At 71.5% G+C, this 53788-nt stretch carries 48 protein-coding genes and 1 tRNA gene (1 of these 49 only partly in view); 38 read left to right on the top strand and 11 right to left on the bottom strand.

The annotated features are described in order from the left end of the window. Positions 1 to 1305, bottom strand: a 1305-nt coding sequence (locus ABZ272_RS13465) for a hypothetical protein (protein ID WP_355050210.1), incomplete at its 3' end; no start/stop codon positions are given. Here ABZ272_RS13465 and ABZ272_RS13460 point away from each other — a divergent pair. Beyond that, positions 1294 to 2289 carry a Replicase polyprotein 1ab gene (locus tag ABZ272_RS13460; RefSeq protein WP_355050209.1) on the top strand — a complete coding sequence of 332 codons (996 nt, stop codon included), beginning with the start codon at positions 1294 to 1296 and terminating at the stop codon, positions 2287 to 2289. The genes ABZ272_RS13465 and ABZ272_RS13460 overlap by 12 nt on opposite strands. Continuing rightward, on the top strand, positions 2286 to 3311 hold the full coding sequence (locus ABZ272_RS13455; RefSeq protein ID WP_355050208.1) for an HAD-IIA family hydrolase: 1026 nt from the start codon (positions 2286 to 2288) through the stop codon (positions 3309 to 3311). Before ABZ272_RS13460 ends, ABZ272_RS13455 begins: the two co-directional genes overlap by 4 nt. Positions 3312 to 3429: 118 nt before the next feature. Here ABZ272_RS13455 and ABZ272_RS13450 read toward each other — a convergent pair whose 3' ends face one another. Next, positions 3430 to 3768: an SCP2 sterol-binding domain-containing protein gene (locus ABZ272_RS13450; RefSeq protein ID WP_355050207.1), complete on the bottom strand. Its 339-nt coding sequence runs from the start codon at positions 3766 to 3768 to the stop codon at positions 3430 to 3432. Positions 3769 to 3879: 111 nt separating this feature from the next. Here ABZ272_RS13450 and ABZ272_RS13445 point away from each other — a divergent pair, with 111 nt between their 5' ends. From ABZ272_RS13445 to ABZ272_RS13425, 5 genes are all read left to right on the top strand, one after another. Next, complete coding sequence (locus ABZ272_RS13445; RefSeq protein ID WP_355050206.1) at positions 3880 to 4572, top strand: hypothetical protein; 693 nt, start codon at positions 3880 to 3882, stop codon at positions 4570 to 4572. Continuing rightward, complete coding sequence (locus tag ABZ272_RS13440) at positions 4569 to 4850, top strand: hypothetical protein (protein WP_355050205.1); 282 nt, start codon at positions 4569 to 4571, stop codon at positions 4848 to 4850. Before ABZ272_RS13445 ends, ABZ272_RS13440 begins: the two co-directional genes overlap by 4 nt. A 42-nt stretch (positions 4851 to 4892) precedes the next feature. Beyond that, on the top strand, positions 4893 to 5750 hold the full coding sequence (locus ABZ272_RS13435) for a TlyA family RNA methyltransferase (RefSeq protein WP_355050204.1): 858 nt from the start codon (positions 4893 to 4895) through the stop codon (positions 5748 to 5750). An 88-nt stretch (positions 5751 to 5838) separates the two neighbouring features. Next, positions 5839 to 6723 (top strand): NAD kinase, encoded by an 885-nt coding sequence (locus ABZ272_RS13430; RefSeq protein ID WP_355050203.1) that lies wholly within the window; start codon positions 5839 to 5841, stop codon positions 6721 to 6723. 158 nt (positions 6724 to 6881) lie between these two features. Next, complete coding sequence (locus ABZ272_RS13425; protein ID WP_355050202.1) at positions 6882 to 10601, top strand: S8 family peptidase; 3720 nt, start codon at positions 6882 to 6884, stop codon at positions 10599 to 10601. Positions 10602 to 10655: 54 nt separating this feature from the next. Here the strand turns inward: ABZ272_RS13425 and ABZ272_RS13420 are convergent, their stop codons facing one another. Next, positions 10656 to 11675, bottom strand: coding sequence for a helix-turn-helix domain-containing protein (locus ABZ272_RS13420; protein ID WP_355050201.1), 1020 nt, complete (start codon positions 11673 to 11675; stop codon positions 10656 to 10658). 102 nt (positions 11676 to 11777) lie between these two features. On the opposite strand from ABZ272_RS13420, the gene recN reads away from it, so the two are divergent. From recN to ABZ272_RS13375, 9 genes are all read left to right on the top strand, one after another. Continuing rightward, positions 11778 to 13535, top strand: coding sequence for a DNA repair protein RecN (recN, locus tag ABZ272_RS13415; protein ID WP_355050200.1), 1758 nt, complete (start codon positions 11778 to 11780; stop codon positions 13533 to 13535). A gap of 119 nt (positions 13536 to 13654) precedes the next feature. Beyond that, on the top strand, positions 13655 to 14833 hold the full coding sequence (steA, locus tag ABZ272_RS13410; protein ID WP_355050199.1) for a putative cytokinetic ring protein SteA: 1179 nt from the start codon (positions 13655 to 13657) through the stop codon (positions 14831 to 14833). A gap of 27 nt (positions 14834 to 14860) precedes the next feature. After that, the gene (locus tag ABZ272_RS13405) at positions 14861 to 15802 is read left to right on the top strand and encodes a copper transporter (protein ID WP_355050198.1); all 942 of its coding nucleotides are present in this window, start codon (positions 14861 to 14863) and stop codon (positions 15800 to 15802) included. Between the two features lie 43 nt (positions 15803 to 15845). Continuing rightward, positions 15846 to 16712 carry a hypothetical protein gene (locus ABZ272_RS13400; RefSeq protein ID WP_355050197.1) on the top strand — a complete coding sequence of 289 codons (867 nt, stop codon included), beginning with the start codon at positions 15846 to 15848 and terminating at the stop codon, positions 16710 to 16712. Between the two features lies 1 nt (position 16713). Continuing rightward, a complete protein-coding gene (locus ABZ272_RS13395; RefSeq protein ID WP_355050196.1) occupies positions 16714 to 18396 on the top strand; it encodes a lipid II flippase MurJ in 1683 nt (560 codons plus the stop codon). 31 nt (positions 18397 to 18427) lie between these two features. After that, positions 18428 to 19576: a glycosyltransferase family 4 protein gene (locus tag ABZ272_RS13390; protein WP_355050195.1), complete on the top strand. Its 1149-nt coding sequence runs from the start codon at positions 18428 to 18430 to the stop codon at positions 19574 to 19576. Continuing rightward, on the top strand, positions 19576 to 22005 hold the full coding sequence (locus ABZ272_RS13385) for a hypothetical protein (RefSeq protein ID WP_355050194.1): 2430 nt from the start codon (positions 19576 to 19578) through the stop codon (positions 22003 to 22005). Before ABZ272_RS13390 ends, ABZ272_RS13385 begins: the two co-directional genes overlap by 1 nt. 163 nt (positions 22006 to 22168) lie before the next feature. Beyond that, positions 22169 to 23914, top strand: a complete 1746-nt coding sequence (locus tag ABZ272_RS13380) for a CTP synthase (protein ID WP_355050193.1) — start codon at positions 22169 to 22171, stop codon at positions 23912 to 23914. Further along, positions 23911 to 24510 carry an NUDIX hydrolase gene (locus tag ABZ272_RS13375; RefSeq protein WP_355050192.1) on the top strand — a complete coding sequence of 200 codons (600 nt, stop codon included), beginning with the start codon at positions 23911 to 23913 and terminating at the stop codon, positions 24508 to 24510. The genes ABZ272_RS13380 and ABZ272_RS13375 overlap by 4 nt, the downstream gene beginning before the upstream one ends. A gap of 87 nt (positions 24511 to 24597) precedes the next feature. Here ABZ272_RS13375 and ABZ272_RS13370 read toward each other — a convergent pair whose 3' ends face one another. Next, complete coding sequence (locus ABZ272_RS13370; protein ID WP_355050191.1) at positions 24598 to 24870, bottom strand: TM2 domain-containing protein; 273 nt, start codon at positions 24868 to 24870, stop codon at positions 24598 to 24600. Positions 24871 to 25161: 291 nt separating this feature from the next. Between ABZ272_RS13370 and ald the strand changes: the two genes are divergently transcribed. The 13 genes from ald (at position 25162) to ABZ272_RS13305 (ending at position 37060) form a co-directional block, all read left to right on the top strand. Further along, positions 25162 to 26277 carry an alanine dehydrogenase gene (gene ald, locus ABZ272_RS13365; protein WP_355050190.1) on the top strand — a complete coding sequence of 372 codons (1116 nt, stop codon included), beginning with the start codon at positions 25162 to 25164 and terminating at the stop codon, positions 26275 to 26277. After that, positions 26274 to 27269 (top strand): site-specific tyrosine recombinase XerD, encoded by a 996-nt coding sequence (locus tag ABZ272_RS13360; RefSeq protein ID WP_355050223.1) that lies wholly within the window; start codon positions 26274 to 26276, stop codon positions 27267 to 27269. Before ald ends, ABZ272_RS13360 begins: the two co-directional genes overlap by 4 nt. 182 nt (positions 27270 to 27451) lie before the next feature. After that, entirely contained in the window at positions 27452 to 28375 is a 924-nt protein-coding gene (locus ABZ272_RS13355; protein WP_355050189.1) for a ParA family protein, read from the top strand. 56 nt (positions 28376 to 28431) lie between these two features. Further along, the gene (locus ABZ272_RS13350) at positions 28432 to 29361 is read left to right on the top strand and encodes a segregation/condensation protein A (RefSeq protein ID WP_355050222.1); all 930 of its coding nucleotides are present in this window, start codon (positions 28432 to 28434) and stop codon (positions 29359 to 29361) included. Further along, complete coding sequence (gene scpB, locus ABZ272_RS13345; RefSeq protein WP_355050188.1) at positions 29354 to 30259, top strand: SMC-Scp complex subunit ScpB; 906 nt, start codon at positions 29354 to 29356, stop codon at positions 30257 to 30259. The genes ABZ272_RS13350 and scpB overlap by 8 nt, the downstream gene beginning before the upstream one ends. Continuing rightward, positions 30246 to 31016 (top strand): pseudouridine synthase, encoded by a 771-nt coding sequence (locus ABZ272_RS13340; protein ID WP_355050187.1) that lies wholly within the window; start codon positions 30246 to 30248, stop codon positions 31014 to 31016. The genes scpB and ABZ272_RS13340 overlap by 14 nt, the downstream gene beginning before the upstream one ends. Before the next feature lie 195 nt (positions 31017 to 31211). Then, complete coding sequence (gene cmk, locus ABZ272_RS13335) at positions 31212 to 31892, top strand: (d)CMP kinase (RefSeq protein ID WP_355050221.1); 681 nt, start codon at positions 31212 to 31214, stop codon at positions 31890 to 31892. Between the two features lie 52 nt (positions 31893 to 31944). Continuing rightward, positions 31945 to 33351 (top strand): ribosome biogenesis GTPase Der, encoded by a 1407-nt coding sequence (gene der, locus ABZ272_RS13330; RefSeq protein WP_355050186.1) that lies wholly within the window; start codon positions 31945 to 31947, stop codon positions 33349 to 33351. Positions 33352 to 33523: 172 nt separating this feature from the next. Then, positions 33524 to 33597: transfer RNA gene (locus ABZ272_RS13325), tRNA-Pro, on the top strand. Between the two features lie 365 nt (positions 33598 to 33962). After that, positions 33963 to 34544: a hypothetical protein gene (locus ABZ272_RS13320; RefSeq protein ID WP_355050185.1), complete on the top strand. Its 582-nt coding sequence runs from the start codon at positions 33963 to 33965 to the stop codon at positions 34542 to 34544. Then, entirely contained in the window at positions 34513 to 34872 is a 360-nt protein-coding gene (locus tag ABZ272_RS13315; protein ID WP_355050184.1) for a hypothetical protein, read from the top strand. Before ABZ272_RS13320 ends, ABZ272_RS13315 begins: the two co-directional genes overlap by 32 nt. Then, positions 34869 to 36131 carry a caspase family protein gene (locus tag ABZ272_RS13310; RefSeq protein ID WP_355050183.1) on the top strand — a complete coding sequence of 421 codons (1263 nt, stop codon included), beginning with the start codon at positions 34869 to 34871 and terminating at the stop codon, positions 36129 to 36131. The genes ABZ272_RS13315 and ABZ272_RS13310 overlap by 4 nt, the downstream gene beginning before the upstream one ends. 656 nt (positions 36132 to 36787) lie before the next feature. Further along, positions 36788 to 37060 carry a hypothetical protein gene (locus ABZ272_RS13305; RefSeq protein ID WP_355050182.1) on the top strand — a complete coding sequence of 91 codons (273 nt, stop codon included), beginning with the start codon at positions 36788 to 36790 and terminating at the stop codon, positions 37058 to 37060. Positions 37061 to 37413: 353 nt separating this feature from the next. Here the strand turns inward: ABZ272_RS13305 and ABZ272_RS13300 are convergent, their stop codons facing one another. Genes ABZ272_RS13300 through ABZ272_RS13285 form a run of 4 tightly spaced genes read right to left on the bottom strand, consistent with a single transcriptional unit; the run spans position 37414 to position 40786 of the window. Further along, positions 37414 to 38226: an ABC transporter ATP-binding protein gene (locus ABZ272_RS13300; protein WP_355050181.1), complete on the bottom strand. Its 813-nt coding sequence runs from the start codon at positions 38224 to 38226 to the stop codon at positions 37414 to 37416. Continuing rightward, complete coding sequence (locus ABZ272_RS13295; RefSeq protein WP_355050180.1) at positions 38219 to 39034, bottom strand: ABC transporter permease; 816 nt, start codon at positions 39032 to 39034, stop codon at positions 38219 to 38221. The genes ABZ272_RS13300 and ABZ272_RS13295 overlap by 8 nt, the downstream gene beginning before the upstream one ends. Next, entirely contained in the window at positions 39031 to 39801 is a 771-nt protein-coding gene (locus ABZ272_RS13290) for an ABC transporter permease (protein ID WP_355050179.1), read from the bottom strand. The genes ABZ272_RS13295 and ABZ272_RS13290 overlap by 4 nt, the downstream gene beginning before the upstream one ends. A gap of 7 nt (positions 39802 to 39808) precedes the next feature. After that, positions 39809 to 40786, bottom strand: a complete 978-nt coding sequence (locus tag ABZ272_RS13285; RefSeq protein WP_355050178.1) for an ABC transporter substrate-binding protein — start codon at positions 40784 to 40786, stop codon at positions 39809 to 39811. 246 nt (positions 40787 to 41032) lie between these two features. Between ABZ272_RS13285 and ABZ272_RS13280 the strand changes: the two genes are divergently transcribed. The 3 genes from ABZ272_RS13280 to ABZ272_RS13270 are packed head-to-tail and all read left to right on the top strand — an operon-like array spanning position 41033 to position 43220. After that, positions 41033 to 42262 carry a flavin-dependent oxidoreductase gene (locus ABZ272_RS13280; protein WP_355050220.1) on the top strand — a complete coding sequence of 410 codons (1230 nt, stop codon included), beginning with the start codon at positions 41033 to 41035 and terminating at the stop codon, positions 42260 to 42262. Continuing rightward, the gene (locus tag ABZ272_RS13275; protein WP_355050177.1) at positions 42259 to 42726 is read left to right on the top strand and encodes a MarR family transcriptional regulator; all 468 of its coding nucleotides are present in this window, start codon (positions 42259 to 42261) and stop codon (positions 42724 to 42726) included. The genes ABZ272_RS13280 and ABZ272_RS13275 overlap by 4 nt, the downstream gene beginning before the upstream one ends. Then, complete coding sequence (locus ABZ272_RS13270; RefSeq protein WP_355050176.1) at positions 42723 to 43220, top strand: DUF3237 domain-containing protein; 498 nt, start codon at positions 42723 to 42725, stop codon at positions 43218 to 43220. The genes ABZ272_RS13275 and ABZ272_RS13270 overlap by 4 nt, the downstream gene beginning before the upstream one ends. 169 nt (positions 43221 to 43389) lie before the next feature. Here the strand turns inward: ABZ272_RS13270 and ABZ272_RS13265 are convergent, their stop codons facing one another. The 3 genes from ABZ272_RS13265 to ABZ272_RS13255 all read right to left on the bottom strand — a co-directional run bounded on the left by ABZ272_RS13265 (position 43390) and on the right by ABZ272_RS13255 (position 49385). After that, a complete protein-coding gene (locus tag ABZ272_RS13265; protein WP_355050175.1) occupies positions 43390 to 47370 on the bottom strand; it encodes a tetratricopeptide repeat protein in 3981 nt (1326 codons plus the stop codon). Further along, positions 47367 to 47693, bottom strand: coding sequence for a hypothetical protein (locus tag ABZ272_RS13260; protein WP_355050174.1), 327 nt, complete (start codon positions 47691 to 47693; stop codon positions 47367 to 47369). The genes ABZ272_RS13265 and ABZ272_RS13260 overlap by 4 nt, the downstream gene beginning before the upstream one ends. A gap of 651 nt (positions 47694 to 48344) precedes the next feature. Continuing rightward, positions 48345 to 49385, bottom strand: a complete 1041-nt coding sequence (locus ABZ272_RS13255; RefSeq protein ID WP_355050173.1) for a right-handed parallel beta-helix repeat-containing protein — start codon at positions 49383 to 49385, stop codon at positions 48345 to 48347. Between the two features lie 353 nt (positions 49386 to 49738). On the opposite strand from ABZ272_RS13255, the gene ABZ272_RS13250 reads away from it, so the two are divergent. The 6 genes in view from ABZ272_RS13250 to ABZ272_RS13225 are tightly spaced (at most 59 nt apart) and all read left to right on the top strand, a layout consistent with a single transcriptional unit that may run on beyond the window. After that, on the top strand, positions 49739 to 50500 hold the full coding sequence (locus tag ABZ272_RS13250) for a DeoR/GlpR family DNA-binding transcription regulator (RefSeq protein WP_355050172.1): 762 nt from the start codon (positions 49739 to 49741) through the stop codon (positions 50498 to 50500). Positions 50501 to 50513: 13 nt separating this feature from the next. Beyond that, on the top strand, positions 50514 to 51422 hold the full coding sequence (gene pfkB / locus ABZ272_RS13245) for a 1-phosphofructokinase (protein ID WP_355050219.1): 909 nt from the start codon (positions 50514 to 50516) through the stop codon (positions 51420 to 51422). A gap of 59 nt (positions 51423 to 51481) precedes the next feature. Next, a complete protein-coding gene (locus ABZ272_RS13240; RefSeq protein ID WP_355050171.1) occupies positions 51482 to 52663 on the top strand; it encodes a PTS mannitol transporter subunit IICB in 1182 nt (393 codons plus the stop codon). A gap of 4 nt (positions 52664 to 52667) precedes the next feature. Beyond that, positions 52668 to 52976 carry a PTS lactose transporter subunit IIB gene (locus ABZ272_RS13235; protein WP_179779917.1) on the top strand — a complete coding sequence of 103 codons (309 nt, stop codon included), beginning with the start codon at positions 52668 to 52670 and terminating at the stop codon, positions 52974 to 52976. After that, positions 52969 to 53403 (top strand): PTS sugar transporter subunit IIA, encoded by a 435-nt coding sequence (locus ABZ272_RS13230; protein WP_355050170.1) that lies wholly within the window; start codon positions 52969 to 52971, stop codon positions 53401 to 53403. The genes ABZ272_RS13235 and ABZ272_RS13230 overlap by 8 nt, the downstream gene beginning before the upstream one ends. Further along, positions 53400 to 53788: the 5' end (the start) of a zinc-dependent dehydrogenase gene (locus tag ABZ272_RS13225; protein WP_355050169.1), read on the top strand. Its footprint extends 652 nt past the window's final position; the window shows 389 of its 1041 coding nt (coding positions 1-389); it begins with the start codon at positions 53400 to 53402; the stop codon falls past the right edge of the window. The genes ABZ272_RS13230 and ABZ272_RS13225 overlap by 4 nt, the downstream gene beginning before the upstream one ends.

Raw genomic sequence — 53788 nt, 5'->3', positions numbered from 1 at the left:
GGTGGCTACCAGGGTGGTGGTGACCGTGGTCGTTCCGGTTCGCCGCGTGAGGGTGGCTTCCGTGGCGGTGACCGCGAGGGCGGTTTCCGTGGTGGGGACCGTCGTGAAGGCGGCTACCAGGGTGGCGGTGACCGTGGTCGTTCCGGTCCGTCCCGTGAAGGTGGCTTCCGTGGCGGTGACCGCGAGGGTGGCTTCCGTGGTGGGGACCGTCGTGAAGGTGGCTACCAGGGTGGCGGTGACCGTGGTCGTTCCGGTCCGCCGCGTGAGGGTGGCTTCCGCGGTGGTGACCGCGAGGGCGGTTTCCGTGGTGGCGACCGTCGCGAGGGTGGCTTCCGTGGTGGTGACCGTGACGGTGGTTTCCGTGGTGGCGACCGCCGTGAGGGTGGCCCCCGCGACGCGACGCGCTCCGGCGGGCCGCGTGAGGGTGGCTTCCGTGGCGGTGAGCGTGACGGTGGTTTCCGTGGTGGGGACCGTCGTGAAGGCGGCTACCAGGGTGGCGGTGACCGTGGTCGTTCCGGTCCGTCCCGCGAGGGTGGCTTCCGGGGCGGTGACCGCGAGGGTGGCTTCCGTGGTGGCGAGCGCCGTGAGGGCGGCTACCAGGGTGGCGGTGACCGTGGTCGTTCCGGTCCGCCGCGTGAGGGTGGCTTCCGCGGTGGTGACCGCGAGGGTGGTTTCCGTGGTGGCGACCGTCGCGAGGGTGGCTTCCGTGGTGGTGACCGTGACGGTGGTTTCCGTGGTGGCGACCGCCGTGAGGGTGGCTCCCGCGACGCGACGCGCTCCGGCGGCCCGCGCGAGGGTGGCTTCCGGGGCGGCGACCGCGACGGTGGCTTCCGTGGTGGCGACCGCCGTGAGGGCGGTTTCCGTGGCGGTGAGCGCGAGGGCGGCTTCCGTGGTGGGGACCGTCGTGAGGGCGGCTACCAGGGCGGTGGTGACCGTGGTCGTTCCGGTCCGTCCCGCGAGGGTGGCTTCCGGAGCGGTGAGCGTGGCGCGTCGCGCGAGGGTGGTTTCCGGGGTGGCGACCGTGATGGCGGTTTCCGAGGTGGCGACCGCCGGCAGGGTGGTGCTCCCCGTGAAGGTGGGTACCGCGGTGGCGACCGTGACGGCGGCTTCCGGTCCGACGACCGGCCGCGTCGCGAGGACGACCACCGCCGCGACGAGCGTGGGGCGGGCCCGGAGGCGTCCGAGGGTGGGCGCGGCGCGGCCCCGGCACTGCCGGACGACATCGTCGCGACCGACCTCGACAAGGACGTCCGTGCCGAGCTGCTCTCGCTGAACAAGCCGGTCGCCGAGACCGTGGCCCGACACCTGGTCGCCACCGGTCAGCTGATCGACGAGGACCCGGCCGAGGCGTTGGCCCACGCGCTGGCCGCCCGGCGGCTGGCGTCGCGGATCTCCGCTGTCCGCGAGGCGGTCGGCCTGGCCGCGTACCACGCGGGGGAGTGGCAGAGCGCGATCGCCGAGCTGCGGACGTACCACCGGATGACCGGTTTGCAGAGTCACCTTGCCGTGCTCGCCGACTGCGAGCGCGCGCTCGGCCGGCCGGAGCGGGCGATCGACCTGTACCGGGGCGCCGACCAGGAGAAGCTGGACCAGGCCGTCGCGATCGAGCTGCTGATCGTCGCCGCCGGAGCGCGGGGTGATCTCGGCCAGAAGGACGCCGCTGTCGCCATGCTCCAGGTGCCCGACCTGACCAGCGAGACGGCAGCGCCGTGGACGGCGCGACTCCGGTACGCGTACGCCGACGCGCTGCTCGCGGTGGGCCGGCGTGAGGAGGCCCGCGAGTGGTTCTCCCGCGCCGCCGACGTGGACACCGAGGGCGAGACCGACGCCGCGGAGCGGTTGCTCGAACTCGACGGCGTCGTCATCGAGGGCGACGAGGAGGACGAGACCGAGGAGATCGCCGCCGGACCGGGCACGCCGGGCGCCGTACCGGCTCAGCCGGACACGGACCTGACCGCCGGTGACGACGCTGACGAGGACGACCCCGACGGCGACGAGGACTTCGACGACGAGGACGAGGACTTCGACGACGACGAGGAGGACGGCGTCACCGGCCGCCTGGCGCAGGACGCCGACCGGGTGGATGCCGAGGACGTCGACGGTGACGACGAGGACGTCGACGGTGACGACGAGGACGTCGACGGTGACGACGAGGACGACGTGCTCGCTCCGGAGACGGACGACTCCTCCCCGGCCCTGACCACGCCCGCCGACGACGGTGGCCGTGTCGTGAGCGGCGACGGGACCGACCCCGTCCGGGGCGACGAGCCGGAGTCGACGCAGCGGTGAGCGCGGACGCCGGGAAGCGGCTGATCGACGGGTACAGCCTGGTCGTGTTCGACCTAGACGGTGTGATCTACCTGATCGACCGGCCGATTCCCGGCGCCGTCGAGGCGGTGGCCCAACTGCACGCCGAGGGGCGGGCGGTGGCGTACGCCACCAACAACGCCTCGCGTCGCTCCAGCGACGTCGCCGACCTGCTGACCGGGATGGGCGTGCCGGCGCGGCCGGAGGAGGTCCTCACCTCCGCGGCGGCGGCGGCCGAGCTGCTCCGCGACCGGCTGCCGGCCGGCGCTCGGGTGCTGGTGGTCGGCGCGGAGGCGCTGCGCGCCGAGCTGCGGGCGGTCGGACTGACCCCGGTCGGTCGCGCCGACGAGAAGCCGGCCGCGGTGGTGCAGGGCTACGGCCCGCAGGTCGGCTGGGCCGAGTTGGCCGAGGCGTCGCTCGCGGTCCGGGCCGGCGCGATCTGGGTCGCCACCAACACCGACCGCACGCTGCCGAGCGCCCGAGGCCCGCTGCCGGGCAACGGGTCACTGGTCGCGGTGCTGCGGACCGCGTTGGAGCGGGATCCGGACGTGGTGGTCGGTAAGCCGGAGTCGGCCCTGTTCGAGACCGCCGCCCGGCGCGGCGACGGCGGGAAGGCACTTGTCGTCGGAGACCGGCTGGACACCGACATCGAGGGCGCCCGCCGTGCGGGGTTGGACAGTCTGCTCGTCCTCACCGGTGTCAGTGACGTACCCGAGCTGCTTGCGGCCGAGCCACGACGGCGGCCCACGTACGTCGCGCGGGACCTGGCGGGGCTCTTCGACCCGGCGGCGGCGGTGCGGGTCCCGGGCCCGACGGACGCCGGCGGCTGGGCCGTCACGGACCGCGACGGGACGCTGGAGCTGGCGGGGAACGGCCGGGCGCTGGACGCGCTTGCCGCCCTGTGCGCGGCGGCGTGGGCGGCCCCGACGCTGCCGGCGATCCGCCCGGCGGGCACGGACGCGGCTGCCGCCCTGAAGAGCTTCGGGCTGCCCACCAACGCGTGAGGCCAGCCGCCGCGTGAGGCCAACAACCGCGTGCGGCGGCCCGTGCGGGGTGGAACCGGCCGACGGCGGGACGGCTGACGGCCAGCCTCGCCACACCGGGCCGGGGGAGCGGGAACCTCTAGAGCAGCTTGCGCAGCTTCATCAGGTCGAACGGGTTGGCCTTGATCGACACTCGGCGGGACGTGACCGCCTTGGTGACGTCCAGGTCGCCGCGGACCAGGGCGAGCAGGTCGTCGCTGGACGTGCTGAGCGCGATCTTGGCCTTCGGGTCGTCGCCGTCGGCCAGCTCGACCAGCCGGCCACCGCTGATCCGTCCGTGAAAGGCCGTGTCCAGGTCGGTGATGCGGCAGGCCAGCGTGCGTTCGAGGTCGATACGCTCACGGACCGTCTCGGCGTTGCGGTCCAACCGGGCGGCCAGCTCCTGCAACGCCTGCCGGCACTCGTCCACGCTGGCCACATGTCCCCCTCGCCGATTGCCACGCCGTCCCCGGCACCGTACCGCACGGGACAGTCCGGGGTGCCCGGTAGCGTGACACCTGCAGACCCCGCCCGATGGAAGGACCATGGCATGCAGGACGCGTGGCGCGCCTACCTCGAACTGGCCCTGGGCCTGGCGGAGGCGCCCCGGAAGAAGGCGCAGGACGCGGTGCGTCGTGTGGTCGGCACGGGCGGGGCGACCGCCGCCCAGCTGCAGGCGCTCGGCGAGGAGTTGGTGAGCACCAGCGCCGCCAACCGGGAGGCGTTGACCAAACTGGTCCGCTTCGAGGTCGACCGGGCCCTCGGCGCGGTCGGTCTGGCGACGGCCGACGAGGTGGCCGAGCTGACCCGACGGGTACGGGATCTGGAGCGGCAACTGCGCGAGGCGCGGGCCGCCGAGTCCACCACCGAGACGACGGCCAGCGGTACGTCCGCCGGCGAACCCGCGCCGAAGTCCGCCGCCGAGCCCGCGCCGCAGCCCGATCCGACCCGCGCGGCGCCGCCCGGTGACGGCCCGGTGCCGTCGGACGGCCCCGCCGGAGCGCCCGTCGCCCAACAAGCCGCCGTGCCCGCCGCGCCCGTCGCGCAGCAGGCCGTCGCGCCCGTCGCCAAGAAGGCGATCGCGAAGAAGGCCGTCGCGAAGAAGGCCATCGCCCGCAAGCCGCCCGCGACGATCAGCCGGACCGGCGAAGACCAGTCCGCCGACCAGGACGACACCCCGACTCCGGCGGACATGCCGGCGAAGAAGGCCGTCCGTAAGCGCCGCCCGGATGGTGGGTCGTGACCGACGGCGCTCGTCCCGGCCCACCCGAGGGCTTCCGGCCCGGCCCACCGCCGGCCGGCTCGTTCGCGGCCCGGCCGGGTCCGCCAGCCGGCGCCCGTCCCGGCCCGCCGCCCGACCTGCCGACCGGTGCCGACGACGCGGCGAGCCACCCGGCGGTCGAGGCGGCCGTGCGCGCCATGGACAACGCGGCGGCGCTCGCCCCGGCCGACCAGATCGCGCAGTACGAGGCGGCCTACGAGACGCTGCGCGAGACCCTCGCCACCATCGACCAGACCTGACCTGAGCAGGGCGACTCCGCCCGACAGACCGGAGAAACACCCATGGCACGTCGCAACCGGCTGGACGCCGAACTCGTCCGTCGCGGGCTGGCCCGCTCGCGTGAGCAGGCCGCCGCGCTGGTCGAGGCCGGCCGGGTCCACCTGCGCGGAGTGACCGCGCGCAAGGCCGCCGCGATGGTCGACCCCGCCGACCCGCTGCTGGTCACCGGCGAGGACCCGACCGAGGAGTACGTCTCCCGGGGCGGGCACAAGCTCGCCGGGGCCCTCGCCGCGTTCGGTGGGCTGCGCGTCGCCGGGCGGCGCTGCCTGGACGCGGGAGCCTCGACCGGGGGCTTCACCGACGTGCTGCTGCGCGCCGACGCCGCCGAGGTGGTGGCCGTGGACGTCGGCTACGGGCAGCTCGCCTGGTCCCTGCGGACCGACGAGCGCGTCCGGGTCCTGGAACGCACGAACGTCCGTACCCTCGTGGCGGACGCGATCGGTGGGCCGGTCGACCTGACGGTGGCCGACCTGTCGTTCATCTCGTTGCGGCTGGTGCTGCCGGCGTTGGCCGGCTGCACCCGCGACGACGGCGACCTGGCCCTGATGGTGAAGCCGCAGTTCGAGGTGGGCAAGGAACGGGTCGGGGCCGGCGGCGTGGTCCGCGACCCGGCGCTGCGCGCCGAGGCGGTGCTCGACGTGGCCGCCGCGGCGGCCCAGCTCGGTCTCGGCCTGGCGGACGTGGCGGCCAGCCCGCTGCCGGGGCCCAGCGGCAACGTCGAGTTCTTCGTATGGTTGCGCCGGGGCGCGCCGGCGGCCGACCCGCAGCGGGTGCGGGCCGTGGTGGACGCCGGGCCGGACGGTCCGACGACGGCCGGCGACGTGCCGGGCGTGGCGGCGGCGGAGGAGGTCGCAGGGTGAACGCGTACAGCGAGCGGCGCACGAGGGCACGCGGGCGTGCCGGGGTGTGGCCGTCGGGCCGTACGGTCGCGGACGGGCGGCCGGTCCGATGAGCCGCACGGCACTGCTGGTGACGCACACCGGTCGTCGGCGCAGCACCGAGCACGCCCGGTCGGTCGCCGCCGACCTCATCGCGGCGGGCTTCGAGGTGCGGGTGGTCGCCGAGGAGGCCGAGGACCTCGACCTGCCCGGGACGGTTCCGGTCACCGGCCCGGAGGCCGCCGAGGGCGCCGAGATCGTCTTCGCGCTCGGTGGTGACGGCACCTTCCTGCGCGCCGCCGAGCTGGCCCGCCCGGCGAAGGCACCGCTGCTCGGCATCAACCTCGGCAAGGTGGGCTTCCTCGCCGAAGCGGAGATCAACGATCTGGACCACGCGGTCCGGGACGTCGTCGAGCGCAACTACACCGTGCACGAGCGGCTCACGCTCGACGTCACGGCCGAGTTCGACGGTGGCCCGACCATCGAGTCGTGGGCGCTCAACGAGATCAGCGTCGAGAAGGGCGAACGGGCGCAGATGCTCGAACTCCTCGTCGACGTGGACGGTCGCCCGCTGTCCCGCTACGGCTGCGACGGCGTGGTCTGCGCCACCCCCACCGGGTCCACCGCGTACGCGTTCTCCGGCGGCGGTCCGGTGGTCTGGCCGGAGGTGGAGGCCCTGCTGCTGGTGCCGATCAGCGCGCACGCGTTGTTCAGCCGGCCCCTGGTCACCGCACCCACGTCGACGTTCGTGATCACCGTCGACCCGTTCACGACCCTCGCCGTGCTCGCCTGCGACGGCCGGCGGGTCTACGACCTGCCGCCCGGCGCCCGGGTGACGGTGCGTCGGGGCGCCCTGCCGGTATGCATCGTCCGGCTGCGTGCCCGTCCGTTCACCGACCGGCTGGTCGCCAAGTTCGGCCTGCCGGTGCACGGCTGGCGGGGCAGCCGCCGGTGACGGTGGCACACACCGTCGGTGTCCGGCGGTTGTCCACCTGACGACATGTCGCCGCTGCGGCGGCGAGAGGCTAGTGACCTGGTTGTGCGCTGCGTCGCAGACTCCGATCGGTCCTCATCCACGGATGTCGGGCCCGAAGGAGTGAAGGAGCGCATCGCATGCACTGGTCCCCCCGCTGGCTCAGCGCCGGCGCGGTCGGCGCGTTGGTGGTCGGCCTCGCCGCGCCGGCTTCCGCCGAGCCGCCCGTCCGGCCCACCGGCCCGAGCCTGGGCGCGTCCGCCCCGGCCGTCGCGCCCGTCCGCATCACCCTCATCACCGGCGACCAGGTCGAACTGTCGCCGGCCGCGCCGGGTCGGGTCGCCGCCACGGTACGCCCGGGACCCGGGCGGGAGCGGATCATCTTCCAGACCCTCGAGGTCGACGGCGGGCTGCGGGTCCTGCCCAGCGACGTCGCTCCCTTTATCTCCAGCGGCGTCCTCGACGCCAACCTGTTCGACGTGCAGGAGTTGGCCGCCGACGGCTACGGCGACGCCGCGCAGGGCGCGCTGCCGCTGATCGTGCGCTACCAGGAGCCGTCCGCCGGCCGGGTCCGGCCGCTCGGCGGCGTCACCGACGCCCGGCCCCTGCCGAGCATCAACGGGGCCGCGCTGCGGGTCGACAAGGCTGACCTGGGTGGCCTGTGGACCACGCTCGCCGGCACGCCGACGACCCGGACCACGACCGCCGCGCCCCGGCTGGGCGGCGGCGTCGCCCACGTCTGGTTGGACGGTCGGGTGCGCCCGACGTTGGAGCACAGCGTCCCGCAGATCGGCGCTCCGGCGGCCTGGGCGGCCGGCCGCGACGGCAGCGGCGTGACGGTGGCCGTGCTCGACACCGGTGTCGACGCCACCCACCCCGACCTGGCCGGCCGGATCGCCGAGGAGCGGGACTTCTCCGGCAGCGGCAGCGCCCGTGACGGCCACGGCCACGGCACCCACGTCGCCGCCACCATCGCGGGCAGCGGAGCGGCGTCGGCGGGGCTGCGCAAGGGCGTCGCCCCGGGCGCGCGGCTGCTGGTCGGCAAGGTGCTCGACGACGGCGGCGCCGGCTACGACTCGGCCATCATCGCCGGCATGGAGTGGGCCGCCCACTCCGGCGCGAAGGTCGTCAGCATGAGCCTCGGCGGCGGTCCGACCGACGGCACCGACCCGATGAGCCAGGCGGTGAACGACCTGACCGCCGAGACGGGCGCGCTGTTCGTGATCGCGGCCGGCAACTCGGGCGAGGCGCGGAGCGTCAACGCGCCGGGCGCGGCCGCGGCGGCGCTCACCGTCGGCGCGGTCGACCGCGACGACAACCTGGCGGACTTCTCCAGCCGGGGACCGCGGGTGGGCGACAACGGCATCAAGCCCGAGATCACCGCGCCGGGCGTGGGCATCGTCGCCGCGCGGGCCGCCGGCACCACCATGGGTACGCCGGTCGACGACGCCTACACGGCGGCGTCCGGGACGTCCATGGCCACCCCGCACGTGGCGGGCGCGGCGGCGATCCTCGCCCAGGACCACCCGGACTGGAAGGCCGGCGCGCTCAAGGACGCACTGGTCAGCACCACGAAGGCGAACCCGGAGCTGACCGTCTTCGAGCAGGGCGGTGGTCGCGTCGACGTGGCGCGGGCGCTCACCCAACGGGTGTACGGGTCGGCCACCGCCGACTTCGGCCGGGTCACCACCGGCGGACCGGTGGCCGAGCGCAGTGTGACGTACACCAATGGCACCTCGGTCGCGCGGACCCTGCGCCTGGCCCTGGAGCTGCGCAACCTGGACACCGGCGCGGCCGAGACCGACGGCGTCGCCGTCGGCGCGGGCGAGGTGACCGTGCCGGCGGGCGGCAGCGTGGCCGTGCCGCTGCGCGCGGACCCGGCGAAGCTGGCCCGGGGCCCGCACGGGGGCGCCCTGGTGGCGACCGGCGCGGACGGCGTCGCCGTGCGTACCCCGGTGGGCCTCACCGTCAGCGGGCCGCAGCACGACGTCACGATCAAGGTGCTGGGCCGGCAGGGTCAGCCGACCCTCTCGCCCGCCCTGACCCTCTTCGGTGAGCAGCCCGAGTCGGACTACTGGGGCTGGTGGCCCGGCGAGGGCACCCTGCGGGTCGAGGAGGGCACCTACCTGCTGACCGCGCTGGTCGAGCACGGCGCTCCCCTGGACGAGCAGTTGACCCAGACCGTCGAACCCGAGCTGACCGTCGACCGGGACCTGACCGTCGTGCTCGACGCCCGTAAGGGCACGCCGGTACGCGTCGAGACGCCGAAGCCCAGCGAGCAGCGGGCCACCCTCAGCTTCTACGTGCACCGGGTACTGGGCAACGGCCGGCAGATCGACAACGGCGTCATGGCGTACAGCACCGTCCAGCAGGTCAACGTCACGCCGACCCGTCCGGTGCGCCAGGGTGAGTTCGAGTTCGCCTCCCGCTGGCAGCTCGTCGCGCCCGTGGTGGACGCCAGGGTCACCGGTGTGTCCGCGCCGTCGGACATCAACCTGCTGGGCTCGTCCCCGGCGCCGACCGGGCGACGCAAGCTGCCGCTGGTCTGGGCGGGCACCGGAACGCCCGACGAGCTGAAGCGGGCGCGGGGCGCCGCGGCGTTGCTCACCACCGATGAGAACCGCAGCGAGGAGGAGCAGGTGGCCGCGGCGGCGGCGGCCGGCGCGGCGGCGGTGCTGATCGTCCGCCCCGAGGACCAGAGCGCGTGGACGGTCTGGCGTCCCGAGGGGGAGCGGCTTCCCGTCCCGGCGATGGTCGTGGCGTACGACGACGGGCAGCGACTCATCGCGGCGGCGCGAACGGGTCGCGCGACGCTGGACCTCACGCTGACCGTGGACAGCCCCTACCTGTACGACGTGTGGCAGGTGTCGAAGGGGCGGGTGCCGGAGCGCATCGTGCACACGGTGACCGCGGGAAACACCGCCGAGGTGACCGCGCGCTACGGCGACACGGGCGCGGGTTGGGCCACCGAGGAGCGGTTCGGCTGGCGTCCGTGGCAGGAGTACGCCTGGAACGACGACCAGCGCCTGGTCCACAACGGGACCGTCCGGCAGGAGTTCGTCAGCGCCGGCGACAACTGGTGGCAGCACCGGGTGCTGCACAAGCAGATGTTCATGCAGTGGGGGCAGTTGACCGGCGGGCTCGCCCAGGAGCCCCGGCGGTACGCCGCCGACGACCGCGAGACCGAGTCCTGGCACGCTCCGGTGGTCCGTCCGGCCGTGCCGGAGACCGGCGTGCCGGTGCCGACGCGCAAGGGCGACGTTCTCGACGTGCGGGTGCCCGAGTTCGTCGACGCCGACGGGCACTACAGCGTGGCGGGCAACAGCGAGGAGTCGGACGACGTCGAGGCCCGCCTCAGCCGCGACGGGCGGCAGATCGCCGACCTGTCCGACGGCTGGACGCCGGTGCCGACCACGGCGGGGGCGGCCCGTTACCGCCTCGACGTGACGACCCGTCGGGCCTCGGACGGATGGCGCTACGGCACCCGGACGGACACGGCGTGGCAGTTCACCTCGGCCCGCCCGGCGGGTGCGGCGGCGACGCCGCTGTCGCTGCTGCAGGTGGACTACCGGGTGCCGGCCGACCTGTCCGGCACCGTGCCCGGCAACCGCCCGCACCAGGTGGGGCTGACCCTGCGCCAGCCCGCCGGAGTCTCCGCTCCGAAGGGCGTCGGCGTGACCGTGCAGGTCTCCTTCGACGAGGGCGTCACCTGGCGGTCCGTACCGACCCACGGGTCGGGCGTCCGCTACACGGCGACGGTGCCGGCCGGACGCGGAACGGTGTCGCTGCGGGTGCACGCCGCCGACCGGGCCGGAAACACCGTCGACCAGACGGTGCTGCGGGCGTACGGGCTGCGCTGATCGCCGAAACCGGCCGGGCCCACCGTCGTGTCGATGGTGGGCCCGGCCGCGTCGTCAGAGCCAGCCGCGCCGGGCGGCCTGGAACGCCAGTCCGGGACGCGTGTCGACACCGGCGGCGTCCATCAGGTCGGCGAGGCGGCGCTGCACCGTCCGGCGACTGACCCCGAGTTGGGAGGCGATGGACTTGTCCGGTACGCCGGCCACGAACAGCGACAGCAGTCGGGCCTCGTCGGCGTCGGGCCGGTAGCCGTCGGCCGGACGGGCGTCGCCGGTGTCGCGGCGGTGCTCGGACGTCGCGCCGGACAGCGGATCGTCGAGCCGCAGCCGGGTGGCGACCCGCCAGTGACTCTCGAAGAGGGCGAGCAGCGCGTCGAGCAGTTGACTGCGGCCGATCACCGCGGCACTCGGCTCGCCGCCGTCCCGGTCGGGCACCAGCGGGCAGATGGCGGTACGCGCGTCCACGATGGCCAGTCGGACCGGCAGGCGGTCCAGCACGCGGGCCTGCTCACCGGCGGCGACCCCCTTGGCCAGGTCGGCCAGCGCCCCCGGTTCCAGCAGCAGGTCCCGCTCGTAGATGGCGCGGTAGCTCACCCCGCGGGCGAGGGCGTCGAACTCCTCGACGTTCTCCGGGCCGGCCATCGCGAGGGGGTTGGCGCGGCAGAACCACAGCACCTCCTCGCGGGCCGAGTTCTGCAGGTCGCGGAGTCGGTCGCGGAGCGTCCGTCCGCCGCGGATCACCTCGACCAGGTGGTCGACGTGGTGGCGGCGCAGGCCGGCGCGGTACTCCTCGGCCAGTTGGGTGACCCGGTGGCGGGCGGCCTCCAGGTCCTCCTGGCGGCGCAACAGCGTGGCGCCGAGGGCGACGTCCGGCGCGGTCGGGCGCAGCGGGCCGTCCGGGTCGTTCTCGGTGGGCTGCACGAGACCCTTGGCCCGTAACGCCTCGATCTGCTCGACGACCTGCGCCCGGGGCCGTCCCAGCCGGCCGGCCAGCTCGTCGACGCGAGCCGTGGTGAGCTGGAGCAGGCAGCGGTACAGCTCCTCCTCGGCGGGGGTCAGGCCGATCACGTCCAACACGGGGCAAGACTGTACGTCGGGGAGGTCACGGCCGCAGCGCGGCCCGGTCGTGGGGCCCGTCGGCTGGTCAACTGTCGGCCCACGCGTCTACTGTCGGGTGCTGTGCTGGAAGAGCTGCGCATCACCGGACTCGGCGTCATCGAGGACACCACACTGCCGTTGACCGGCGGCATGAACGTCATCACCGGCGAGACCGGTGCCGGCAAGACGATGGTGGTCACCGGCCTCGGCCTGCTCTTCGGCGGCCGGGCCGACGCCGGGCGGGTGCGTGCCCAGCCGGGCCGGGCCGTGGTCGAGGGGCGGCTACGCCTCACCGGTCGCGTCGCCGACACGGTGCACGCCCGGATCGGCGACGCCGGTGGCGAGCCCGACGAGGACGGCTCGCTGCTGCTGAGTCGTACGGTGACCGTGGAGGGCCGCTCGCGGGCCCACGTGGGCGGCCGCAGCATGCCCGTGTCGATGCTCGGCGAGGTCGGCGAGCAGGCGGTGGCCGTGCACGGGCAGTCCGACCAGTTGCGGCTGTTGCGTCCGGCCGAGCAGCGGGCCTCCCTGGACCGGTTCGCCGGGCCGACGCACGAGAAGCTGCTCGACGCGCTGCGCGAGGCGTACACCGGTTGGCGGCGGATCGTCGACGACCTGGCCGACCGGCGGCGCAACGCCCGCGAGCGCAGCCAGGAGGCCGACCTGTTGCGGCTCGGCCTCGACGAGATCACCCGCGTCGACCCGCAGCCCGGCGAGGACGACGAGCTGAAGACCGAGGCGCAGCGGCTGGAGCACGCCGAGGGTCTGCGTACGGCCGCGCAGCTGGCCCAGCAGTGCGTGGCGGGTGGCGCGGACGCGGCCGACGAGACGCCGGACGCGGCGTCGCTGCTCGGCACGGCCCGGCGCACCCTGGAGGCGCAGGCCGGCACCGACCCCGCGCTGGGTGAGCTGGCGGCCCGCCTCGAGGAGGCGGCCACCCTGGTCACCGACGTGTCGGCCGAGCTGTCGGCGTACCTGGCGACGCTGGACGCCGACCCGGCCCGGTTGCAGCACGTCTACGAGCGGCGGGCCGCGTTGCGCGCGTTGACCCGCAAGTACGCCGACGACGTCGACGGGGTCGTCGCGTGGGCCGAGCGGGCCCGCACCCGACTGTCCGACCTGGACACCTCCGACGACCTGCTCGACGAGCTGGACCGGGAGGGGCAGCGGCTGGCCGCGGAGGTGGCCGACCTGGCTGCCCGGGTGTCGGTGTCCCGGCAGGAGGCGGCGGTCCGCTTCGCCGACCAGGTCACCGTCGAGTTGGCCGGTCTGGCGATGCCGCACGCGCGGATCGAGGTGGCGGTGCTGCCCCGACCGGCGGGCCGGGCCGAGCCGTCGTTGACGGTCAACGGCGTCGAGGTGGGTGTCGCGGCCGACGGCGGCGACGAGGTGGAGTTGCGGCTGTTGGCCCACCCGGGCGCGCCGTCGTTGCCGTTGCAGCGCGGCGCCTCCGGCGGTGAGCTGTCCCGGGTGATGCTCGCCATCGAGGTGGTCTTCGCCGGCTCCGGTGGCCCGCCCACGCTCGTCTTCGACGAGGTCGACGCGGGTGTCGGCGGTCAGGCCGCGGTGGAGATCGGCCGGCGGCTGGCCCGGCTGGCCCGCAGCCACCAGGTGTTGGTCGTCACACACCTGCCGCAGGTGGCCGCGTTCGCTGACCGGCATCTCGTGGTCGCGAAGGACACCGGTGGCGCGGTGACGACCAGCGGCGTACGGGTCGTGGAGGACACCGAACGCGCCCGGGAACTGGCCCGCATGCTGGCCGGTTTGCCCGATTCGGATCTGGGTATCGCCCACGCCGAGGAGCTTTTGGCCGTCGCGGCGAAGGAAAGGCGGTTGTGACGCCGCGTATTGTGGGCGCAAGCACACCGGCTCGCGTCGGCGTGTGCTTCCCTGGGTAGGCGGCCCTGCTCAGGCATGTCGCGACAGAAAAGCCTGCCTCACATGCCAGGATGGTCACGATGCGTCTACCCACGTTGCGCCGGAACCGGAATGCCGAACCGGGCAGAGTCCTCGGCACCGCGCGCCTTGATCGCCGGACGAAACGCCTGGTCGGTCGGCTTCGCCCCGGTGACATCGCGGTCATCGACCACGTCGACCTGGACCGGGTAGCGGCCGACTCGTTGGTCGCTGTCGGTGTCGCCGCGGTCCTCAACGCCAAGCCGTCGGTCTCCGGCCGCTATCCCAACCTCGGGCCGGAGGTGTTGATCGCCGCCGGGATCCCGCTGCTGGACGATCTCGGCGAGGGCGTCTTCGAGCGCATCCGCGAGGGTGACCAGGTACGCGTCGAGGGCAACACCGTGTTCGCGGGCGAGGAGCCGGTGGCGCACGGCACCCTGCAGGACGCCGAGTCGGTCGCCAAGGCGATGTCCGACGCCCGGGAGGGGCTGTCGGTGCAGTTGGAGGCGTTCGCCGCCAACACGATGGACTATCTGCGCCAGGAACGCGACCTGCTGCTCGACGGCGTGGGCGTACCGGACATCCAGACCCAGATCCAGGGCCGACACTGCCTGATCGTGGTGCGCGGCTACGACTACAAGGCCGACCTGGACGTGCTGCGCCCGTACATCCGTGAGTTCAAGCCGGTGTTGATCGGCGTGGACGGCGGCGCGGACGCGCTGGTCGAGGCCGGGTACACCCCTGACATGATCATCGGGGACATGGATTCGGTCACCGACGACGTGCTGCGCTGCGGCGCCGAGGTGATCGTGCACGCCTACCCGGACGGGCGGGCGCCCGGTCTGCCCCGGGTCAACGGGCTCGGCGTCCCGGCCATCACGTTCCCGGCCGCAGCGACCAGCGAGGACCTGGCGATGTTGCTGGCCGACGAGAAGGGCGCCTCCCTGCTGGTCGCGGTCGGCACCCACGCCACGCTCGTCGAGTTCCTCGACAAGGGGCGTGGCGGGATGGCCTCGACGTTCCTGACCCGGCTGAAGGTCGGCGGCAAGCTGGTCGACGCCAAGGGCGTGAGCCGGCTCTACCGGCAGAGCATCTCGGGTTCGTCGTTGCTGCTGCTGGTGCTCTCGGCGATCGCGGCGATGGCCTCCGCGGTGGCGGTCTCCACCGTCGGTAAGGCGTACCTGGGTGTGGTCGCCGAGTGGTGGGACAATTTCGTGTTCCAGCTGTACCGGCTCTTCTAGTTCCCGAGCGATCAAGAGGCTGCAAGCGTGATCAACTTCCGCTACCACGTGGTGTCCCTCACCGCGGTCTTCCTGGCTCTGGCGATCGGCCTGGTGGTCGGCACCGCCGCCCTCAACGGCCCGGTCGCCGACTCGCTCAAGCAGCAGGTCACCGGGCTGCGCAAGGACAACCAGCAGTGGCGTCAGCAGGTCGCCAACATGGAGAAGCAGCTCGGTCTGGAGGAGGAGTTCGCCGAGGAGATGTCCCAGGTGGTCCTGCCGGGCACCCTCACCGGACGCCGGGTGGTGGTGCTCAGCCTGCCGAACGGGCGGGACCACACCGAGGGTGTGCTCAAGAAGCTGCAGCAGGCCGGCGCCACCATCACCGGCCGGGTCGACCTGCAGGACAAGTTCATCAACCCGGACAACAACTCCAACCTGCTGGAGTTGGCCGTCACCGCCGCCCGGCCCACCGCGCAGACCACCGGCCTGCCCGGCAACGGGCACGGCGTGGAGACCTCCAGCGCGCTGCTGGCCAGCGTCCTGCTGGACCGCGCCCAGGGCACCGCGCCGGTCAGCGACGCCGACCGCCGGGCGGTGCTCGCCGCGTACAACAACGCCGGCTACCTGACCACCGACAACAACAAGGTGACCGGCCCGGCGGAGGCGGTCGTCGTGGTGAGCGGCCAGCCGTACGTCGACAAGGACTCCGAGAAGCGGGACGAGTCGGTCGTCAAGATCGCCGAACAGTTCGACCGGACCGGGGCGATCGTGGTGGGCGGCAACGGCTCCGCCGGCGGCAACGTGGTGTCCGTGGTCCGTGGCGACCCGGTGCTGTCGCAGACCATCTCGACCGTCGACAACGCCAACACCGTCCAGGGGCAACTGGTCACCAGCCTGGCGCTGGTGCAGCAGCTCACCGAGAAGAAGGCCGGTCAGTACGGCGTCGGCGACAACGCGGCGTCCCTGCTGCCTAGACTGCCCCAGTGAGCGAACGACGTACCGCCGTGTCCGTAATCGACGAGGTGCCGGCATGAGCACGCTGGGACGGCTGCTGGTCGCCGCCGCCGGAGCGGCCGCCGCCCGGTACGCGCTGCGCGAGGTGCGGACCGCCCCGGTGGGGCCGGCGCTGGAGCGCACCAACTTCCGGGGTCGGACGGTGACCCTCGCCGCCGGTCCGGCGCTCGCGGCCGGCGCGACCGCCGCGGGCGCGTTCGGCGCGACGAGCGCCGCCGCCGGTGGCGCCGCCCTGGTCGCCGGTCTCGGCGCCGGCGGTGTCGGGCTCTACGACGACGTGGTCGGGGCACGACCGGAGCAGAAGGCGGCCAAGGGCTTCGCCGGGCACCTCGCCGCGCTGCGCGAGGGGCGGGTCACCGCCGGGCTCGTCAAGGTGGTCGGGGTGGGCGCGGCCGGGCTGGGCGCCGCCGCGCTGCTCGCCGCCGACCCCCGCGTCGCCGCGCACCCGCGCCGGCAGCGCCACGGCGCGTTCGGCCGGGGTGTCGACGTGCTGCTCGGCGCCGGCGTGATCGCCGGCACCGCCAATCTGCTCAACCTGCTCGACCTGCGACCCGGCCGGGCCATCAAGTCCGGGCTGCTGCTGGGCGCGCCGCTGACCGGCGGCCCGCACGGCGGGATCGCCGCCGGCGCGGCCGGCGCCGCCGCCGGACTGCTCGGCGACGACCTGTCCGAGAACGTCATGGTCGGCGACAGCGGCGCGAACGCGCTCGGCGCGCTGCTCGGTGTGGCGCTCGCCGCCCGCACCGGCCCACTGGGCCGCGCCGGCCTGCTCGCCGTGCTGGCCGGGCTCACCGCCGCCAGCGAGAAGGTCAGCTTCACGGCGGTGATCCAGCGGACCCCGGGTCTGCGGGAGCTCGACGCACTGGGCCGGCGCACCGACTGACGTGACCAGACCGGCCCCCCTCGCCGGCGCCGGCCGGCTGGCCGGGGCAGCCGCGCTCATCGCCGTCCTCACCGTGCTCAGCCGGCTCGCCGGCTTCGGCCGGACCGCCCTGTTCACCTGGAGCCTCGGGAACACCGACCTCGGCGGCACCTACGTGGTGGCCAACGCGGTGCCGAACTTCATCTTCGAGATCGTCGCCGGTGGCGCGTTGGCGAGCCTCGTCGTACCGCTGCTGGCCGGCGCGGTCGAGGCCGGTGACCGGACGACGGTCGCCCGGACCACCGGCGCGCTGCTGACCTGGACGCTGGCCCTGCTGGTGCCGCTCGCGCTGCTCGTGGCGTTGTCGGCCGGCCCGGTGGTGGAGTCGCTGGGGCACCACCTCACCGACGCCCAGCAGCACAGCGGCGTACGGATGCTGCGGATCTTCGCGCCGCAACTACCGCTGTACGGGATCGGCATCGTGCTCACCGGCGTGCTCCAGGCGCACCGCCGCTTCGCCTGGCCGGTGCTCGCCCCGCTGCTCTCCAGCCTCACCGTGATCGTCGTCTACCTGGGGTTCACCGCCACCCAGGGCCGCTATGCCACGGTCGCCGGGGTGAGCCCCGGCGGCGAGGTGCTCCTCTCCGCCGGCACGACCCTCGGCGTGGTGGTGCTGTCGCTGTCGCTGCTCATCCCCGTCCGTCGGCTGCGCCTGGGGGTACGGCCCGGGTTCGGGTTCCCCGCCGACGCGCGGACCCGGGTCGGCGCGCTGGCGGTGGCGGGCGCGGTCACCGTCACGACGCAGCAGATCGCCCTGATCGTCAGCCTGAACCAGGTGACGGCGGGCGCGCGCAGCAACCCCGGCGTCTACAACCTGGCGCAGACCGTCTACCTGCTGCCGTGGGCGGTGCTGGCGGTGCCGGTGGCCGTGGCGGCCTACCCGACCCTCGCGGCGGCCCGGTCGGCCGGCGACGAGGACGCCTACCGGGCGACCCTCGCGCCGGCCGTGCGCGGGGTGCTGCTGTTCAGTTGCCTCGGCGCGGCCGCGCTGGTCGGGACCGCGGGGCCGATCGGGCACTTCTTCTTTCCCGCGTCCACCGCGCCGACGGCCGCCGCCGCGATCATCGGGTACGCCCCGGGCCTGATCGGCTACGGTCTGTTCGCGATCCTCACCCGAGCGCTCTATGCACGCGGGCAGACCCGGGCGGCGACGGTGGCGACCGCCGTCGGCTTCCTCGTGGTGCCGGTCGCCGTGCTGGCGCTCGGTCGGATCCTGCCGCTGACCGACCGGGTGCTCGCCGTGACGACCGCGAACTCGGTGGGCATGGTGGTGCTGGGCGCGCTGCTGGTCGTCGCGGTGACGCGGGCCGCCGGTGCGCCCGCGCTGGCCGGGGCGGCGCGCGCCGGGTCGGCCGGCGTCCTCGCCGGCCTGCTCGCCGCGCTCGCCGGGCTGGGCCTGAGCCGTTGGCTCGACAGACTGGACGGCGGCACCCCGACGACGGCCGTGGCGCTCGGTCAGGGCATGCTGTCCGGGGTTCTGGTCGGCGTCGTGTTCCTCGTCGTGGTCTGGTTCGTCGACCGACGGGACGTACGGCCGCTACTGACCGGGGTGGCCCGCCGCCTCCGGCGGGGCCGGGCCGGCACGTCCACGCCGGGCGCGGTGCCCCCGGAGCGGGGCGACGGGAAGGAGACGGCGGTTCGGTGAGCGTTGTCAACACCAACCGGCGGTGGCCGGCATGACGGAGACCAACGGCTGGTCGGGCGCCGTGGCGCTGGTGCTGGCGTCCAGCACCGGTGGGGTCGGCCAGCACGTCCGTTCGGTGGCGCGGGGGCTCGTCGCGTCCGGCGCGACCGTGCTGGTCTGCGGGCCGGCGGCGACGCAGGAGCAGTTCGACTTCACCGGCGTCGGCGCGCGTTTCGAACCGGTGGAGATCCCGGCGAGCCCGACCCCGGCCGACGCGCGGGCGGTGCTCGCCCTGCGGCGGTTGCTCGCCACCACCCGGGTCGACGTGGTGCACGCGCACGGCCTGCGCGCCGGTCTCGTCGCCGTACTGGCCCGGCCGGCCGCCCCGCTCGTGGTGACCTGGCACAACGCGGTCCTCGCGGGCGGGCTGCGCGGCGGGGTGTCCCGGCTCGTCGAGCGGGTGGTCGCCCGGGGGGCCCGGGTGGCGCTGGGGGCGTCCGCCGACCTGGTCGGGCGGGCCGCCGCGCTGGGCGCCGCCGACGCGCGGCTCGCCCCGGTCGCCGCCCCGACGCTGGCCGCGCCACGTCGGCGTCGCGCCGCCGTCCGCGCCGAGTTCGGCGTGGGACCGGAGCAGCCGCTCATCCTCTCGGTGGGCCGGCTGCACCCGCAGAAGCGCTACGACGTGCTGGTCGACGCGGCGGCCCGCTGGCGGACGCGTACCCCACCGCCGGTCGTGGTGATCGCCGGGAGCGGCCCGGCGTACCTGGCGTTGGCCGCGCGGATCTCGGCGGCCCGCGCTCCGGTGACCCTGCTGGGGCACCGTACCGATGTGGCCGACCTGCTCGCCGGCGCCGACCTCGCGGTGGTCACCAGCGACTGGGAGGCGCGGCAGTTGTTCGCCCAGGAGGCGATGCGGGCCGGCGTGCCGTTGGTGACGACGGCGGTGGGCGGCCTGCCGGAGCTGGTCGGTGACGCCGCCGCGCTGGTCCCCTCGGTCGACGTGGACGCGGTCGACGCGGCGGTGCGCGCGCTGCTGGACGACCCGGCGACCCGGGCCGAACTGGGTCGGCGCGGCGCCGAACGGGCGGCGACCTGGCCCACCGAGGCGGACACGGTCACCGTGCTGACGGCCGTCTACGCCGAACTGGCCGCCCACCCGGCGGCGCCCGGCTCCGACGCGCCCGTGACGGGACACCGCTGATGGTGCGTCGACTGGCCCCGGCCCTGTTGACCGTGCTGGTGGTGGCGTTGGGCGTCACCGCGCTGGCCGTCCGGCCGCCGCAGGGCACGCCGCAGCGCACCGCCGACTTCGTGGTGCTCGCCGGTATCGCGGGGCTGCGCTGGGAGGACGTCGACCAGCAGCGCACGCCGACGCTGTGGCGGATGGCCCAGGAGGGTTCGATCGGCTCGCTGTCGGTGCGGTCCGCGCACCGGCCCACCTGCCCGGTGGACGGCTGGTTGACGCTCGGCGCGGGCAGTTTCGCCGGCTGGAACGGCGCCCGCCCCGACGGCGGCTGCCCGCCGGCCTCGGTGGCCGTGGAGCAGCCGGACGGGATCGGCGCGAACCTGCCCGACCAGGAGAGCGTGGTCCAGTACAACCAGCAGCGGCTGCCGTGGGGCACGATGCCCGGGTCGCTGTCGGAGTCGGTGCGCTGCTCGGTCGCCGTGGGGCCGGGCGCCGCCGTGGCCGCCGCGCGGCCGTTCGGCCGGGTCGACAGGTACGCCGCGGGGCTGCCGGCCGATCCGCGTCGGTTGCTCGGCTCGTGCGTCCTGAGCATCGTCGACCTCGGGACGATCGAGGGGAGCGACCCGGCGGCCCGCGCCGAGGAGGCACGGGTCGCCGACGCCCAACTGGCCCGGGTCCTGGCCGCCCGCCCGCCGCGGTCGCTGGTGCTGGTCGCCGGCATCTCCGACACCGAGCGACCGTCGCGGCTGCACGTGGCGATCGCCGACGGACCGGGTTGGGAGCGGGGCTGGCTCACCTCGGCCAGCACCGGCCGGGACGGTTACCTTCAGCTCGTCGACCTCGCGCCGACGGCGTTGGCCGCGCTGGGCCGGCCGATGCCGGAGCGGCTGTTCCTCGGCCGGCCGGCGGTCAGCACCGGCGGTCGGCCGGCGGACCTGACGGAGGCGATCAACGCCCCGGCGGACGCCGACCGGGAGGCGGCCGCCCAGCGGACCGTCTCCGGCGGGTTCTTCGCCCTGCTCGCCGGGGCGCAGGTGCTGCTGGCCCTGGCCGTGCTGCCGCTGCTGCGCCGCGCGCGGCCACACGCGGGCCCGACCGGCCCGACCCCGATCCCGGCCCGGGTGCTGGCGGCGGTCGAGCTGGTGCTGGTCGCGGCGGCGTTGACCGTACCGGCCGCGTTGCTGGCCGACGCCGTCCCCTGGTGGCGCGGCGGGCACCCCGGGTGGATCTTCGCCGGGGTCACCGCGCTGCTGGTCGCGGGGGGCACGGCCGCGGTCCGCTTCGCTCCCGGGTACGCGAAGACCCTCGGCCCGGTCGGCGCGGTGGCCGGCCTGACGACCCTGGTCGTCGGCGTGGACGTGCTGACCGGGGCCCGCCTCCAGCTCAACGGCGTGGTCGGCTACTCGGCGTTGCAGGGTGGCCGCTACGCCGGGCTGAGCACGGTCGCGCTGGGGGTGTTCCTCGCCGGCGCGCTGGTGACCGGCGGGTGGCTCGCCCAGCGGGTGCACCGTCGCTGGCGGCCCGCCGTGATGGTCGCCGTGGGTGGCCTCGCCGTGGTGGTGGCCGGCAGCCCCTACCTGGGCGCCGACCCGGTCGGCGCGATCGCGCTGACAGCCGGCCTGAGCGTGGCGGCGGCGATCAGCGCCGGTGGCTGGCTGACCATCAGTCGACTGGCGTGGGCCACCATGGCCGCCCTGGCGGTGGGTATCGGCTTCGCCGTGGTGGACCTGCGCCGGCCGCCGGCCGAGCGGGGGAGCCTCGGCCGGTTCCTGTCCGCGGTCGGCGACGGCACCGGCGGTTTCACCGTGCACCGGTCCAGCACGGCGAACTTCGAGACGTTGGTGAACAGCCCGTTGACCGTGCTGGCGCTCGCCGGCGGGCTGCTCGTGTGGTTCGCCCTGCTGCAGCCGTGGGGTGGGCTGATGCGGCTGTTCGGCATCTACCCGGCAGTGCGGGCGGCGTTCGCCGGCACGGCGGTCGCGGCGGTGCTGGGCGGTGTGCTCGACGGCGCGGCACTGGACGTGGCCGGCGCGGCGACCGCCCTGGTGGTGCCGCTGGCGGCGCTGGCGTCGCTGCGGGTCCTCGGGCACGCCGCCGACCGGACCCGCCCCGCCACGGCCCGCGCGCGGGAGAACGGGGCCGACGACGATCCGGGTTCCGGAGGCGACGGGCCGGCCGGCGGGGGGAACGGCCCGGCCGGCGGCGGTGGTCCGCTCGGCGCCGGTCACCCCCGGCCGGTCGGCGGTGCGCCCGCCGCGCCGCGCCGTACGGTCGTCCGGGGGCCGGACCTGGGCTCGCCGGAGGCCGACGACGCCAGCCGGTCGGAGGGTCCGACGGGGGCCGGCCGGTCGGAGGGTCCGACGGGGGGCGCTGCGGCCACCGCTCCGGCGCAGCGGCGTCCGGCGGACACGCCAGCGCCATCGAGCGAGGTTGCCGCCTCCTGACCGCCGGGCGTCGCCGGGGTGGCCCGTTCCGGCGCCAGCCGGGGTGCGGCCTGCGAGTACCCGTCGCGGAGGTGTTACCGTGGAATCCCGTGGATCGCGTGATCACTTTGCTGATCGAGCACGGCGGTCTGCATGACCGCGACAGACGACACGGGAGCAGGCCTTGGCCCCATCAGCACGGACGACCAGGCACATTTTCGTCACCGGGGGCGTCGCCTCCTCGCTGGGTAAGGGCCTCACCGCCTCCAGCCTCGGCAACCTGTTGACCGCGCGCGGGCTCCGCGTCGTGATGCAGAAGCTCGACCCCTACCTGAACGTCGACCCGGGGACGATGAACCCGTTCCAGCACGGCGAGGTCTTCGTCACCGAGGACGGCGCCGAGACCGACCTCGACGTCGGCCACTACGAGCGTTTCCTCGACCGGGCGCTGTCCGGCAAGGCGAACGTCACCACCGGGCAGATCTACTCCGACGTGATCGCCAAGGAGCGGCGCGGCGAGTACCTGGGCGACACCGTCCAGGTCATCCCGCACATCACCAACGAGATCAAGTCGCGGATCCTGGCGATGGCGGACCCGGACGAGGACGGCGTCCTGCCCGACGTGGTCATCACCGAGGTCGGCGGCACGGTGGGCGACATCGAGTCGCTGCCGTTCCTGGAGGCGATCCGTCAGGTCCGCCACGACCTGGGCCGGGACAACTGCTTCTACCTGCACGTCTCGCTGGTGCCGTACCTGGCGCCGTCGGGCGAGCTGAAGACCAAGCCGACCCAGCACTCCGTGGCCCAGCTGCGCAACATCGGTATCCAGCCGGACGCCATCGTGCTGCGCTGCGACCGGGAGATCCCGGAGAAGCTCAAGGAGAAGCTGTCGCTCTACTGCGACGTCGACCGCGAGGCGGTCGTCGCCGCCCCGGACGCCCCGAGCATCTACGACATCCCGAAGGTGCTGCACCGCGAAGGGCTCGACGCGTACGTGGTGCGCCGGCTCGGGCTCTCGTTCCGGGACGTGGACTGGGCGAGCTGGGACGACCTGCTGGAGCGGGTGCACCGACCGCGGCACACCGTGACGGTCGCCGTGGTCGGCAAGTACGTCGACCTGCCCGACGCGTACCTGTCGGTGAGCGAGGCGATCCGGGCGGCCGGTTTCGGTAACCGGTCCCGGGTGCAGCTCAAGTGGGTGCCCAGCGACGAGTGCGTCACCCCGGCCGGCGCGGCGGCGGCCCTGGCCGGCGTGGACGGCATCCTCATCCCGGGCGGGTTCGGCGTCCGCGGCATCGAGGGCAAGATCGGCACGGCCCGGTACGCTCGCGAGAACGGCATCCCCCTGCTCGGCCTCTGCCTCGGCCTGCAGTGCATGACGATCGACGTGGCCCGGCACCTGGCCGGCCTGGACGGCGCCAACTCGTTGGAGTTCGACGAGCAGGCCGCGCACCCGGTCATCGCCACGATGGCCGACCAGGAGGACATCGTCGCCGGCAAGGGCGACCTGGGCGGCACCATGCGGCTCGGGGCGTACCCGGCGACGTTGACCGAGGGCTCGATCGTCGCCGAGGCGTACGGCAGCACCGAGATCAGCGAGCGGCACCGGCACCGCTACGAGGTCAACAACGCCTACCGGGACGCGCTGACCAAGGCGGGCCTGCACATCTCCGGCACCTCGCCGGACGGCCGGCTGGTCGAGTTCATCGAGCTGGACCGCGACCTGCACCCGTTCTTCGTGGCCACGCAGGCGCACCCGGAGCTCAAGAGCCGCCCGACCCGTCCGCACCCGCTGTTCGCGTCGTTCGTCAAGGCCGCGGTGGCGTACTCGCAGGCCGACCAGTTGCCGGTCGACCTCGAGCCCGCCGCGGAGGCCCCGTCGGCGCGCAAGGCGGCCCGCAACGGCGCCGCGACGAAGGCGTCGGCGTGACCGAGCACCGCTACGAGGTCCGTTCCCGTGCGGAGCGGTACCGCGGGCGGATCTTCGACGTGGTCACCGAGGAGGTGAGCATGCCGGGCGGCGGCACCGCGCTGCGTGACCTCGTGCGGCACGTGGGGGCGGTGGCCGTGGTGGCGCTGGACGACGCCGGTCAGGTGGTGTTGATCCGCCAGTACCGGCACCCGGTGGGCCGGCACCTCTGGGAGCTGCCGGCCGGTCTGATGGACGTCTCCGGCGAGGAGTTGCCGGCCGCCGCGCTGCGGGAGCTGGCCGAGGAGGCCGACCTGACCGCCGGGCGGATCGACGTGCTGGTCGACCTGCACAGCTCGCCCGGGTTCACCAACGAGATCGTCCGGGTCTTCCTGGCCCGGGACCTCGCCGACGTGCCGGCCGACGAGCGGCACGAGCGCCACGACGAGGAGGCCGACCTCCAGGTCGTCCGCGTCGACCTCGACGAGGCGGTCGGCATGGTCCTGGCCGGCGAGATCACCAACGCGTCCGCGGTGGCCGGCCTGCTCGCGGCGGCGCGCGGCCGGGACACCGGCTTCGCGGCGCTGCGCCGGGCCCAGGCGCCGCTGCCGCGCTGAGCGCCGCAGTCGGTCCAGCCGATCATCGAGTACGCGCCAGAGGGGCCCCGCCATCGGCGGGGCCCCTCCGTTTGTCGCTGTGGCAGGTCAGTCCCGCAGCGGGCGGCCCTGCGCGTCCGTGCCGCCGTTGATCAGGATGAGGATGCCGTCGACGAAGCCCCAGATGCTGCCGAAGCCGAGGGTGCACACGCTCACGACCAGCTGCAGAACGCCGATCTTGATGTCGCCCATGTAGAACCGGCCCGCGCCGAAGAAACCCAGCACGATACCGAGGACGCCCGCGACGACCTTGCTCTTGTCGGAAACGCCCTGGGGGTACCCGGGCTGCGGGTACCCCTGCTGGTAAGGAGGAGTGGTCATGGGCGGACACAATAGTGATCCACTCGCCCGCTGTCCGTACCGCTACCCGTCAGATGGGACGATAATGGGCGAACACTGTCCTGACGGCTGAGGTGACGTCCACCGCCGGCCCGGTCCGTGCCCTGACACTCCGTCAGGTCGTCCGGGCACCGGATGCCACTGTGCTGGCTCGTCGCACGGCCGGACGCGCCTAGACTGCCGCCGGCGGGACCGGTGGACCGCGGCGGCAATGGGGCCGTCGTGGCGCCGAGCGGTCGGGGGAACTCAACCCCGAAGAGAGGTGTCTGCATCGTGAAGGTCGGAATCCCACGCGAGGTCAAGAACCACGAGTACCGCGTGGCGATCACGCCGGCGGGCGTCAACGAGTTCACCCGCAGCGGCCACCAGGTCTTCGTCGAGTCCGGCGCGGGCGTCGGCTCCAGCATCACCGACGAGGAGTTCGCCGCCGCCGGCGCGAAGATCCTGGCCACCGCCGACGAGGTGTGGGACACCGCCGAGCTGGTGCTCAAGGTCAAGGAGCCGATCGCCGAGGAGTACCACCGGATGCGCGAGGGGCAGGTCCTCTTCACCTACCTGCACCTGGCCGCCTCGAAGGAGTGCACGGACGCGCTTGTCGACCGGAAGGTCACCGGCATCGCGTACGAGACCGTCGAGCTGCCCGATAAGTCGCTGCCGCTGCTCGCGCCGATGTCCGAGGTGGCGGGCCGGCTCGCCCCGCAGGTGGGCGCGTTCTACATGATGCGTACCGGCGGTGGTCGGGGCGTGCTGCCCGGCGGCGTCTCCGGCGTGTACGCGGCGAAGACCGTCGTCATCGGCGCCGGCGTCTCCGGCATGAACGCCGCCGCCATCGCCCTGGGCCTGCAGTCCGAGGTGCTGCTGCTGGACAAGAACGTGGCCCGCCTGCGCCAGGCCGACGCCATCTACCGGGGGCACCTGCAGACCGTCGCCTCCAACGCGTACGAGATCGAGCGGGCCGTCCTCGATGCCGACCTGGTCATCGGCGCGGTGCTGGTGCCCGGCGCGAAGGCCCCGACGCTCATCTCCAACGAGCTGGTCTCCCGGATGAAGCCGGGCAGCGTGCTCGTCGACATCGCCATCGACCAGGGTGGCTGCTTCGAGGACTCGCGCCCCACCACGCACGCCGACCCGGTCTACAAGGTGCACGAGTCGATTTTCTACTGCGTGGCGAACATGCCCGGCGCGGTGCCGAACACCAGCACCTACGCGCTGACCAACGTCACCCTGCCGTACGCCCTCGAACTGGCCAACAACGGCTGGCGCGACGCCCTGCGCGGCGACCCGGCGCTGGCGCTGGGCCTGAACACCCACGACGGCCAGGTCACCTACGGCCCGGTCGCCGAGGCGCACGGCATGCCGGTGCTTCCGCTGGCCGAGGTGCTGGGCTGACCGACTCCACTGTCGAACGGGCCGGTGCGGGCGTCGAACCCGCGCCGGCCCTGCGCCGTGCCGTCCGCGGGTACCTCGACCACCTCACCGTCGAGCGCGGCCTGTCCGCGAACACCCTCGCCTCGTACCGCCGGGATCTGGAGCGTTACCTCACGACGCTGGCCGAGGCCGGTGTCGCCGACCTCGCGTCGGTCGCTCCCGGCGTCGTCGAGTCGCACCTGGCCCGACTGCGCGCGGGCGACGACGACCACCCGCCCCTGGCCGTGTCGTCGGCCGCCCGCGCGGCCAGCGCGGTCCGTGGCCTGCACCGGTTCGCCGTGCGGGAGGGGCTGGCCGGCGCGGACCCGAGCCGCGACGTCCGCCCGCCCACCCCGCCGCGCCGACTGCCCCGCGCGCTGGGGGTCGACGACGTTTCCCGCCTGCTGGAGACCACCGGTCCGGTCACCGCGACCGGTGAGGGCGCGTCGCTCGCGCTGCGCGACCGGGCGCTGCTGGAGTTCCTGTACGGCACCGGCGCGCGCATCTCCGAGGCGGTCGGCGCGGCGATCGACGACCTGGACGTCGACGAGGGCACCGTGCTGCTGCGCGGCAAGGGCGGCCGGATGCGCCTCGTCCCGATCGGCGGGTACGCCGTCGACGCGGTCCGCGCCTACCTGGTCCGGGCCCGCCCTGAGTTGGCCGCCGCCGGCCGGGGCACCCCGGCGGTGTTCCTCAACGCCCGGGGCGGCGCGCTGTCGCGCCAGGGCGCCTGGATGATCCTGCGGCACGCCGCCGCCCGCGCCGGCCTGCCGGTCGAGGGACCGTCGGCGGTGTCCCCGCACACCCTGCGCCACTCGTACGCGACCCACCTGCTCGACGGTGGCGCCGACGTGCGGGTCGTCCAGGAACTGCTCGGTCACGCCTCGGTGACCACCACCCAGGTCTACACCCTCGTCACCGTCGAACGGCTGCGCGAGGTGTACGCCACCGCCCACCCGCGCGCCCGCGACTGACGGCCACGGCGGGCATCGGCCCCGACACGCCGGGCCGGTGCCGAACGCCCTGCTGGTCGGTGGCGTACAGTCGGCATCGGCGCGGACCTCCTGGGGCGACAGACCGGGGTGCGCAGCGGCGCCGCGAAGGACGTCGGACGGCTCCGACGCCGGGTAGGTCGTCGGGAGGGGGCAACGAGCACATGGCTGGCAACGGTGACCGTGCCGAGACGTGGACGTCGGAGCTCCGCGAGCAGCAGGCCGCGCTCGGCAACGACCTGGGTCCGGCCGACCCGGCCGCCTACACGATGCGCAAGCCCATCCCCGAGCCGATGCCCACCGATCGGCACGGTCCGGCGCGCATTATCGCGATGGCCAACCAGAAGGGTGGCGTCGGCAAGACGACCACCACCATCAACCTGGGCGCGGCCCTCGCCGAGTACGGCCGCAAGGTGCTGCTCGTCGACTTCGACCCGCAGGGCGCGCTCTCGGTGGGCCTGGGTGTCAACCCGCACAACCTCGACCTGTCCGTCTACAACCTGCTCATGCAGGACGACGTGATGGCCGAGGACGTCCTCATCAAGACCGACGTCGCGGGCCTGCACCTGCTGCCGGCCAACATCGACCTCTCCGCCGCCGAGATCCAGCTCGTCAACGAGGTCGCCCGGGAGATGGCCCTGGCCCGGGTCCTGCGCTCGGTCCGCAAGGAGTACGACTACATCCTGATCGACTGCCAGCCGTCCCTCGGCCTGCTGGCGATCAACGCGCTGACCGTCGCGCACGGCGTGCTCATCCCCCTCGAGTGCGAGTTCTTCAGCCTGCGCGGTGTGGCCCTGCTGCTGGACACCATCGACAAGGTGCGCGAACGGCTCAACTTCGACCTGGAGCTCGAAGGCATCCTCGCCACCATGTACGACAGCCGCACCACCCACTGCCGGCAGGTGCTCCAGCGGGTGGTCGAGGCGTTCGGCGACAAGGTCTACCAGACGGTCATCACCAAGACGGTGAAGTTCCCGGAGTCCACCGTGGCCGGTGCCCCCATCACGACGATGGACCCGGCCTCCTCCGGGGCGCGTAACTACCGTCAGCTGGCCCGCGAGGTGATCGCCGCCCAGTCGGAGCGGTAGCCGGAAGTCCCGGTGCCCGTCTCGTGGACTACGGTCGTGCGGTGACCGCGCCACCCCTGCACCCGCCCGACACCGCCGATCCGGCCGTGGTCGACGGTGCGCAGCCGACCGGGTTCACGGTGCGACTGGCCAACTTCACCGGCCCCTTCGACCTGCTGCTGCAACTCATCGGCAAACACAAGCTCGACGTCACCGAGGTGGCCCTGCACACGGTCACCGACGAGTTCATCGCCTACATCCGCGCCATGGGCGACGACTGGGACCTGGACGAGGCCAGCGAATTCCTGCTCATCGCCGCGACCCTGCTCGACCTGAAGGCCGCCCGGCTGCTGCCCGCCGCCGACGTCGAGGACGAGGAGGACCTCGCCCTGCTGGAGGCCCGGGACCTGCTCTTCGCCCGGCTGCTGCAGTACAAGGCGTACAAGGAGGCGGCGGCACACATCGCCGAGCTGGAGGCGGTCGGCGGCCGCCGCTATCCCCGGGCGGTGAGCCTGGAGCCCCGCTACGCCGAGGCGCTGCCCGACCTGGTGCTCGGCATCGGCCCGCAGCGGCTGCTGAAACTGGCCGTGAAGGCGATGACCCCGAAGGTTTCGCCGGAGGTATCCATCGCCCACGTGCACATGGTGCGGGTCAGTGTGCGGGAACACGCGGCGATCCTCACCGCCCGGCTCCGCCGGGCCGGCACGGCCACGTTCTCGCTGCTCTGCGCCGACTGCGAGGCCACCCTTGAGGTGGTGGCCCGGTTCCTGGCATTGCTGGAGCTGTACCGGGAGGGGCTGGTGGCCTTCGTGCAGGAGCAGGCCCTGGAGGAGCTGACCGTGCGCTGGACCGGGCCCACCGACGGCGAGACCGAACTGCACGTCGACGAGTACGCCGGCACACCCGCCGACGCCGACCCGCCTCCCGGGCCGGAGCCGGTGGCGGCGGGGGAGGAGGCCGGCGGACCGGTCGAAACGGAAGCGACGGAGGGTACGCGGGATGAGTGACGAGGAGCGCCGGGACTCCCTGGCCGACCAGGCCGCCGCCTGGGTTCCCCCATGGGAACGCCCACGCCCACCGGCCCCCACCGCCGCACCTGCCGAGGCGGAGTCCTCCGACGCGGCCGCCGGTGAACTGGTCGTGCCCGCTGAGTCAATCGAGGCCGGTGAGCCAACCGAGGCCGCCGAGCCGGCCGACGTCGACGAGCCGGTCGTGCCCGCTGAGGCGGTCGTGCCGGAGGCCGGCGTAGCCGCTGTGGCTGGGGAGCCCGCTGCGGCGGGCGCGGCTCGGGGCGTACCTCGGCGGGAGCCCGTCGGGCGGCGGCGGCCGGCGGTCGTGCCGGAGCCCGCGCCCGAGCTGCCCGACGCCGAGCTGCGCGGCGCGCTGGAGGCGATCCTCCTGGTGGTGGACGAACCGGTCAGCGAGATGGTCCTCGCCCAGGTGCTGGAGCAGCCCGCCGAGCGGATCGGGCCGGTGCTCGACGAGATCGCCGCCGGCTACGCGGCCGCTGGGAACGGGTTCGAGCTGCGGCGGGCCGCCGGCGGTTGGCGGTTGTACACCCGGCCGGAATACGCTACGTACGTCGAGCGGTTCGTCCTGGACGGGCAGTCCGTGCGGCTGACCCAGGCGGCTCTGGAGACCCTGGCCGTGGTCGCGTACAAGCAGCCGGTGACCCGGTCGCGGATCTCGGCCATCCGGGGTGTCAACTGCGACGGCGTCATCCGTACGCTGGTCACTCGCGGTCTCGTCGAGGAGTGCGGCACCGAATCGGACAGCGGGGCGTTCCTGTACCGGACCACCACACTGTTCCTGGAGAAGCTCGGGCTGAACACCGTCGACGAATTGCCACCCCTCGCACCCTTCCTGCCCGACGACGTAGAAGAGCTTGCCGATGCGACCCGATAACCGTTCCCCGAAGTCCGACGCCCCCGTCTACGAGGGCGCGGAACGCCTGCAGAAGGTGCTCGCCGCCGCCGGCGTGGGTTCCCGGCGTGCCTGCGAGGACCTGATCTTCCGGCGCCGGGTCACCGTGGACGGGCGGGTCGCCAAGCTCGGCGACAAGGTCGACCCGGCCCAGGCCGTGATCCACGTGGACGGCGAGCGCCTCCAGGTCGACGTCCGCCTGGTCTACGTGGCGATGAACAAGCCGCGCGGTGTGGTCACCACCATGGCGGACGAGAAAGGCCGTACCGAGTTGGCCGACTTCATCGGCCGGCGGCTGGACCAGCGGGTGTACCACGTCGGGCGGCTCGACGCCGACAGCGAGGGCCTGCTGCTGCTCACCAACGACGGCACCCTCGCGCACAAGCTCATGCACCCCTCGTACGAGGTGCTGAAGACCTACCTGGCCGAGGTGGTCGGGCCGATCCCGCGCAACCTGAGCAAGCGGCTCCTCGCGGGCGTCGAACTGGAGGACGGGCCGGTCAAGGTCGACTCGTTCAAGGTGGTGGGCACCCTGGGCAAGAGCGCCCAGGTGGAGCTGAGCCTGCACGAAGGGCGCAAGCACATCGTCCGGCGGTTGATGGACGAGGTCGGGCACCCGGTCACCCGTCTGGTGCGTACCTCCATCGGTCCGATCCGGTTGGGCGACCTGCGCACCGGGCGTCTGCGGCGCCTGACCAACGCGGAGGTCGCCGCCCTGTTCCGCGCGGTGGGTGACTGACCCCCGGGCTTCGGGGTACGGCTGCCGGTAGGCTCCGCAGCGGCCGGGAAGCGGCCGCCGGAGGGTGGCGTGGGTCGCCTCGGGCGGCGGCGCGCGTGGGTGCGCCACGGGCCCCGGGCATGATGGATGACGATGGACAACCGCTTGCGGCGCCAGCACCGGGCGATCCGCGAGGTACGGGCTGAGGAGGACACGGTGGAGGAAAACGTACGGGCCGAGCGATGTGTGGTCGCTGTGGACGGGCCGTCCGGTTCGGGTAAGTCCACCGTGTCGCGGCGGCTCGCCGTCGGCATCGGTGCGCGCTACCTGGACACCGGGGCGATGTACCGGGCGATCACGTGGGCCGTGCTGCGCTCCGGCGTGGATCTCACGGACGCCGCGTCGGTGGCCAAGGTCGCCGGCGAGGCCGACCTGCGCATCGGCACCGACCCCCAGGGGTACGGCGTGACCGTCGACGGCGTGAGCGTGGACGCGGAGATCCGCGGGCCCGAGGTGACCCAGGCGGTCTCCGCCGTCGCCGCCGTGCCGGCCGTCCGTGAGCTGCTGGTCGCCCGGCAGCGCGAGATGATCGTCAACGCGGGCCGGATGGTGGTCGAAGGCCGGGACATCGCTTCGGTCGTGGCGCCGGACGCCGACCTGAAGGTCTTCCTGACCGCCTCCGAGGCGGCCCGCGCGGCCCGGCGCAGCGCCGAGGACGCCTCCGACGTGGCGGCCACCGCCGCCGACCTGGCCCGCCGTGACCGGCTCGACTCGACCCGCAAGGTCAACCCGCTGGCCCAGGCCAAGGACGCCGTCGTGCTGGACACCACCGAGCTGGGCATCGACGAGGTCGTGGCCCGGCTGCGTGACCTGCTCACCGAGCGGGGAGTGGCATGAGGTTCCTCGTGGGTGCGGCGTGTGCCGGTCCGGAGCGAAGCGGAGGAGTGGCATGAGCGCCGATTCGGCGGGGTGGGTCGAGCTGCGCGAGCCGGACGTCGTTTTCGAGGAGCCGACCGGCCCGCAGCCGGTGGTCGCGGTCGTCGGCCGCCCGAACGTGGGCAAGTCGACCCTCGTCAACCGGATCATCGGCCGCCGACAGGCGGTCGTCGAGGACGTCCCCGGCGTGACCCGGGACCGCGTGCCGTACGACGCGCAGTGGAACGGCCGGTCGTTCACCGTGGTGGACACCGGTGGTTGGGAACCGGACGCGAAGGACCGCGCGGCGGCCATCGCCGCGCAGGCCGAGACGGCGGTGGTCACCGCCGACGTGGTCCTCTTCGTGGTCGACGCGATGGTCGGTTCCACCGACGTGGACGAGGCCGCGGTGAAGATGCTGCGTCGCAGCGCCAAGCCGGTCATCCTGGTGGCCAACAAGGCCGACAACAACTCCATCGAGATGGAGGCCGTGTCGCTGTGGTCGCTCGGCCTCGGCGAGCCGTTCCCGGTGTCCGCGCTGCACGGGCGCGGCTCCGGTGACCTGCTGGACGCCATCCTCGCCGCGCTGCCGGAAGCCCCCGCGATCGTCGAGAACCGGCCGCGCGGGCCGCGTCGGGTGGCGCTGGTCGGTCGGCCGAACGTGGGCAAGTCCAGTCTGCTCAACCGGTTCTCCGGCGAGGACCGGGCCGTCGTCGACTCGGTCGCCGGCACCACAGTGGACCCGGTCGACAGCCTCGTCGAGATCGGCGGCCAGACCTGGCAGCTCGTGGACACCGCCGGTCTGCGCAAGCGCGTCGGCAAGGCCAGCGGCACCGAGTACTACGCCAGCCTGCGCACCGCCGGCGCGATCGAGGCCGCCGAGGTGGCCGTCGTGCTTCTGGACGCCAGCGAGCCGATCAGCGAGCAGGACCAGCGGATCCTCTCGATGGTGACCGAGGCCGGCCGCGCGCTGGTCATCGCGTTCAACAAGTGGGACCTGGTCGACGCCGACCGCCGGTACTACCTGGACAAGGAGATCGACCGGGAGCTGCGCCGCATCCCCTGGGCGATCCGGCTGAACCTGTCGGCCATGACCGGCCGCGCGGTCGACAAGCTGGCCCCGGCCCTCAACAAGGCCCTGGCGAGCTGGGAACTGCGCGTACCGACCGCGCACCTCAACCAGTGGCTCACCGCGCTCGTGCAGGCCACCCCGCACCCGGTGCGCGGTGGACGGGCGCCCCGCATCCTGTTCGCCACGCAGGCCGGGGTGGCGCCGCCGCGGTTCGTGCTCTTCACCACGGGCCCGCTCGACGCCGGATACCAGCGGTTCGTCGAGCGCAAGCTCCGCGAGGAGTTCGGGTACGAGGGCAGCCCCATCGAGATCTCCGTACGCCCCCGCAAGAAGCTCGGCCCGGGTGGCCGGGGCAAGGCGCACGGGTAATCCGGTAGTTCTGTCGGGTGGGCCAGGCGGTTACCGTCTGGCCCACCCTCCTAGGACGCTTTAGGGGTTGTGGGGTGGTTCGCTGCTCCCGCGATGCGGGTGGGGCCTGTGCGGACGGGGCAGGAGTGCTGCGCTAAGCTGTACCGGCTGTCGCAGGGGGAACTCTGCGGGGCGGGACGTGGCGCAGCTTGGTAGCGCACTTGACTGGGGGTCAAGGGGTCGTCGGTTCGAATCCGGCCGTCCCGACAGACAAAAGCCCTGGCCAGCGGAAACGCTGGCCAGGGCTTTAAGTTTGTCTGTGGGGTTTGAACCGTACATCGAAAACCCCCCATTTATCGGGGTCGGCAACCACGTTCGGCATCCCTGCGCACTGATGGGCGATGCGGGTGGGGGACGTCGCCTGAGGTCGGTGCCGAGTCGCTCGAGGATGTCGGAGACATCAGGGGCTTGGGCGGGCTTGGCGATGTCGTACGTGGCGGTGACCTCCTCGCTGGAGTGCCCAAGCTGTGCTGCGGCGCTTTTCGTGTCGGTCTTTTCCTTGCGACGGTCTTGCGGAAGTGTGTGGGGAGGAGTGACCCAGCGAGGGCGGTGTCGGCGCGAGCCTCACGCCATTGACGGCGGACGTTGTTGAGCGACAGTCAGGTGCCGCGTCGGGCAGCGACGATCGCGTCGTGTGGGTTGTGGCGGCGACGAGCTTGCGGGCCATGATCATGCCGACGGCGAACCGGCGTAGGACGACCATTCGCCAGCCGGCATCGCTCTTGTTCCAGGGTTGGCGGAAGAAGCTCTGGCCTTTGACGAAGACGAGCGTGCCGCAGATCGTCAGGGTGGGCGTTCGGCGGCGAGGTCGAGGTCCTCCCATCGCAGGGCGATGCACGCCCGACACGCCCCTCGGCGACGCCGACGGCATCGGCATCCTGCTATGCTCCCTGGCCAAAGCCCTCGCCGACCTTGACGCCGAACTGCAGGTAGACAGGTTCGCGGTGCATGGTTCACCGGACAGGACAGCCAGTAATGGCGAACTGCGTACCCATGCGAACAATCCGTCTGAATCAACACTGTCCATACGCTTCTGTCTTGCCGAGCTCACCGAGGGTAAGGTCAACGGCCTCCAGCGAGTATGGGTTGCCGATCACGTTAGCCCGGGGGTCAAGGATGTCTGTGCCGCTGCAAGTCGAAGTCTCGTCTGCTGAAGGGGACCCTGAGACGCTGCAGTCGCTTTTCGCGTGGCTGCAGAAAGAGGAAGAACTGCGAGGGCGGGTCAATGTCCGTCGACCCGCTGTCGTCGACGGGGAGATGGGTGCGTTGGCAGACACCCTGACGATGGCACTTGGTAGTGGCGGCGCCGTCGCCGCGCTCATCGCTACGATGTCGACATGGTTGACCGTGCGCCGCGCTCGGATTGTCGTGGAAGTTAGCACCACGGGGAGCACCCGTCGGGTCGAAATCGATGCGAAGGACGCGGAGGACGCCGGGCGTTTGCTGCGGGCCGCTCTTGAGCTGCCGCCGGATGCGCGATGAGCGCTCGGCTGCCTGACCGAATGAATTCGCGGGCGTTGATCGTCGGTGTCTCGCGGTTTGCCGACAGCGCCATCCCAGATCTCCCGGCCGTGGCCAATAACGTCGCGGCGCTCCGGGACGCGCTCACGGCGCCAGCCGGTGTTCTGGTGCCCGAGAACTGTCGGGCTTTGGTGAATCCGGCCCTGCCGCATGAGGTTGGGGCCGCCGTGGCCGAGTTGGCCGACGCGCCGGCGGACACCGTAATCCTCTACTACGCCGGGCATGGTCTCCTTAACCAGCAGGGGACGCTGCACCTGGCGGTCGGCGACACTAAGCGTAACTTCGAGACTTACACGGCCGTTCCTATGGAGTGGCTGCGAGCGGCGCTGGCCAGCAGCCCTGCCCGGAACCGCATCCTTATTTTGGATTGCTGCTTTTCCGGCCGGGCCGCTGAGGCGATGTCTGCCGAATCCTCCGCGGTCTCGGGCGCCATCGAGGTCTACGGCACATACACGATGACCTCGTCGCCGGCGAACTCCACCTCTATCGCGGTGCCCGGAGCTCAGTTCACGGCGTTCACGCAGGAACTCATTGCGGTCCTGCGCGAGGGGGTTCCTGGAGCTGGGCATCTGCTTACGCTGCGAGACATCTACCCCGAGATGGTCCGACGGTTGACATCGCGTGGTATGCCTCGCCCGCAGCGCCTCGGCACCGGTCTCGCGGAACTCATCGCGCTGGGACATAATTCCGCCGGCGCGGCGCACCTCGACGTTTCGCCCGTGCTTAAACCATCCTTGCCTGCGGCACCTGGGCGTACTCCGGCCCCATCCGAGCCGTCCGAGGTTCGCGCGTCCTCCGTACCGAAGAGGCCTTCGCCACACGATATTGAAGACCTCGCCCGCACGATGACCGGCGGGCAGATCGCGTCATTGAAGGCAAGCAAGTCGCTCGACTACCAGCAGTTCGGGCGGTTGTTAGCCAACGTGACAGCGCTCCGTTCCTTCGACGAGGTGGTCGAGATCGCATTCGCTCTGATCGACGCGGGCGAGCGCGACAACGCCGGCTGGCTGCTTGGCGTGGTGTCGCAGTCGATCCTGCGGTGGGAAGAGGTCGCGCACCGGCTCATTGAACTCAGGGAACGGGGGGCTCGTGAGTATTGGGTCATCTGGGTGAAGAGCATGCGCAACTGCATCGGTCGCAATGACATAGCCAGGCAGTTCAAGGCTGCGGGCGCGGATGTCGAGAGTCGACTGGTCCAGAGTAATGGCGCGGTTACCTAAGGCGGCACCGCCCTTACAGCATGGAATCGGGCGGTGATCCGACCTACTGCCGATCAGCGATCGTTGATGCGGCGAATCTCCGCGATGTCATCGGTCCAGCTCCTCAACCCGTACGACGTCGCTACGTGGACAGCGGTCCCCGACTCGACGTCGACCATGTCCTCCCCCTACCAAGGCGTGGCGCTCGGGTGCCAGCTCGTGGACAACGAGCCGCCGGCAGAGCTTCCAAAAGACCTCACCCATCCGCAGTTGATCGCTGTGACGGACAACGTTAACCAGTCCAAGGGAGACCAGGACACCTCCACATGGCAGCCGTCTCTGTCGTCGCGCCGGTGCGCCTACAACACAATGTGGATCACCGTGAAGTGCAGCTGGGGCAACTGCACCGCACGCAGCGGCTAGGCCCAGGAGAGCGAAGGTTCCATACTCCAAGGCCGAACATAGTAAAGCCGCTCTGTGCCGAGGCAAGGAGGCGGTCGGGGCAACGGGGGGCACAAGACGCCGTCAAACGTCGTCGAGCGGTGGCCGGTCATGGCAGCCTGAGACGGCGTGCGAGCAGGCATGAGCCGCCGTAGCCGCTGCTCGACCCGCTGCGGCTCTTGGGTTCCCTTCAACGTCTGCCATGGATGCACAGGGTCGGGTCTAGGCTGCCTCTTGTGCGTGGGCGACCACTAAGCGAGGTAGTGCAGGGCTTAGGCCAGCTCGACGGCGGAGTGATCTACGCGAGTAGGCCGTGGCTGGCGGACTCGGTGGCCGAGATACACGACGACGAGCAGCCCACCCGCCAGGAGTACTTGCTTGAGGTGGATCTGGCCCAAGAGGTCTTAGTGGTCTGGTCGCTGTGGCGCGATGGACGGCAACCGACAGCGTTGGAAGCTGTTGGAGCTGTCATCTACTACGCCGAGCACGACGCCTACCAGCCTGAGTGACTAACTGGGTGACGACCACGGCGTACACGGCTGGACGTTGGCGGACGGCGATGGACGCGGACGCCAGCCGAGGGCGTGCGTTGAGGCAGGTTGACGGGTCCTGATCGTTGTCTGGGGGTCGAGGGGTCGTCGGTTCGAATCCGGCCGTCCCGACCGATTGACCTGGGGAGATGAAGGTCCCTCCAGGTCGCGGCGGTCACATCCGGTATTGGATGGTCTATGTTGGCGGTAACGGTGTGGCTGTTGGCCGTTGACGTTGGCCAGCCAGGCGTCGGGCGAACATCCCCCCACTGGCCCCTGGCGGCCCGGTCGCCTACGGGCGGCTTCGGGCGTTGCCGGGTTGGCGAGGCGCGTCACGGTGCCGGGTGGGGCGCCGAGGTCGGCGCACGCTTGGCCCGCTGGATCTGCGCGTAGACGTGGGTCCGCAGCTCGGTGAACCGGGGCAGCGCCCGGGTGGTGAGCTGATCGCGCTCTGGCGGGAGGTCGATCACGAGGTCTTCCTGCACCCGGGTCGGCGAGTGGGACAGGACGAGCACGCGCTGGCCCAGATACACGGACTCGTCGATGTCGTGCGTCACGAAGACAGTGGAGATACCGCGGTTCAGGTGCAGGTCGCGTACGAGGTCCTCCAGGTCCGCGCGGGTCTGCGCGTCCACCGCCGCGAACGGCTCATCCATGATCAGCACTTCGGGTCGGTACGCGATGGCGCGTGCGATGGCCACCCGTTGCTGCATCCCGCCGGAGAGCTGCCACGGGTGGCTGCGTGCCGACTGCGGCAGTCCGACCGCGTCGAGGGCGTCGGCGACCCTGCGGTCGCGTTCGGCGCGGGAGAGCTTCTGGTGTCGAAGGGGAAGCTCCACATTGCCCCGGACCGTCAGCCAGGGATAGAGGCTGCGGCCGTACTCCTGGAACACCACTGCCATCGCCGGGCTCGGTCCCGTCACCGGAGATCCCTCCATCTCGACGAGGCCGCTGGTGGGCCGGAGCAGGCCGGCGAGGCATTTCAGGAGGGTGGTCTTTCCGCAGCCCGACGGGCCGACGACGCACAGCAGTTCGCCGGGCATCATGGTGAAACTGAGATCCCCGATCGCCTCGACCTCGCCCCGGCCGGAGGCGTAGACCTTCCGCAGGTGCTCGACCCGCAGCAGCGGACTCGCGTCAGGCACGGGTGACCTCCCTCATTCCGTGGTACCAGCGCAGGACGCGGCGCTCGACGACGCCGAAGGCCACGGCGAGGAGTACGCCGATGAGGCCGAGCAGGAGGATGCCGCTCCACATCTCGGCGATGAGGTAGTTCCGCTGAAAGTAGGCGATCCGGTAGCCGAGGCCGGCCGAGGACGCGAACATCTCCGAGATGACCATGAGGATCAGGGCCACCGAGAGCGCCTGTCGTACGCCGGTCATGATGCGCGGACTCGCCGCCGGGAGGATCAGCAGCCACACGCGTTCCCACCGGGAGACCCGGTACGAGTCGGCGGTCTCCAGCAGCACGCTGTCGGTCGCCCGGACGCCCTCGATCGTGTTCAGCAGGATCGGCCAGATCGCGCCGGAGCAGATGACGACGACCTTCATGGTGTCGGTGATGCCGAGCAGGAGCATCGCGACCGGAATCAGCACCGGTGGCGGAATCGCGCGGAAGAACTCCAGCAGCGGTTCGAGGATCTCGCGTAGCGGGCGGAACCGGCCGATGAGGACGCCGGCGGCGACGCCGAGCAGGATCGACGCGAGCAGGCCGGCCAGCAGCCGGTACACGCTCGGCAGCACATCGTCGACGAACGCCGGGCCGATCCAGGTCTGCCGGAACGCGTCGAGGAGCGGGCCGGGGCCGACGAGGAACCGGTTGGCCGACCGGGTGGACCAGACGGCCCAGAGCCCCACGGCCAGGACGGGAAGCCCGACCGCGTACAGGACGTCCTCGGCGACCCGGACGCCGAGGCTGCGAGGGGCGGTCCGGCCCGCGCCGAGGGCGGTCATCGGGTTGCCTCGTCCGCGAGCACCGACTGGTGCCAGGCCAACGAGCGGCGTTCGGCGAAGCGGAACACGACGTTCACCAGCACGCCGAGGAGCCCGGTGACCACGACGAGGCCGTACAGGCCGACGGCGTCCCCGGCGGAGCGCGACTGCTCGATCATGCGTCCGAGGCCGGGGTTACCGATCACCATCTCCGCGGTGACGGCCAGGATGAGCGCGACCGTCGCGGCGAGGCGCAGGCCGGTCATCAGGTACGGCAGAGCGGTCGGCAGGATGAGATACCGCAGCCGCTCGTAGCGGGTGAGTCCGAAGCTCCGCGCGGTGTCCCGGGCGACCGTGTCGACGTCGGCGACGCCGTAGATCACCTGCACGAACACCTGCCAGAACGCCGCGTAGACGATGATGACGAGTGCGGCGCGCATCTGCAGGCCGAACATCAGCACGGCGAGGGGGATCAGCGCGACCGACGGCACCGGCCGCAGGAACTCGACGCTCGTGTGCGTGGCGCGACGCAGGAACGGCACCATCCCGACCACGGTCCCCAGCGCGACCGCCGCGAGCGTCGCCAGGGTGAGGCCGATCGCCCAGGACGTCATGGTGAGCCGGAGCCGCCGCCAGAACGCCAGGTCGCGGACCTCGTGGAACAGCCGTCCGAACACGTCGGTGGCGTACGGCAGGTCGTGCCGGTCGACCAGCCCCAGAGCCGGGAGCAGTTGCCAGACGGCGAGGAACCCCAGCAGGCCGACGGCGCCCAGCAGGATCTTGCGCATCGGCCGGCTACTGCTGCTGCTGGACGAGACGGTCGAAGTCGGGCTGCCGGTCGAGGACGCGGTACTTCTGCGCGAGCGTCGCCAGTTGCTCCAGGCCGGCCCGGTCGATGTCCCACCCGAACGCCGGGAGCCGTACCGAGTCCGCCACCGGCTCCGGCAGTTCGAGGTTGTCCTTGATGGCCTGGCGGAGGTCCTTCTCGTTCGCCGGATCGTTGGCCCAGGTGAGCGTCTTCTTCATCGCCGCCGAGAAGTCCGCGATCAGCGTGGCGTCGGAGTCCTTCAGCTTGCTCGACGTGATCGTGGTCAGGGTGGTGAGCCCGGGAACGGTGGCCTGGTACGGAGCGACCACGAGGACGTCGCCGCGCTTGCGCATCTGGGTGATGAACGGCTCGGTCACCCAGGCGGCGTCGATGTTGCCGGCGGCGAGCTGGGCCGGTGCGTCCGGGAAGGCCACCTCGACGAACTTGACCTTGGTGGGATCGCCGCCGTCCTTCTCGACCGCCGCCATGATCGTGACATCGCCGGCGGCGCCCAGGCTGTTCACCGACACCTTGCGTCCGGCGAGCTGGGCCGGCCGGGTGATACCGGACTTCGTGGACGCCAGCACGGCGTTGATGTCGTCGCCGTCGGCGTAGGACGACGCGTAGTTCCCGATGATCACCACGCCGAGGTTCTGCAGATCGGCGCGGAACGGGCCGAACGGCTGGCCGATGGCGAAGTCGATGTCGCCGTTGATCAGGGCCGGGATGGCCTGGGCGCCGCCCTGTGCGGGCACCACCTCCACGTCGAGCCCCTGCTCCCGGAAGATGCCCGCCTTGATGCCGCCCCACAGCGCGGCGGTCTCGCTGATCGGCAGCGCCGCCACGCGGACCTTCCGCAGGTCGCCGCTCGCCCCGGGGGACGGATCGGTGGCATCGGAATCCGTGCAGCCGGCCAGGGCGACCACGACGCCGGCGAGAACAGCGAGGGCGGTGACCTTCTTCATGGACTAGCCCTTCCGTGCGAAGCGCTGGTGCATCCGGAGGAGTGGTGGCGGCGAAGAGGTGAAGCATCCGACCGCGTCGATCAGACTCATGCAGAGCCGATTGATTGTCAAGAATTCCGATAAGCAAATCGCATTGCGCGCGGAGCGGCCCGACGTCGATACGAATGGGTCTTGACGCGTGACGATTTTGTGACCAAACTATGCGGTTGGTGGCACGGTGGCGAAGGGAGCGACGACTTGGCGATCGTGATCGTGGGCGCTGGCATCGGGGGCCTCGCCACCGCGCTCAGCCTGCACCGGGTCGGCTTCCGTGAGATCACCGTCTACGAGCGCGCCGCCGCGCTGCGCCCACTCGGCGTCGGAATCAATCTACTCCCGCACGCCGTCCGTGAGCTGACCGAATTGGGTCTCGGGGAACGCATGGAAAGGCTGGGCGCCGCACCCGGCACGCTCGCCTACTACAACCGCTACGGTCAGCAGATCTGGAGCGAGCCACGCGGACTGGACGCCGGATATCGCTGGCCGCAGCTTTCCGTGCACCGCGGCCGGTTCCAGATGGAACTGCTCGCCGTGGTGCGGGAGCGGTTGGGCGCGGACGCGGTGCGCACCGGGCACCGACTCGTCGGCGTCCGCGACGGCGTCGCGCACTTCGAGACGGCGGCGGGGGAGGTGAGCGTCGCTGGCGACCTGATCGTCGGGGCGGACGGCATCCACTCCGCGCTGCGCCGCCACCTTCGGCCTGGCGAGGGGGCGCCACTGTGGAACGGGCTGACACTGTGGCGGGGGACGGCACGGGTACCCGGATTCCTGGACGGGCGAACCATGATCATGGCCGGGGACGCGGAACAGAAGTTCGTGGCGTACCCGATCGGCGCCGGCCTCATCAACGTCGTCGCCGAGCGGCGCGGGCCCGGTTTCGCCGGGCCCAACGCGGACTGGAACCGGACGGTCGACCCCGCGCCGGTCGTCTCGCTCTTCGCGGACTGGCGTTTCGCGTGGCTCAACGTGCCGGAACTGCTGGCCGCCGCCGACGAGATCCTCGAATATCCCATGGTGGACCGCGATCCGATCGACACGTGGACCCACGGCAACACCACGCTGCTGGGCGACGCGGCCCACCCGATGCATCCGAACGGTTCCAACGGGGCGTCGCAGGCGATCCTGGACGCACGTACCCTCGCCTTCCACCTCGCCACCGCGCCGACGGTCGCAGCGGCGCTCGACGCCTACGAGGCGGACCGGCGGCCCGCGACCACCGCGCTCGTGCTGAGCAACCGGCGGCAGGGCCCGGAACAGGTGATGGTGCTCGCCCACGAGCGCGCTCCGGACGGGTTCACGCACATCCACGACGTCATCGGACCGGAGGAGCTCACCGCCATCGCCACCGGCTACAAGAAGGCGGCCGGTTTCCTCCCCGCCGACCTCAACGAACGGGCCTCCCTGACGCCGCCGGCCTTCCCGGGCGTCCTGCCGTGACCGGCCCGGAGCCGACCGAACTGGACGCGGCGCGACTGGCGTCGGTGATCTCACCGCTGCGCCGCACGCTGCTCGCCGCAGCCCGGGCCGCCGAGCACCTGCCGGAGATCCCGGACGCGCAGATCGAGATCGTTCGGGCCCTGCCCCGAGGCACCGTGGCCGGCCCCGGTGAGCTGGCCGAGCGGCTGCGCCTGAGCCGATCCACGGTCAGCAACCTGCTCACCGCGATGCAGGGCAACGGTCTCGTCGAGCGTCGCCCCCGTCCCGGCAACCACCGCCACGTCGACGTCCTCGCCACCCCGAAGGCCCTCGACCTGTTCGACCGCTTCGACCTCGCGAGCGGAGACCTGGTCGCCCGCGCCGCGGCGACCCTGCCGGCGGCGGACCGCGCGGCCCTCGCCGCCGCGGTGCCCGCGCTGGAGCGCCTCCGCGACGCCCTCGCGCACGACAAGGACACTCCATGAGTACGCGCCGAACCGCCGGTCGGGACGCCTCGACCGCCCCGCCGATTCCCGGATTGGAGGCCGCGTTCGAGGTGGAGGTGCGCCTCGGCGCGCTGGAGGACCACGGGATGACCCGAGCCGGTCACCGTCGCGTGGTGCCTGTTGTCGGCGGCCAGGTCACCGGTCTCTTCGAGGCCGACATCCTGCCCGGCGGCGCCGACTGGCAGGTCGTTCGCCCCGACGGCGCGATCGAGATCGACACGCGCTACTCGGCGCGTACCGCCGACGGCGGTCACGTCTACCTGCGTACCTTCGGTGTCCGCAGCGGCCGCCCGGAGGTCCTCGAGGCGTTGCTGCGCGGCGACGCCGTCGAGGCGTCCGAGTACTACTTCCGCCTGGGCGTACGACTGGAGACGTCGGTACCCGCGCTGGCCGTCCTGGAGCAGTCCGTCTTCGTGGCGTCGGCGATCCGCGAGGCCGACCGGGTGCGCTACACCGCCTACCGCGTCACGTAGCTGTTCCCGCCCAGGGCTGAGATAGGGCGCGCTTGTCGCGACCGGCGGCAGGCACCACGTACGCGTGCACCGCCTCCTCGGTGACGTCGTCCGGGCGCGAGCGATTGATGTGCTCCGGGCTCGCGGCGGTGCCTCCGCTGGTCCGGGGGACACCGGACGCCCCAGCAGCCTACCGATTGCGGTCGTCGATGGCGACGTTCAGGGCATCGATGAAAGCCTGCGTCGCGTGTGCTTGAAGGACTCTTTCGAATTCGACCCTGTTCAGCTGTTCCCGAATCTTCTCTAAAGCAGTCAAGGATTCATCAGGCCATTGGTCGTACATCGTTCGCCACATCACAGCCGCTGTGACCAATGCTTCCGCTGCTTCCTCATAGCGCTGCTGTTCCTGCGCGAGCATGCCAAGCTGGTGGTAGGTGATGGCGGTGCCGTGCCGGTCGTTGAACTCTTCGAAGAACTTGAGGGATTGCCGGTAGTGGGCTGCCGCTTCTTCGAAGCGTCGTTGTTCCTGCGCGAGCATGCCGAGCTGGTGGTGGGTGATGGCGGCGCTGTGTCGGTTGTTGAACTCCAGCTTGATGGCGAGGGCTTGCCGGTATTGGGCTTCGGCTTCTTCGAAGCGTCGTTGTTCCTGCGCGACCCTGCCGAGCTGGTGGTAGGTGCTAGCGGCGCTGTGCCGGTCGTTGAACTCCAGCTTGATAGCGAGGGCTTGCCGGAAGTGGGCTTCGGCTTCTTCGAAGCGCTGCTGTTCCCGCGCCACCATGCCGAGCTGGTGGTAGGCGCTGGCGGCGCTGTGCCGGTCGTTGAACTCCTCGAAGAGTTTCAGGGCTTGCCGGCAGTGGGCTTCGGCTTCTTCGAAGCGCCGCTGATTCTGCGCGACCACGCCGAGCTGGTGGTGGGTGATGGCGGCGCCGTGCCGGTCGTTGAACTCCAGCGCGATGTTGAGGGATTGCCGGTAGTGGGCTTCGGCTTCTTCGAAGCGTCGTTGTTCCTGCGCGACTACGCCGAGCTGGTGGTAGGTGCTGGCGGCGCTGTACCGGTCGTTGAACTCCAGCTTGATGTCGAGGGATTGCCGGTAGTGGGCTTCGGCTTCTTCGAAGCGCCGCTGATTCTGCGCGATCCTGCCGAGCTGGTGGTAGGTGATGGCGGCGCTGTGCCGGTTGTTGAACTCCAGCTTGATGTTGAGGGATTGCCGGTAGTGGGCTTCGGCTTCTTCGAAGCGTCGTTGTTCCTGCGCGACCATGCCGAGCTGGTGGTAGGTGCTGGCGGCGCTGTGCCGGTCGTTGAACTCCTCGAAGAGTTTGAGGGCTTGCCGGTAGTGGGCTTCGGCTTCCTCGAAGCGTCGCTGATCCTGCGCGACCACGCCGAGCTGGTGGTGGGTGATGGCGGCGCCGTGCCGGTCGTTGAACTCCAGCTTGATGTCGAGGGATTGCCGGTAGTGGGCTTCGGCTTCTTCGAAGCGCCGCTGATCCTGCGCGACCATGCCAGCCAAATGATGTAGTTCTGCCAGCTCTTGGCGTAGATCGCCGCGGCCAGGCTCACGGTCGGCAGCGATGGCGATATCGAGAAGGTGGCGGCGGGCGTCCTGCTGTTTGGTCTGGTCGAGGTACTCCTCTATTGCGGCAACGATCCCGATGACGGGTTGCCCCGTGCGTAGTCCATGGTTGAGAGTGGTGGTGAGGTTGGCGTACTCGATGCCTGCTGCCACATGCCCGACCGCCCGCTTTTGCGGCTCACTGGCGGTGAGTAACTCCTGAATCGTCTGCCCCAATAATGTGTAGAGCTGGTAGTGCGCCTGTCGTACGGCTTGCTGGAGGTCGGGGTTTTGGTGGAGCCGGGTGCGCAGGAAATACGGCAGCGCCGGCAGGATCTGCACCCAAGTGACCAGGCGCGGGTGGGGCGCGGCCAGTCCGACGCGGACGGTCTCGGCGACCGCTGCGCGAAGGTCGATCGGGCCGAGGGCTTTCACCGCGTCGTGATCTGCCAATAGCTGATGGTAGGCGTCGAGGAATCCGGTGGGAATACTGGCGGTGAACGGCGCCAACAGCAGTAAAGAGTTCTGTGTGCTGGGGTCGAGTTTGCCGTGGCTGTACTCGATCGCCCGGTTGATCAACCCGACCGACTCCACATCGCTCGTCCCTTGCTGGAGGTCGGCTAGGACCTGGGCCGGCGTATGGGCATTTAGGGCGGGCAGGACCACGGTCAGGGGGAGGGGGTACCCGCCGAGCAGAGTTGTCAGGTCGTTCAGCGCTTCGCGTTGTTCTTTGTCGGTGAGGTGGTGCGTACCGCCGTGACGGGTGAGGATGGCGTCTATGAGCACCGACGCGGCCTGGTCGTCAAGGCCCGGTAAAAGGTAGGTATTGTCACTGAAAGTGCGTGGGCCGATCCACTGCTCATCCTCCCGCGACCCGAACAGCACAAGGGTTTTGCCGCCCCGCAACCGAGCCAAGAAAGTGGCAAGGCGCTCGCGTTCCGGCTCGGGCAGGGCGTGGGGGATCGCCGCAGGGGTTGCAGTGATGGACTCGGTGTTGTCCAGGACCATCAGGTAGCGGCGTGCCCGTAGCAGTTGCGCGATACGCGAGGTCTGCCCGGCTTCGGTCAGCATCTCCAGCTTCGCCTGCTCCACCTTGTCCAGCAGCCTGGAGGCGACGTCGTGGACGATCTGGTTGAGGGTCCAGGCTCGGTCCTCGTAGCTGAATCGGAACACCATCTCCACCAGCCCGGTGCGTTGCCACCACCAGGCCAGATGCGCCAGCAGGGTGGACTTGCCGGCCCCGGCCATTCCCCTGACCAGCAGCATGTTGCGGTCCTCGCGGATCAGCAACCGCCGTTCGATCGCCTGGATGTCCAGATCGCGGCCGACGAACCCGTACTCGGTGTGCGGCTCGTCGCCAACCAGCGCCTCCCGCTCGAAGTAGCGGGCCTGCTGCTCCACCGACATCTCCGACAGCTGCAATCGCACGTCCTGCTGGGCGAACACAACCGGCAGGACCCAGTCCTCCAGGTCGAGGCTCTGATCGAAATACGCCCGCCGAGCCTTGTCGTCAAACAAGGAACGCCGCGCCGTCTGCATCGCCGTGACTAAGTCGTCGCCCTGCGCCAGACCCGTATACAGCAGCGGGACCGCCTTTTCAGCGGCCGACACGGTCACCGAGTACGCCATGCCCACGGTCACCGGCACGCCGGCAGCGACCAGGCGCTGCGCCAAGCTGGACTCGCTGACCGGTTCCTTCGCAGACTGACACGCGTTCAGCACCGCAACTGGTACTCGATGCTCGGCCAGCAGGTCAGCGATGTCCTGCGCCGACACCGGCTCGGCCTTACCCTCCTTGGTGGTCTCGAAGAACAAGAACGCCCGCTCGCCGTCGAATGCTGCTAGCCGACCGGACCCGAACAGGTACCGGTCAGCGGCACGGCCCTGCTCCAGCTCGTCGAACCCGGCCACCGCACCGTGCACATCGAAATGAATCACCTGGTAGTAACCCGACCCGTGCAGTTTCGTCGCGGACCGTAGGTGCTGCACAAGCGCCTGCCAGGTCCCGGGGCGCACCAAGTCCACAACCAGTGGCCGGTCGGCGATGCGTAACCCGTCCAGCAGCGGCCGCGAGATGGTGCGGTAGCCGACATCAGCAGGGCCTGCGGGTCGGGCCGTGACTACCAGGATGTTCAGCGTTGACCGCTCGGGAGGTAACTCGAAACCGGCCGGCGTCAGATCTACCCGACGGGTCACCGGCATCCGCATCACCGCGGGGACCGGCAACTCCGGGTCATAGAGCGCTTCCCAGTGCATCCGGTGAAACGCGGCCGAACCCGTCACCTCAAGCCGGCACCCATCGAAGCCGCGCCGAGCCAACGTCCGGTAATGCCCTGCGCCAGCACCCGTAAAAACCTGCGTGAACAGTCGCTCACCGTAAGCCCGCAACCGTCGCACGGCGTCCTCGGCCCAGTCCCGGTCCAGGAACGGGAACCGTAGGTGTTCTTCGAAATACCAGGCCAGCCGAGCCTCGTCGCCAGGCTCCGCGGGGTCCGTGACCGTGACCTCGTACTCGGCAACGCCTGGGAAGGACACTCGCGCGACGAACGAGCCGTCGCGTTGGCAGGACCGTTCGGACACACTGATGGCTTTCACCCGTTCGGGGCCACTGCTGGTGGTCACTGGGCGCTCCGGCGTACCCGGACCACCACCACTCGGTCATCACCAGATACCGTCTCGGCCAGCTCCAACTCCGTCACGTCTACTGCCGGACGTTGCTGCACCAGCAACCGCCGGAGCAGGTCATAGAGCACACTGCTAGCCAGATTCACTGCCAACGGGACCCAAATCAACTCGGCCAGACCGGGCAGAAACGCACCCGGAGAAGACGGCTGCACCGCCGCCGTGCCCAACCCGGCGGCCTCCTCATCGCTGTCCCACGCCTTCGCCAACGCGGCCGGCTCCACACCCACCGCAGGATCCACCGCCACCACCAGCCGAGCCATCCACCGACCTCCGGTCTCGACGCAATGTGCCACCACGATGACACAGCGATCAAGCAGACAACATGGCACGAACATCTGAGACCAGAGCGCATGGAGACGACAATCGGACAGCGCGGCAACGTCCCAGCTTCACCCCTTGCAAGGCGCGTGCGCGCCACGTGCCCGTGCTACCGGTCAACAAAGGTCAGCGGGCGGCTGCCTCACCGGGCTCCACTCGGGACACTCGCCCGTGTCAGCGGCGCGGACGTATCCAGGGCTCGAACCCTTCCGAGCGATAGGCCAAGCTGAACCGCGACGGCGTCGAGGGCTGCGGCAAGCCTGCTTAGGCCGTGACCTCGGAATACAGGTCTTCCACCTTGGGATCGCTGGGCATGCGGGCATCCTGCCGCAACCTGCTGCCGGGTTCCGTCCCGCTACTGCTGCCGGACGTGCATGAGTGTTGGCAGATCCGGGGCTTCGATGTTGAAGGCGACGGCCAGGGATGCCTCCGGCGGCGCGCCCAGGCGCTCTGGGACGGCTGGGAGACGCGGCAGGGGGAGAGCCTTGGTGAGGCGGCCTCACCCTCCCGGCAAGAGCCCTGACCAGCACCTCTGCTGGTCAGGGCTTCGAGCCTGTCAATGAATTCTTGAACCGCTGTCCAAAACCCCGCTGCTACCAGGGCCTGGTGGAGACGTACGAGTTGGTGCCGCTGAAGGTGATCGGGTCACTCGAGCAGCCGTAGAGGTTGGCGTCCGAAGGTGTGTCATGCCCCCACAGGCGAACCCGGACGATGCTGATCGCGCCCTGGCCGTCCTCGTTCCACCTGTCGTTGTTGTACGTGGTGGTGCCGACCTTGTTCGCGGAGAAGATCCCGTTCGTGCTGCATCCCTCCGCGTTCTGCCGCCAGTCGCTGAAGATGGCGTACGAGCCGGTCTTCCAGAACATGTTGGCGTCCACGATCGTGTTGTTCGCACGGTTGCGCGTCCGCACCGGGTCACCCGAGATCAGTTCGAACTTGTTGCCGTAGATGGTGGTGTTGCTCCCGTAGTTGGCGACGTAGACGCCGTGTATCTCGCCGACGTTGGTGCCTGCGGCGTTCTCCAGGTTCTGGAACAGGTTGCCCTCGACCCGTAGCCGGGTCGTGTAGGTCGCGTGTACGCCTCCGTAACCGTTGCCGGGCCCGGCCTGGTACTTGCTGCCGAGACGCCGGAACGTGTTGCCGCTGACGTTCAGCGCGTCGAGTGGGTTGGCCGCTGTTCCGAGGGCCCGGATGCCACCGTTGCGGCAGTTCTGGTACGTCTTGTTCGTGATGCTGACGTTGTCGGCAGTGATAATCACGCCGTACTCGGTTTCGGGCTTGTCGTCTTCGTACAAGCTGCAGTCGATCACGGCGGCGGCGCCCATCCCGGCGATCGTGAGGTGCCCGCCCGGAGGCGACCAGTCCACCTTGATCGGCTCGGTCGGCTGGTAGAGGCCGTCGGCCAGGAGCACCTTCGCGTCCTTGACGTTGCGGGCGCGCAGGATCGCCTGCGCCTGCTCGATCGAGGAGACAGCGGTGTCGCGGGTCAGTCCGGCACGGCTACCCATCGCCTTGGCGCTGGCGGCGCCCGTGGGGCTCACGTAGACGGTCAGCTGGTCGACCGGGGCGGCACTCGCGGGCAGCGAAGGGAGCGCGCCCGCGAGCGCGGCGCAGGCCACGCCCGCTGCCAGCAAGGACCATCGTCGGCCACCCGATCGTTGCCAACTTCTCATTGAACTCCCCGTTCTCTTCATGGGGACATCCGGTCCGTCGCCCCCCGTGGTGATGAAGCTAGGAGCGAGACCTGCACTGCCTCTTGTGGCGACCTTGAATCCTCAGGGCAGGGCAGTGGAACGCCTCTGCCCACCCCCACCGCGCCGGCCGAGTCTCGGCGGGCTTCGCCCCCACGAAGCGGGTCACAGGCGCAGACCGGTCCTTCGGTACCGACCTCTTCGCTGTGTGGCTTTCTGTGGCCTGTCTCTTGACTTCGCCTGGACCCGGGCGTAAACAAAGCACAAGCAAAACGAAACGGCGGTGAAACAACACGATGTACGCCGAGGAGCGACAGCAGGAGATCCTTCGCCTCGCCCGCGAGGTGGGCCGGGTCGAGGTGACCGGCCTGGCCGACGGGCTCAACGTGACGGCGGAGACCATCCGTCGTGATCTGACCATCCTGGAGCGGGCCGGGGTGCTGCGTCGGGTCCACGGTGGAGCGATCCCGGTCGAACGGCTCGGGTTCGAGCCCGCGCTGGCGGCGCGGGACGCGGTGCTCATCGAGGAGAAGGAGCGCATCGCCAAGCTCGCCCTGGCCGAGGTGCCGGAGGAGGGCGCGATCATCCTCGACGCCGGCACCACGACCGCCCGGTTGGCCCGACTGCTGCCGGTCGACCGGGAGCTGACCGTCGTGGTCAACTCGCCGGTCATCGCCACGACCCTCGGTACCTATGCCAACCTCAACGTGCTGTTGTTGGGTGGACGGGTCCGGGGCAAGACCCTGGCGACCGTCGACGACTGGGCGCTGTCGCCGTTGGCGGACCTCTACGTCGACGTCGCGTTCGTCGGGACCAACGGCATCTCGGTCGAGCGTGGGCTGACCACACCGGATCCGTCCGAGGCGGCGGTGAAGCGGGCGATGGTCCGTGCGGCCCGCCGCTCGGTGGTGATCGCCGATCACACCAAGCTCGGCAACGACTATCTGGCGCGGTTCGCCGAGTTGGCCGACGTCGACCTGCTCATCACCGACAGCCGTGCCGACCGTGACCTGGTCGGTGACCTGGAGACCGCAGGCGTTCGGGTGGCACGAGCATGAGGGCGGCCAGCGCATGATCGTCACCGTCACCCTCAACCCCAGCCTCGACCGAGCCGTGGAGGTCGACTCGCTCACCCGGGGCGAGGTCATCCGGGCTGCTGCCGCTCACCTCGACCCCGGCGGCAAGGGCGTCAACGTGTCCCGTGCCTTGCTGGCCAACGGTGTGCCGTCGGTGGCGGTGCTGCCGTCCGGCGGCGACGAGGGCGACCAGCTCATCCGCCTCCTCAAGGCGGAGGGTGTGGAGGTCCTCGCCGTGACGATTTCCGGACGGACCCGTTCCAACATCACCCTGGCCGAGCCCGACGGCACGGTCACCAAGATCAATGAGCCCGGTCCGGCCCTGTGCCGGGCCGAGTTCGACGAGGTGATCGACCGGGTGCTCGCCCGTGCCGGCGGCGCCGACTGGGTGGTGCTGTGCGGCAGTGTGCCGCCCGGTCTGCCCGCCGACGCCTACGCCCAGTTGTGCCGCAAGCTGCGCGCTGCCGGCGTCCGGGTCGCCGTCGACACCAGCGGTCCCGCCCTGCGCGAGGCAGCCCTCGCCGGGGCAACCCTCCTCAAGCCCAACCGCGACGAACTGTCCGATGTGGTCGGCATGCCACTGAAGGACTTCGGCGATGTGGTCGAGGCGGCTCAGCGCCTACGGGCCTGGGGGGCCGGAGCCGTCCTGGCCAGCCTCGGCGCTGAGGGCGCCGTCCTGGTGGACGCCGACGGTGTCCGCAGCGGCACCTGTCCGGTCGCCCGGCCGCGGAGCACGGTCGGTGCCGGCGATGCGCTGCTCGCTGGGTTCCTCGCCTCGGGCGCGCAGGGTGCCGCCGCCCTCGCCGAGGGCCTGGCCTGGGGCGCCGCCGCGGTGAGCCTGCCCGGTAGCCGGATGCCGGGCCCGGCTGACCTGTTCCGCCACGACGTCACCATCCACCGCTAGCCGGACGACCTTTTCCCCCGCGGCCGTCTGGACGCCCCTCGTGAAGGAGACAACCCCCCGTGACCTCCTCTTCCTACACACCAGAAGTCAAGGGCCAGGGTCCTCGAGCCACCGTGCAACGCCTCGGTGGCTACCTGGCGGCGATGGTCATGCCCAACATCGGCGCGTTCATCGCCTGGGGCCTGATCACCGCACTGTTCATCCCGACCGGCTGGACCCCCAACGAGACCCTGGCCGAACTGGTCGGTCCGATGATCAGCATCCTGCTGCCGGTGCTCATCGGCTACACCGGCGGCCGGCTGGTCCACGGCCAGCGCGGCGCCGTCGTGGGCGCGGTGGCGACCATGGGCCTCGTCGTCGGCGCGGACGTGCCGATGATCCTCGGCGCGATGATCATTGGGCCGCTCACGGCCTACGTCCTCAAGCTCTTCGACGGTCTGGTCGAAGACCGGATCCGTCCCGGCTTCGAGATGCTCGTCGACAACTTCAGCGCCGGAATCATCGGCGCCGCGATGGCAATCGGCGGTGTCTACGGCATCGGCCCGGTGGTCGAGTGGCTCACCAAGCAGGCCGGCTCGGGCGTCGACTGGCTCGTCGGGAAGGACCTGCTGCCGCTGACGTCGGTGCTCGTCGAACCCGCCAAGGTGCTCTTTCTCAACAACGCCATCAACCACGGGGTGTTCGGTCCGCTGGGGATCGCCGAGGCCGCCGACAAGGGCAAGTCGATCCTGTTCATGATCGAGTCGAACCCCGGTCCCGGGCTCGGTCTGCTGCTCGCCTTCATGCTCTTCGGCCCCCGCCCGCTGCGTCCCAGCGCCCCGGCCGCGATCATCGTGCAGTTCCTCGGCGGCATCCACGAGATCTACTTCCCGTACGTGCTGATGAAGCCGAAGCTGATCCTGGCCATGATCGCCGGTGGCGCGGCCGGTGTCGGCACCTTCGTGATCACCGGCGCGGGCCTGGTCGCCACCCCCTCGCCGGGCAGCATCTTCGCCTACCTCGCGGTCACCCCCAAGGGCGGCCACTTCGGAGTCATCCTCGGCGTGGTGATCGCCGCCGCCGTCACCTTCGCGGTCGCCTCGGCCCTGCTCGGCTTCGGCCGTGGGGAGCCCGCCGCCGACGCACTCGGCCCGGACGAGGAGACGGTCCGCCCCGACGAGGAAACGGTTGTCCATCCCGCTGAGGAGAAGGCCGTCCACACCGACGAGGCCCTCGACAAGCCGGCGAAGCAGGAGGTCTGAACACATGTCCACCATCAACGGCACCGAGATCAAGAAGGTCGTCGTCGCCTGCGACGCCGGCATGGGCAGCAGCGTGATGCTGGCCAGCCAACTTCGACGGCAACTGGCGAAGAACGCGGTGACCGTCGAGCACACGCCGGTCAACTCGATCCCCGCCGACGCGGACGTGGTCATCTGCCACCAGGGGCTCGCCGCGCGGGCCCGCGTCAGCGCACCCGACACGGTGATCGTGCCGATCCAGGTGTTCATCGGCGACCCGGCCGTCACCAGGGTCGTGAACGCGGTACAGCGCGGTGGTGAGCTGAGTGGCTGAACTGCTGGCCCGTGACGCGATCCGGCTCGACGAGCGGGCCGGATCGCGGGACGAGGCGATCAGCCGCTGCGGCGCGGTACTCGTCGAGGTCGGCGCGGTCGCCCCGGCGTACGTGGACGCGATGCTCGCCCGCGAGCGGAGCGTTTCCACGTACATCGGGGAGGGCGTCGCCATTCCGCACGGCACGCTGAACAGCAAGGAGTCCGTCCAGCGCGACGCCCTCGCGGTGCTGCGCTTCCCCGACGGCGTCGACTGGGACGGCTTCGACGTGCGGGTCTGCGTCGCCATCGCCGCGGCCGGCGACGGGCACGTCGACATCCTCGCCCAGCTCGCCTCGGTGCTGACGGACCCGGAGCAGGCGCAGCGGCTCCGGGACTCCACGAGCGTCGACGACGTGATCACCATCCTCGAAGGGAAGCCCTCGTGAAGGTTGTCCGATTCCACGCACCCGGTGACGTCCGCATCGAGGACGCCCCCGAGCCCACGCCGGGCCCCGCGGAGGTGAAGATCCGGGTCCGCGCGTGCTCCACCTGCGGCACCGACGTGAAGATCTCCCGTTTCGGCCACCACCACATCGCCCCGCCGCGCGTGATGGGCCACGAGATCGCCGGTGAGATCACCGAAGTCGGTGCCGACGTCACGGACTGGCGGCCGGGGGACCGGGTCCAGGTCATCGCCGCCATCCCGTGCGGTACCTGTGCCGAGTGCCGGCGCGGCCGGATGACCGTGTGCCCCAACCAGGTGTCGATGGGATACCACTTCGACGGCGGGTTCGCCGAATACCTGGTCGTGCCGCACAACGTCCTCGCCGT

The sequence above is a fragment of the Micromonospora sp. NPDC005979 genome (assembly GCF_040614415.1).
Classification (GTDB): Bacteria; Actinomycetota; Actinomycetes; order Mycobacteriales; family Micromonosporaceae; genus Micromonospora.
This window is presented reverse-complemented; position numbering and strand designations above follow the sequence as displayed.

Coding starts and splice junctions, on each gene's coding strand:
- ABZ272_RS13385 (WP_355050194.1), top strand. CDS start 19,576: ATGGTGCGTCGACTGGCCCCGGCCCTGTTGACCGTGCTGGTGGTGGCG.
- ABZ272_RS13250 (WP_355050172.1), top strand. CDS start 49,739: ATGTACGCCGAGGAGCGACAGCAGGAGATCCTTCGCCTCGCCCGCGAG.
- ABZ272_RS13430 (WP_355050203.1), top strand. CDS start 5,839: ATGAGCCGCACGGCACTGCTGGTGACGCACACCGGTCGTCGGCGCAGC.
- ABZ272_RS13285 (WP_355050178.1), bottom strand. CDS start 40,786: ATGAAGAAGGTCACCGCCCTCGCTGTTCTCGCCGGCGTCGTGGTCGCC.
- ABZ272_RS13355 (WP_355050189.1), top strand. CDS start 27,452: ATGGCTGGCAACGGTGACCGTGCCGAGACGTGGACGTCGGAGCTCCGC.
- ABZ272_RS13400 (WP_355050197.1), top strand. CDS start 15,846: ATGAGCACGCTGGGACGGCTGCTGGTCGCCGCCGCCGGAGCGGCCGCC.
- ABZ272_RS13445 (WP_355050206.1), top strand. CDS start 3,880: ATGCAGGACGCGTGGCGCGCCTACCTCGAACTGGCCCTGGGCCTGGCG.
- ABZ272_RS13295 (WP_355050180.1), bottom strand. CDS start 39,034: ATGACCGCCCTCGGCGCGGGCCGGACCGCCCCTCGCAGCCTCGGCGTC.
- ABZ272_RS13235 (WP_179779917.1), top strand. CDS start 52,668: ATGTCCACCATCAACGGCACCGAGATCAAGAAGGTCGTCGTCGCCTGC.
- der (WP_355050186.1), top strand. CDS start 31,945: ATGAGCGCCGATTCGGCGGGGTGGGTCGAGCTGCGCGAGCCGGACGTC.
- steA (WP_355050199.1), top strand. CDS start 13,655: ATGCGTCTACCCACGTTGCGCCGGAACCGGAATGCCGAACCGGGCAGA.
- pfkB (WP_355050219.1), top strand. CDS start 50,514: ATGATCGTCACCGTCACCCTCAACCCCAGCCTCGACCGAGCCGTGGAG.
- ABZ272_RS13425 (WP_355050202.1), top strand. CDS start 6,882: ATGCACTGGTCCCCCCGCTGGCTCAGCGCCGGCGCGGTCGGCGCGTTG.
- ABZ272_RS13340 (WP_355050187.1), top strand. CDS start 30,246: ATGCGACCCGATAACCGTTCCCCGAAGTCCGACGCCCCCGTCTACGAG.
- ABZ272_RS13310 (WP_355050183.1), top strand. CDS start 34,869: ATGAGCGCTCGGCTGCCTGACCGAATGAATTCGCGGGCGTTGATCGTC.
- ABZ272_RS13290 (WP_355050179.1), bottom strand. CDS start 39,801: ATGCGCAAGATCCTGCTGGGCGCCGTCGGCCTGCTGGGGTTCCTCGCC.
- ABZ272_RS13260 (WP_355050174.1), bottom strand. CDS start 47,693: ATGGCTCGGCTGGTGGTGGCGGTGGATCCTGCGGTGGGTGTGGAGCCG.
- ABZ272_RS13270 (WP_355050176.1), top strand. CDS start 42,723: ATGAGTACGCGCCGAACCGCCGGTCGGGACGCCTCGACCGCCCCGCCG.
- ABZ272_RS13390 (WP_355050195.1), top strand. CDS start 18,428: ATGACGGAGACCAACGGCTGGTCGGGCGCCGTGGCGCTGGTGCTGGCG.
- ABZ272_RS13435 (WP_355050204.1), top strand. CDS start 4,893: ATGGCACGTCGCAACCGGCTGGACGCCGAACTCGTCCGTCGCGGGCTG.
- ABZ272_RS13370 (WP_355050191.1), bottom strand. CDS start 24,870: ATGACCACTCCTCCTTACCAGCAGGGGTACCCGCAGCCCGGGTACCCC.
- scpB (WP_355050188.1), top strand. CDS start 29,354: ATGAGTGACGAGGAGCGCCGGGACTCCCTGGCCGACCAGGCCGCCGCC.